At 58.3% G+C, this 56,612-nt stretch carries 56 protein-coding genes and 3 pseudogenes (2 of these 59 cut by a window edge); 38 read left to right on the forward strand and 21 right to left on the reverse strand.

Annotated features, from left to right (window positions below; genetic code table 11):
- The 4 genes from ACA079_RS10755 to ACA079_RS10770 form a co-directional block, all read left to right on the forward strand.
- Positions 1–383 carry the 3' portion of an SDR family NAD(P)-dependent oxidoreductase gene (locus tag ACA079_RS10755; RefSeq protein WP_497703429.1) on the forward strand. Its footprint begins 352 nt before the window's first position, so the window shows 383 of its 735 coding nt (coding positions 353–735); the start codon falls outside the window, past its left edge; its stop codon occupies positions 381–383.
- Positions 384–453: 70 nt separating this feature from the next.
- On the forward strand, positions 454–1,053 hold the full coding sequence (locus tag ACA079_RS10760) for an NADPH-dependent F420 reductase (RefSeq protein WP_497703430.1): 600 nt from the start codon (positions 454–456) through the stop codon (positions 1,051–1,053).
- Positions 1,054–1,135: 82 nt separating this feature from the next.
- Positions 1,136–1,564, forward strand: coding sequence for a nuclear transport factor 2 family protein (locus tag ACA079_RS10765; protein WP_497703431.1), 429 nt, complete (start codon positions 1,136–1,138; stop codon positions 1,562–1,564).
- A gap of 47 nt (positions 1,565–1,611) precedes the next feature.
- Positions 1,612–2,025: a nuclear transport factor 2 family protein gene (locus tag ACA079_RS10770; protein WP_497703432.1), complete on the forward strand. Its 414-nt coding sequence runs from the start codon at positions 1,612–1,614 to the stop codon at positions 2,023–2,025.
- Positions 2,026–2,085: 60 nt separating this feature from the next.
- Here the strand turns inward: ACA079_RS10770 and ACA079_RS10775 are convergent, their stop codons facing one another.
- Positions 2,086–2,538: a winged helix-turn-helix transcriptional regulator gene (locus ACA079_RS10775; RefSeq protein WP_497335729.1), complete on the reverse strand. Its 453-nt coding sequence runs from the start codon at positions 2,536–2,538 to the stop codon at positions 2,086–2,088.
- 94 nt (positions 2,539–2,632) lie between these two features.
- Between ACA079_RS10775 and ACA079_RS10780 the strand changes: the two genes are divergently transcribed.
- The 12 genes from ACA079_RS10780 (at position 2,633) to ACA079_RS10835 (ending at position 16,896) form a co-directional block, all read left to right on the forward strand.
- Entirely contained in the window at positions 2,633–2,959 is a 327-nt protein-coding gene (locus tag ACA079_RS10780; RefSeq protein ID WP_497703433.1) for an NAD(P)-binding domain-containing protein, read from the forward strand.
- Between the two features lie 52 nt (positions 2,960–3,011).
- Positions 3,012–3,953 carry an SDR family oxidoreductase gene (locus tag ACA079_RS10785; RefSeq protein ID WP_497703434.1) on the forward strand — a complete coding sequence of 314 codons (942 nt, stop codon included), beginning with the start codon at positions 3,012–3,014 and terminating at the stop codon, positions 3,951–3,953.
- 73 nt (positions 3,954–4,026) lie between these two features.
- On the forward strand, positions 4,027–4,647 hold the full coding sequence (locus ACA079_RS10790; protein ID WP_497703435.1) for an NADPH-dependent F420 reductase: 621 nt from the start codon (positions 4,027–4,029) through the stop codon (positions 4,645–4,647).
- 90 nt (positions 4,648–4,737) lie between these two features.
- Entirely contained in the window at positions 4,738–5,148 is a 411-nt protein-coding gene (locus ACA079_RS10795; protein WP_497703436.1) for a nuclear transport factor 2 family protein, read from the forward strand.
- A 52-nt stretch (positions 5,149–5,200) separates the two neighbouring features.
- On the forward strand, positions 5,201–5,626 hold the full coding sequence (locus ACA079_RS10800; RefSeq protein ID WP_497703437.1) for an ester cyclase: 426 nt from the start codon (positions 5,201–5,203) through the stop codon (positions 5,624–5,626).
- 685 nt (positions 5,627–6,311) lie between these two features.
- Positions 6,312–8,522 carry a putative bifunctional diguanylate cyclase/phosphodiesterase gene (locus ACA079_RS10805; protein WP_497703438.1) on the forward strand — a complete coding sequence of 737 codons (2,211 nt, stop codon included), beginning with the start codon at positions 6,312–6,314 and terminating at the stop codon, positions 8,520–8,522.
- Positions 8,523–8,685: 163 nt separating this feature from the next.
- Complete coding sequence (locus ACA079_RS10810) at positions 8,686–11,685, forward strand: xanthine dehydrogenase family protein molybdopterin-binding subunit (RefSeq protein WP_497703439.1); 3,000 nt, start codon at positions 8,686–8,688, stop codon at positions 11,683–11,685.
- A complete protein-coding gene (locus tag ACA079_RS10815) occupies positions 11,682–12,488 on the forward strand; it encodes an FAD binding domain-containing protein (RefSeq protein WP_102615848.1) in 807 nt (268 codons plus the stop codon). Before ACA079_RS10810 ends, ACA079_RS10815 begins: the two co-directional genes overlap by 4 nt.
- A gap of 2 nt (positions 12,489–12,490) precedes the next feature.
- On the forward strand, positions 12,491–12,991 hold the full coding sequence (locus ACA079_RS10820; protein ID WP_008060977.1) for a (2Fe-2S)-binding protein: 501 nt from the start codon (positions 12,491–12,493) through the stop codon (positions 12,989–12,991).
- Positions 12,992–12,996: 5 nt separating this feature from the next.
- Positions 12,997–14,535 (forward strand): AMP-binding protein, encoded by a 1,539-nt coding sequence (locus ACA079_RS10825; protein ID WP_497703440.1) that lies wholly within the window; start codon positions 12,997–12,999, stop codon positions 14,533–14,535.
- Positions 14,536–14,554: 19 nt separating this feature from the next.
- Positions 14,555–15,358 carry an enoyl-CoA hydratase/isomerase family protein gene (locus ACA079_RS10830; RefSeq protein WP_201112902.1) on the forward strand — a complete coding sequence of 268 codons (804 nt, stop codon included), beginning with the start codon at positions 14,555–14,557 and terminating at the stop codon, positions 15,356–15,358.
- A gap of 185 nt (positions 15,359–15,543) precedes the next feature.
- Positions 15,544–16,896: an MFS transporter gene (locus ACA079_RS10835; RefSeq protein ID WP_497703441.1), complete on the forward strand. Its 1,353-nt coding sequence runs from the start codon at positions 15,544–15,546 to the stop codon at positions 16,894–16,896.
- On the opposite strand, the gene ACA079_RS10840 is transcribed toward ACA079_RS10835, so the two are convergent.
- Complete coding sequence (locus ACA079_RS10840; protein WP_497703442.1) at positions 16,889–17,674, reverse strand: alpha/beta fold hydrolase; 786 nt, start codon at positions 17,672–17,674, stop codon at positions 16,889–16,891. The genes ACA079_RS10835 and ACA079_RS10840 overlap by 8 nt on opposite strands.
- Before the next feature lie 90 nt (positions 17,675–17,764).
- Between ACA079_RS10840 and ACA079_RS10845 the strand changes: the two genes are divergently transcribed.
- Both ACA079_RS10845 and ACA079_RS10850 read left to right on the forward strand, forming a co-directional pair.
- Positions 17,765–18,736 carry an XdhC family protein gene (locus ACA079_RS10845; protein ID WP_497703443.1) on the forward strand — a complete coding sequence of 324 codons (972 nt, stop codon included), beginning with the start codon at positions 17,765–17,767 and terminating at the stop codon, positions 18,734–18,736.
- 188 nt (positions 18,737–18,924) lie between these two features.
- Complete coding sequence (locus tag ACA079_RS10850; RefSeq protein ID WP_497703444.1) at positions 18,925–19,779, forward strand: helix-turn-helix transcriptional regulator; 855 nt, start codon at positions 18,925–18,927, stop codon at positions 19,777–19,779.
- Positions 19,780–19,883: 104 nt separating this feature from the next.
- Here the strand turns inward: ACA079_RS10850 and ACA079_RS10855 are convergent, their stop codons facing one another.
- A complete protein-coding gene (locus tag ACA079_RS10855; RefSeq protein WP_497703445.1) occupies positions 19,884–20,174 on the reverse strand; it encodes a DUF6388 family protein in 291 nt (96 codons plus the stop codon).
- Positions 20,175–20,244: 70 nt separating this feature from the next.
- Positions 20,245–20,916, reverse strand: a complete 672-nt coding sequence (locus ACA079_RS10860; protein ID WP_497703446.1) for an SPOR domain-containing protein — start codon at positions 20,914–20,916, stop codon at positions 20,245–20,247.
- 737 nt (positions 20,917–21,653) lie between these two features.
- On the opposite strand from ACA079_RS10860, the gene ACA079_RS10865 reads away from it, so the two are divergent.
- A complete protein-coding gene (locus ACA079_RS10865; RefSeq protein WP_497703447.1) occupies positions 21,654–23,435 on the forward strand; it encodes a monovalent cation:proton antiporter-2 (CPA2) family protein in 1,782 nt (593 codons plus the stop codon).
- A gap of 255 nt (positions 23,436–23,690) precedes the next feature.
- On the opposite strand, the gene ACA079_RS10870 is transcribed toward ACA079_RS10865, so the two are convergent.
- Positions 23,691–24,113: an MAPEG family protein gene (locus tag ACA079_RS10870; RefSeq protein WP_497703448.1), complete on the reverse strand. Its 423-nt coding sequence runs from the start codon at positions 24,111–24,113 to the stop codon at positions 23,691–23,693.
- A gap of 81 nt (positions 24,114–24,194) precedes the next feature.
- A complete protein-coding gene (locus tag ACA079_RS10875) occupies positions 24,195–25,148 on the reverse strand; it encodes a diiron oxygenase (RefSeq protein ID WP_497703449.1) in 954 nt (317 codons plus the stop codon).
- A gap of 199 nt (positions 25,149–25,347) precedes the next feature.
- On the opposite strand from ACA079_RS10875, the gene ACA079_RS10880 reads away from it, so the two are divergent.
- From ACA079_RS10880 to ACA079_RS10905, 6 genes are all read left to right on the forward strand, one after another.
- The gene (locus tag ACA079_RS10880; RefSeq protein ID WP_497703450.1) at positions 25,348–26,304 is read left to right on the forward strand and encodes an AraC family transcriptional regulator; all 957 of its coding nucleotides are present in this window, start codon (positions 25,348–25,350) and stop codon (positions 26,302–26,304) included.
- Between the two features lie 156 nt (positions 26,305–26,460).
- Entirely contained in the window at positions 26,461–27,207 is a 747-nt protein-coding gene (locus tag ACA079_RS10885; protein WP_497703451.1) for a tetratricopeptide repeat protein, read from the forward strand.
- Positions 27,208–27,540: 333 nt separating this feature from the next.
- Positions 27,541–28,689 carry an L-threonine dehydrogenase gene (gene yiaY, locus ACA079_RS10890; RefSeq protein ID WP_497703452.1) on the forward strand — a complete coding sequence of 383 codons (1,149 nt, stop codon included), beginning with the start codon at positions 27,541–27,543 and terminating at the stop codon, positions 28,687–28,689.
- Between the two features lie 125 nt (positions 28,690–28,814).
- Positions 28,815–30,037, forward strand: a protein-coding gene (locus tag ACA079_RS10895) for an IS3 family transposase (RefSeq protein WP_497701120.1) whose coding sequence is annotated in 2 segments (ribosomal slippage) — positions 28,815–29,166 and positions 29,166–30,037 — 1,224 coding nt in all. Because the reading frame shifts where the segments join, the coding sequence is not laid out codon by codon here.
- A gap of 713 nt (positions 30,038–30,750) precedes the next feature.
- Positions 30,751–31,080, forward strand: coding sequence for a DHCW motif cupin fold protein (locus ACA079_RS10900; RefSeq protein ID WP_497703453.1), 330 nt, complete (start codon positions 30,751–30,753; stop codon positions 31,078–31,080).
- Between the two features lie 96 nt (positions 31,081–31,176).
- Complete coding sequence (locus tag ACA079_RS10905; RefSeq protein ID WP_497703454.1) at positions 31,177–31,755, forward strand: eCIS core domain-containing protein; 579 nt, start codon at positions 31,177–31,179, stop codon at positions 31,753–31,755.
- On the opposite strand, the gene ACA079_RS10910 is transcribed toward ACA079_RS10905, so the two are convergent.
- The 5 genes from ACA079_RS10910 to ACA079_RS10930 all read right to left on the reverse strand — a co-directional run bounded on the left by ACA079_RS10910 (position 31,724) and on the right by ACA079_RS10930 (position 34,544).
- A complete protein-coding gene (locus ACA079_RS10910; protein WP_497703455.1) occupies positions 31,724–32,434 on the reverse strand; it encodes a class I SAM-dependent methyltransferase in 711 nt (236 codons plus the stop codon). The genes ACA079_RS10905 and ACA079_RS10910 overlap by 32 nt on opposite strands.
- Positions 32,435–32,519: 85 nt before the next feature.
- Positions 32,520–33,212, reverse strand: coding sequence for an arsenical resistance protein ArsH (arsH, locus tag ACA079_RS10915; protein ID WP_497703456.1), 693 nt, complete (start codon positions 33,210–33,212; stop codon positions 32,520–32,522).
- Positions 33,213–33,223: 11 nt separating this feature from the next.
- Positions 33,224–33,694, reverse strand: coding sequence for an arsenate reductase ArsC (locus tag ACA079_RS10920; RefSeq protein ID WP_497703457.1), 471 nt, complete (start codon positions 33,692–33,694; stop codon positions 33,224–33,226).
- A 103-nt stretch (positions 33,695–33,797) separates the two neighbouring features.
- A complete protein-coding gene (locus ACA079_RS10925) occupies positions 33,798–34,145 on the reverse strand; it encodes a metalloregulator ArsR/SmtB family transcription factor (protein WP_497703458.1) in 348 nt (115 codons plus the stop codon).
- A gap of 99 nt (positions 34,146–34,244) precedes the next feature.
- Positions 34,245–34,544 (reverse strand): hypothetical protein, encoded by a 300-nt coding sequence (locus ACA079_RS10930; protein WP_497703459.1) that lies wholly within the window; start codon positions 34,542–34,544, stop codon positions 34,245–34,247.
- A gap of 205 nt (positions 34,545–34,749) precedes the next feature.
- Between ACA079_RS10930 and ACA079_RS10935 the strand changes: the two genes are divergently transcribed.
- The 8 genes from ACA079_RS10935 (at position 34,750) to ACA079_RS10970 (ending at position 44,091) form a co-directional block, all read left to right on the forward strand.
- On the forward strand, positions 34,750–35,346 hold the full coding sequence (locus ACA079_RS10935) for a DJ-1/PfpI family protein (protein ID WP_497703460.1): 597 nt from the start codon (positions 34,750–34,752) through the stop codon (positions 35,344–35,346).
- A 134-nt stretch (positions 35,347–35,480) separates the two neighbouring features.
- On the forward strand, positions 35,481–36,503 hold the full coding sequence (locus ACA079_RS10940) for a helix-turn-helix transcriptional regulator (protein WP_497703461.1): 1,023 nt from the start codon (positions 35,481–35,483) through the stop codon (positions 36,501–36,503).
- A 149-nt stretch (positions 36,504–36,652) separates the two neighbouring features.
- Positions 36,653–38,521 (forward strand): amidohydrolase, encoded by a 1,869-nt coding sequence (locus ACA079_RS10945; protein WP_497703462.1) that lies wholly within the window; start codon positions 36,653–36,655, stop codon positions 38,519–38,521.
- A gap of 18 nt (positions 38,522–38,539) precedes the next feature.
- Positions 38,540–40,282, forward strand: a complete 1,743-nt coding sequence (locus ACA079_RS10950) for an amidohydrolase (protein WP_497703463.1) — start codon at positions 38,540–38,542, stop codon at positions 40,280–40,282.
- Between the two features lie 110 nt (positions 40,283–40,392).
- Entirely contained in the window at positions 40,393–41,133 is a 741-nt protein-coding gene (locus ACA079_RS10955) for a TorF family putative porin (RefSeq protein WP_497703464.1), read from the forward strand.
- Between the two features lie 187 nt (positions 41,134–41,320).
- Positions 41,321–42,733 (forward strand): purine-cytosine permease family protein, encoded by a 1,413-nt coding sequence (locus ACA079_RS10960; RefSeq protein ID WP_497703465.1) that lies wholly within the window; start codon positions 41,321–41,323, stop codon positions 42,731–42,733.
- A gap of 150 nt (positions 42,734–42,883) precedes the next feature.
- Entirely contained in the window at positions 42,884–43,606 is a 723-nt protein-coding gene (locus ACA079_RS10965) for a gamma-glutamylcyclotransferase (protein WP_497703466.1), read from the forward strand.
- A 26-nt stretch (positions 43,607–43,632) separates the two neighbouring features.
- Positions 43,633–44,091, forward strand: a complete 459-nt coding sequence (locus tag ACA079_RS10970; protein ID WP_497703467.1) for a GNAT family N-acetyltransferase — start codon at positions 43,633–43,635, stop codon at positions 44,089–44,091.
- Positions 44,092–44,127: 36 nt separating this feature from the next.
- Here the strand turns inward: ACA079_RS10970 and ACA079_RS10975 are convergent, their stop codons facing one another.
- The 5 genes and pseudogenes from ACA079_RS10975 to ACA079_RS10995 all read right to left on the reverse strand — a co-directional run bounded on the left by ACA079_RS10975 (position 44,128) and on the right by ACA079_RS10995 (position 47,552).
- A complete protein-coding gene (locus tag ACA079_RS10975) occupies positions 44,128–44,826 on the reverse strand; it encodes a helix-turn-helix transcriptional regulator (protein ID WP_497703468.1) in 699 nt (232 codons plus the stop codon).
- Positions 44,827–44,870: 44 nt separating this feature from the next.
- Positions 44,871–45,239 (reverse strand): DUF6124 family protein, encoded by a 369-nt coding sequence (locus ACA079_RS10980; RefSeq protein ID WP_497703469.1) that lies wholly within the window; start codon positions 45,237–45,239, stop codon positions 44,871–44,873.
- Positions 45,240–45,653: 414 nt separating this feature from the next.
- Positions 45,654–46,010, reverse strand: coding sequence for a DUF6572 domain-containing protein (locus ACA079_RS10985; RefSeq protein ID WP_497703470.1), 357 nt, complete (start codon positions 46,008–46,010; stop codon positions 45,654–45,656).
- Positions 46,011–46,037: 27 nt separating this feature from the next.
- A complete protein-coding gene (locus ACA079_RS10990; protein WP_046052545.1) occupies positions 46,038–46,430 on the reverse strand; it encodes a hypothetical protein in 393 nt (130 codons plus the stop codon).
- Positions 46,417–47,552, reverse strand: a pseudogene (locus ACA079_RS10995) (polymorphic toxin type 44 domain-containing protein). The gene ACA079_RS10990 and the pseudogene ACA079_RS10995 overlap by 14 nt, the downstream one beginning before the upstream one ends.
- Before the next feature lie 709 nt (positions 47,553–48,261).
- On the opposite strand from ACA079_RS10995, the gene ACA079_RS11000 reads away from it, so the two are divergent.
- Positions 48,262–48,621, forward strand: a complete 360-nt coding sequence (locus ACA079_RS11000; protein ID WP_497703471.1) for a DUF6124 family protein — start codon at positions 48,262–48,264, stop codon at positions 48,619–48,621.
- 207 nt (positions 48,622–48,828) lie between these two features.
- Positions 48,829–49,170, forward strand: a pseudogene (locus ACA079_RS11005) (cysteine hydrolase family protein); the annotation flags it as partial.
- A 255-nt stretch (positions 49,171–49,425) separates the two neighbouring features.
- Here the strand turns inward: ACA079_RS11005 and cls are convergent.
- The 3 genes from cls to ACA079_RS11020 form a co-directional block, all read right to left on the reverse strand.
- A complete protein-coding gene (cls, locus tag ACA079_RS11010) occupies positions 49,426–50,721 on the reverse strand; it encodes a cardiolipin synthase (RefSeq protein ID WP_497703472.1) in 1,296 nt (431 codons plus the stop codon).
- 275 nt (positions 50,722–50,996) lie between these two features.
- Positions 50,997–51,557, reverse strand: coding sequence for a lipid-binding SYLF domain-containing protein (locus ACA079_RS11015; RefSeq protein WP_497703473.1), 561 nt, complete (start codon positions 51,555–51,557; stop codon positions 50,997–50,999).
- A 257-nt stretch (positions 51,558–51,814) separates the two neighbouring features.
- Positions 51,815–52,717: a LysR family transcriptional regulator gene (locus ACA079_RS11020; protein WP_497703474.1), complete on the reverse strand. Its 903-nt coding sequence runs from the start codon at positions 52,715–52,717 to the stop codon at positions 51,815–51,817.
- A 106-nt stretch (positions 52,718–52,823) separates the two neighbouring features.
- Between ACA079_RS11020 and ACA079_RS11025 the strand changes: the two genes are divergently transcribed.
- Both ACA079_RS11025 and ACA079_RS11030 read left to right on the forward strand, forming a co-directional pair.
- Positions 52,824–54,221 carry an MFS transporter gene (locus ACA079_RS11025; protein WP_497703475.1) on the forward strand — a complete coding sequence of 466 codons (1,398 nt, stop codon included), beginning with the start codon at positions 52,824–52,826 and terminating at the stop codon, positions 54,219–54,221.
- The gene (locus tag ACA079_RS11030; protein WP_497703476.1) at positions 54,218–55,492 is read left to right on the forward strand and encodes a glucarate dehydratase family protein; all 1,275 of its coding nucleotides are present in this window, start codon (positions 54,218–54,220) and stop codon (positions 55,490–55,492) included. Before ACA079_RS11025 ends, ACA079_RS11030 begins: the two co-directional genes overlap by 4 nt.
- On the opposite strand, the pseudogene ACA079_RS11035 reads toward ACA079_RS11030, so the two are convergent.
- Positions 55,476–55,598 (reverse strand): annotated as a pseudogene (locus ACA079_RS11035) (DUF7693 family protein); the annotation flags it as partial. The gene ACA079_RS11030 and the pseudogene ACA079_RS11035 overlap by 17 nt on opposite strands.
- A gap of 194 nt (positions 55,599–55,792) precedes the next feature.
- On the reverse strand, positions 55,793–56,362 hold the full coding sequence (locus ACA079_RS11040) for an acyl-CoA thioesterase (protein ID WP_497703477.1): 570 nt from the start codon (positions 56,360–56,362) through the stop codon (positions 55,793–55,795).
- Positions 56,363–56,467: 105 nt separating this feature from the next.
- Here ACA079_RS11040 and ACA079_RS11045 point away from each other — a divergent pair, with 105 nt between their 5' ends.
- Positions 56,468–56,612: the start of a GlxA family transcriptional regulator gene (locus tag ACA079_RS11045; RefSeq protein ID WP_497703478.1), read on the forward strand. 821 nt of this gene lie beyond the right edge of the window; 145 of the gene's 966 nt are visible here — the first part of the coding sequence; its start codon is at positions 56,468–56,470; its stop codon lies beyond the right edge, outside the window.

Here is a 56,612-nt window from a genome sequence, read left to right on the forward strand (position 1 = left end):
CAGTCCAGAAAGCGCTGCCGCTGATGGGCAAAGGCGGTTCGATCATCCTGACCGGATCGAGCGCCGGCACCACGGGCGCCCCGGGAATGAGCGCTTACAGCGCGAGCAAGGCGGCAGTGCGCAACCTCGCGCGGACCTGGGCCGAGGACCTGAAGGGCACCGGCATTCGGGTAAACGTGCTGTCGCCCGGGGCGACGGCGACCGAACTCGCGAAGGAAGCGCTGGGCGAGGAGGGCCAGAAAATCTACGCCGCGATGACTCCGCTTCAGCGCATGGCCGATCCAGCAGAGATCGGGGCCGTGGCCGCCTTTCTCGCGTCGCCGGACAGCAGCTTCATGACCGCCAGCGAAGTCGCCGTTGACGGCGGTCTTGCGCAACTCTGACGCCCTACGCCCAGGCGCTCCATTCGATTTTTCGGAGCGCCGTAGAACTCGGTAAACCTCAGGAGAATATATGAGCTACGCAATTATCGGCTTCGGCAATATCGGCCAGGCCCTGGCCAAGGCGTTTGCCCGCAACGGCATCGAAGTATCCGTTGCAACCACGCGCGACCCGCAAAGCTTTGCATCCGCCGCGGCCGCCATCGGACCCCAGATCATTCCCAAAAACCTGGCGGACGCGGTCAAGGCGGACATCGTCTTTTTGGCTGTCCGTTTCGAGTCGCACCCGGATGTCGCTAAGGCGTTGCCGACCTGGAAGGGGAAGACCATCATCGATGTGACCAATGCCTACGGCGTGTCCCCTGAAGAACTGGGAGGAGAGCCTTCTTCCAGAGTCGTCGCGCAGGCCTTTACCGGTGGACGACTGGTCAAGGGCTTCAACCATTTGGGCGCCGCCGTCCTTGGCCAGGATCCGGCCGTACAGGGTGGCAAGAGAGTCGTATTTCTGGCCAGCGACGATGACGAAGCCGCAGCGGAGATAGGTGTGCTGGCGGAAAACCTCGGTTTCTCGCCGGTCACTCTGGGCGGGCTTTCAGAAGGTGGCCTGCTTGTGCAAGCGCGCGGAAATACCTGGGGTCAACTGATCTTCAAGGACTTGGTCAAGTTCGACTGATAAATCTCGATCGCAAATTTTGAGTCGGTCCTGGCCACAACTCTGTGACCAGGTAAATGCTCAATAATGAAGGAGAGGAATGATGATGCTTGATAATGAAAAAATAGTCAGAGAACTCTGCGCCGCTGCGGAAGGGCAAGGAACGGATATCGAGAAGTTTGTCTCCATGTTCTCTGAGGAAGGGTACATGTGGGATATGGCATCCGGCATGAAGTTTCGCGGGAAGGATATTGGTGAGTCTATCGCGGGTATGGTCAGTGCGTTCCCCGATGTCCACCGTGAGATATTTAAAGTCCATGTCGCGGGAGACGTCGTCGTTGTCGAACTCGCGATTCGCGGCACGCACAAAGGTGATCTGCCTCTTGCGTCTGGGACTCTGGCTCCCACGGGCAAGACGATAGATGTTCCGTCATGCGATGTGTTCCACCTCGAAGGCGGGAAGGTCAAATCTTTCCATTGCTACAACGAGGCTTCTGCGATGCAGCAACAACTCGGCCTCGTCCCCGGCTGAATGACGGACACTGCGCGATCCTCTGTAAGAGCAATGGAGAAGTCTTTATGAGCATTCAAGAGAATATCCAGGTTGTGAAGGACTTTTTTGCAGCAATGGGCGGCGGTGACAGGCAAGGTCTGCTGGCGTTGTGTGCCGAAGATTTCGAGTGGATCATTCCGGGGGAGGATTGGCCCCTGGCTGGCACGCACCGCGGGCACGCGGGATTGGAAGACGTGCTTCAGAAGGCTTCCGCAGAACTGGAAACATCCATGGAGCCCCCCGAGTTCGTCGCGCAGGGAGACCGGGTTCTGGTCGTCGGCTTTGCTACGGGGAAAGTCAAAGCCACCAACAGGACGTTTGAGGACTATTTTGTCTTCGCCATCACTGTTCGCAATGGCAAGCTGACGAACATCCGGGAGTACGTCGACACCCAAGCATTGGCGCGGGCCTCAGAAATGGTCGCGAGCCCTCGGACCTGAGTCATCGGAACCGATACCCACTCATTTGCGCGCCGCGACAGGGCGCGCTCGCCGCCTTGTTCATCCCCCGCTCTCAGGAAAGATGCACCCGCCATTGCGGACCAGCGCCTTCACTTCCTCGCTCACCTGCATGGGGTTTTGACTGAATCGAGCAACTAAATCCTCGTGGCGCCGCACGTACGACTTCGAATCATGCTTCGCGCTCCAGAGCACAATGTTGATCACAATTGGAATGAGGTCCAGGCCCTTCTCGGTCAATGTGTAGAAGTCCTTGCGCCTGTCGTCGGGGCTGGGCGCCTTCGAGAGAACGCCTTGCTCCTCAAGAAAGGCAAGTCGGGAAGCAAGAACATTGGTCGCGATTCCCTCTTCCGATTTCAGAAACTGGCCATACGTCTTCTTTCCAACAAAAACGATGTCGCGAATGATCAAGAGCGACCACCGGTCGCCGAAAATCTCCACGCCGTAGTTCACCGCGCAATGGGATCGAAAGTCTTCTTTAAGAGTTGTCTTCATGGCTGGATCTTAGCATCGCTTGCATGTCGCAAGTAAAACTCCATAGATCACTTGCGTTTTGCAAGTAAAGCGACCAGCATGGATCGCACGTTGAATGAGTTCGCCGGATCGCACCAGCAGCCTTGGAATGATCAACCCGGCCGACGCCGAAGTCGTCAAGGCGTTCAACACCCAGTTCTCCCACGTCCTGGCTGCCGGTTCTGTCGAGGGTAAGCCGTTGGACGTGTTCATCGCCGGGAACGACGCACAGGCGAAGGCACGCGTCTCGGCGATCATCAAGACCCTCGGACTGCGCTCGATGGACACCGGGCCGCTGCTCATGGCGCGAACGCTGGAGCATGCCTGCCTGCTTTCGCTGGGCCTCATCGCCCACTCCGTCAAGCACACCAAATTCTCAATCGGCGTAAGCCATCTCGGCTGAGCGTTCCCGTATCACCATTTCTCGCATCACATCACTCACAAGGAGCATCAACATGCGCATTTTCGTCACTGGAGGGACCGGCCATTCCGGTCCGTATATCATTTCCGACCTCATTGCAGCCGGTCACGAGGTCACTGCGCTTGCCCGGTCGGACAAGTCCGCAGAGGCGGTGTCTGCGCTTGGCGCCAAGGTGCGTCGCGGCGACCTCGATGATCTCGACGGGTTAAAAGCGGCGGCAGCGGATTCCGACGGTGTCATTCACGTCGCGCACAGGCAAGACCTGCTTCCCAGTGGAGGCCTCGACGCGGTGGCTGCCGCGGAGCAGGCGATCATGCTCGCATACGGCGAGGCACTGAAGGGGACCGGAAAGCCGCTGGTCACGTCTGGGAGCATCGGCTCGCCGGGTTGGGAACATCTCGGCCGTCCAGCAACCGAGGAGGATCCCACCCTCTCTGGCGGCGAGAAGTTCAAGGGCACCTTGCGAGTTCGTAACATCGTCGAAACGACCGTACTCGGTCTCGCCAAGCAAGGCGTGCGGTCCTCGGTCGTGCGGATTCCTACCATCATGCACAGCACGACCGACAACGCCGGCTTCCTCCCGATACTGATCGGACTTGCGAAGGAGAAGGGCGTCGTAGGCTATCCCGGTGACGGCAAGAACAACTGGTCGGCCGTACACGCCCGCGACCTCGCCGCCGTGTTCCGTCTGGCACTGGAGAAGGGCCCTGCCGGCAAAAATTGGCACGCGGTTGCCGACGAGGCTATTTCGTTCCGCGAGATCGCCGAGGCCATTGGCAGCCGTTTGGGCCTGCCGGCCGTGAGCATTCCCGCGGATGTACTGATGCTGCCGGGATACTTTGGGTTCCTCGCGAATCTGGTCGCGCTGGACCTTCCGGCGTCCAGCCTGATCACCCGCCAGACCCTCGGCTGGAAGCCTGCTCAGCCCGGCCTGCTCGAAGACCTGGATAACGGCCATTACTTCCCTGCCGGCTGAGTTCAGTTGAGCAGGCAGCCGGGTCGCAACTGGCCCGCAACGAGCAATACTCTAATTCACGAGGAGACTGCACATGAGCACTATCAGCATCATCGGTTCAGGAGGCATGGCCGCGGCAATCGCCGGTCGTACAGCCAAAGCTGGATACACCGTTGAGGTGGCCAGCCGCGACCCCGCCAAGGCGCGGGCCCTGGCCGACAAGCTCGCAGACGGAGCGACCACAGGGACGTACGGGGCCACTCCGGCCGGCGACATCGTCATCCTCGCCGTGCCGTACACCGGTGCGGCATCGGTAGTGGCCGATTACGGGGACGCGCTCGACGGCAAGGTGATCATCGACATCACCAACACGGCCTCTCCGGACCTCACGGGCCTCGTCTCTCCCGCCGGCAGTTCTGGTGCGCAGGAGATCGCCAAGATCGCCCCCGCCGGCGCGCATGTCGTGAAGGCGTTCAACACCCTCTTCGGACACGTTCTAGCTAAGGGTGGGCACCTCGACGCGTTCATTGCCGCCGACGATCCGGAAGCCAAGGCGCGCGTCTCGACGTTCATCGAGAGTCTCGGGCTGCGCCCGCTGGATGTCGGCGGCCTGCACATGGCCCAGACGCTCGAGGCGCTCGGCCTGATGATGATCGGCCTGGCGAAAAACGGCGCCGGCACTTGGGACATCGCCTTGAACGTCGATATCGGCTGAATCACCGACGCCACGCCCCTCACCGGCAGGTCAACAAGGCATCTGATCAGAACGGACGCGATCAGATGCGAGAGAAACGGAGAGATTTCGATGAACACACAAAAGAATGTCCAGGTTGTTAAGGACTTCTTTACAGCAATGGGCCGCAGCGATAGGCGAGATCTACTGGCGCTGACTTCCGAAGATATTGAATGGATCATTCCGGGCGAGGACTGGCCGCTGGCTGGCACGTATCGCGGGCACGCGGGATTGGCAGATCTGCTTCAGAAGGCTTCCGAAAAGATGGAAACATCAGTCATGGAGTTCCACGAATACGTAGCGCAGGGAGACCGGGTTCTGGTCGTCGGCTTCGCCAGGGGGAGAATTAAAGCGACGAACAAGACGTGGGAGGACGATTGGGTCTTCGCCATTACTGTGCGAAATGGAAAAGTGACGCACATCCGGGAGTACATCGATACGCAATCACTGGCGCGGGCCTCCGAGATGGACGCGAGCCGTTGAACAGCGGTTACGGCGCCAAGTTAGTCTGTACCCACTACGTGGAGGATTGATGATGTTTAACAATAAAGAAATCGTCAGAGAACTGTACGCCGCCGGGGAGGGAAGCGGGAAAGACATCGCGAAGTTTGTCTCCTTCTTCTCGGAAGAAGGATACATGCGCGACATTCCTACCGGAATGACGTTGCGCGGGCAGGCTATTGGCGATGCAATCGACGCGTTCGCAAGTGCATTCCCTGATGTTCACCGCGAGCTATTCAACATCTATGTCGCGGAGAATGTCGTAGTCGTCGAACTCGCCATTCGGGGGACGCATAAAGGTGAGCTGACACTTGCCTCAGGGACTGTCGCTCCAACGGGCAAGGCAATAGATGTTCCGTGCTGTGACGTTTTTCACCTGGAGCGTGGCAAGGTCATATCCTTTAATTGCTACAACGCGGCTTCCGTAATGCAGCAGCAACTTGGCCTTGCCAGCAGCTGATGAGCGGCGCTGGGGACTGCATCAAGCTCTTCCTCACCTCTGTCGCCATCGTCATCAACACGTTGAAGGGCTTCGCCAAGGAAGCGCAAGCAGCGTGGTCATCTGCGCACTATGGATCTTTGGTGGGGGATGGCAATCGGCGGCTTCATATGGCTGTGATTGGTTGATGTCTCCATCCGCCTGCATGAAAGCAAATTCAGTCGAAACTTACTTTCAGCGAATGGCAACTTCTGGCCATAGCGGACACCCAAATGGCAGAGGAGAGAGAGCAAAATCGCGCCTCCCGCGGCTCAATCGCTTTACGTCGAAATGGCCGAACATCCCGACCATTCACCGGAGCCCGATTCACTTGAGTTTGCGCCCGGGTGCAATGTGATCCTTTCGTTTTTCGAAAGCCTGTGTGCGGCCGGTGTCAACCATGTGGTTTTGAATTTCAGCACGGCGAACGCTATGCCGCTCAGGTGGTGGATGAAGTTGGCCGAGAAATTTTGCCGCGACTCGAGGAAAGTGAAATCAGCCAAACGGTAGCAATCTGATGCTGTTTTTTATGTTTGATCTGAGCCTTTTTTTAGTTAGTCGGTGCTCTATAGAGTGCGCGTCCGACGCACTAGCGGACAGTGATCGGCCGCCTACTATTTCAGGCTCTCTGAAGACCGGACGACCTCGAGAGTCTTCAGGAACCACCATGAATACTCGTCCTGGTTTTCGCAGCAAGACACTCCCCGAATCGCAACGTGACATTCTCGGTATGATCGCGACCGATCATCATCTGGGCGAGATACTCTGCGCCATCTGCCAGATGCACGACGCACAGGCCCCCGAGACCTTCTGCTCTATCCTGCTCACTGATGCCGAGGGCAAACACTTGCTGAACGGCGCGGCGCCCAGCCTGCCGGTCGAATACAGTGACGCGGTTCATGGAATGGCTATTGGTCCACACGAAGGAACCTGCGGCACCGCAGCGTTCCGGCGCGAGCTTGTGGTCACCGAAGACATCGCCCGGGACCCAAACTGGGAGCGTTTCCGCAGCCTGGCGCTGGGGCATAACCTGCGTTCCTGCTGGTCGGTGCCTTTGCTCTCCCATCAAGGAAACGTGTTGGGTACATTTGCCCTGTACCAGAACCGGACCCACTCGCCGGATGAGGCGCAGATTCAACGACTGGCCTGCGCGGCCCAACTGGCAGTCATTGCGATCCGTCATGAGCGTGACGGCCAACGTCTGGAGGCAAGCGAACAACGTTTTCGTTCATTGTTCACCTACAACCCCCACCCGGTGTTCGCCCTCGATCTGGCCGGCAACATCCAGAGTGTGAATCCGGCAGGCCTGAAGCTGAAACCGCACACTGCAACCAATTTCATTGGTCATCACTTTTCCCATCTGGTGCTCGAAGAAGACCTGGAACGGGTCAGTCAACATTTTTCCGCAGCCCGCGCCGGAGCGCCTCAGCGCTTCGAGGCACGGGTTCGCGACGAGAGTGAAAAACTGTTGACCATGGACATCTCTAACCTGCCGATCATGGTCAACGGAGAGATCGTCGGGGTATTTGGCATTGCCCGGGACATCAGCGAGCAGAAACATTTCGAGCGCCAATTGAGCTTCAACGCCAGCCATGACCGGCTGACCGGTTTGCTTAACCGTGTTTCGCTTGAAGACCGGCTTGTTTTGGATTGTCACATCAGTCGTCGGCGTAAGCGTCGTCTGGCGGTGATGTGCATTGATCTGGATGGATTCAAATCCATCAACGATTCGATCGGGCACTACTTCGGTGATCAGGTGCTGATCGAGGTGGCGCAGCGTATGACCCAGCAGGTTCGTCCGGGGGATACCATCGTGCGCATGGGCGGTGATGAATTTATCGTGCTGCTGCCGGACCTGCTTCGTGATGAGGACGTTGTACCGGTGGCCGAGCGCTTGATGGCCAGCATTGCCAGACCCTACTGCATCCAGGGCATGGACCTGCACGTGAGTGCAAGTGTCGGTATCACCCTGAGCGATGGTCACATCGAGCAACCGATGCAACTGATCCAGCAGGCTGACATGGCCATGTACAAAGCCAAGCAGCAAGGGCGCAACAACTTTCAGTGGTACACCAGCGATCTTAATCAGCGTGTTTGCGAGCACGCGAGCCTGCGTAATGACCTGCAAAAGGCCATCGAAACTCAGTCGTTGCAGCTGCATTACCAACCGCAGATAGACGCGCGCACGGGTCGGGTGGTCGGGATCGAAGCGTTGCTGCGCTGGGAGCATCCGGAAAAAGGATTTATCTCACCCGCGGTGTTTGTGCCGGTGGCAGAGGACAGTGGTCAGATCATCCCGCTGAGCCTTTGGGTACTCGATACGGCCTGCGCGCAGCTGCGCGAGCTAGGCGAACAGGGCATCACGGGCATTTCGATGGCCGTGAATATTTCGCCGATGCATTTTCAGCGTGGCCAGTTCGTCCAGTGTGTCCAAGCCACCCTGGAGAAACATGGTCTCTGTGGTGAGCAGCTGGAGCTGGAGATCACCGAGTCGCTTCTGTTGCATAACGTTGAACAGGCGATCGACACGTTGCACCGGCTCAAGGCGTTGGGGGTGCGCATTGCGCTCGATGATTTCGGCACCGGTTTTTCCAGCCTCAGCTACCTCAAGCGTTTGCCCATCGACAAAATCAAGATTGACCGCTCGTTCATCCAGGAAATCGCCACCGACCATCACGATGCAGCGATCACCCAAGGCATTATTTCCATGGCCCATCACCTCAGCCTGACGGTGGTCGCCGAAGGCGTGGAAACTGCGACCCAGGTGGATTTCCTGAAGGGCAGCCGCTGCGATATTTTTCAGGGGTATTACTTTGCCAAACCGATGCCCTATGCAGAAATCGAAGCTTTCCTGAGCCATCCCGCGTCCCATCCCTGACCGCCAATTCTGTCTGGTCCCAGACCTGAAAATCAGACGCTAAGGCAAATTTTCAGACGCCAGCGCAGAACTCCCTCTCCCCAGGCAAGGCGCTCCCTGCGCCTTTCTCACACACTCGGCTCTAACGCTATCGCGCTGCACAACAACAAGAGCCGCGAAAAAAATGACTAGTTTCCAGCCTGCTACCGAAAGCCAGACCGGCCACATCGGCGCCCGTCAGACCCGTGTCGAGGACGCCGCATTGTTGCGCGGCCTCGGCTGCTATGCCGATGACGCTGCGATCCCTCCGGGTACGCTACATGCGGCGATCATCCGTTCGCCCCACGCTCATGCGCGGATCACCTCGGTGGACTTTTCCAGTGCGCTGCTGATGAAAGGCGTGCACGGCGTGTTGGTCGGCGAAGACGTCAAACGCTGGGCGCTGCCGTTCCCGGTGGGTGTGCGGCAGCCGATGGAGCACTGGTGCGTCGCCGTCGACAAGGTGCGCTACGTTGGAGAGCCGGTGGCCGTGGTGATCGCTGAGAGCCGCTATCTGGCCGAGGACGCCATCGAAGGTGTGCGCGTTGAATACGAGCCGCTGCCCCCGATCATCGATCCCGAACTGGCCACCGCCGAACAGGCGCCGATCCTGCACGAAGCAGTCGGCAGCAACGTGGTCAACGAACGGCGCTTTCGTTATGGCGAGCCGGAGCAGGCCTTCGAGCAGGCGCCGCACAAGGTCTCGCTCAAAGTGAAGTTTCCGCGCAGTTCCTGCACACCCATTGAATGCTATGTGGTGCTGGCTCAGTACGAGCGCGCCACCGGCATTTATGACGTGCTGGCCAATTTCCAGGGTCCCTATGCGTTGCACACGGTCATGGCCCGGGCACTGAATGTGCCCGGCAACCGCTTGCGTTTGCGCACACCGAAAGATTCCGGCGGCAGCTTTGGCATCAAGCAAGGGGTTTTCCCTTACGTGGTGATGATGGGGCTGGCGTCACGCAAGGTCGGTGCACCGGTGAAGTGGGTCGAGGACCGTCTGGAACATCTTCAGGGGGCTTCTTCGGCGACCAATCGGGTGACCGAAATTGAAGCGGCGGTCGAAGCGGATGGCCGCATCACCGCTTTGCGATATGACCAGATCGACGATTGTGGTGCCTACCTGAGAGCGCCCGAACCGGCGACTTTCTACCGCATGCACGGCAACCTGACGGGTGCCTACGCGATCCGCAATTTGCAAGTGCGCAACCGAGTGGTGCTGACCAACAAAACCCCTTCCGGCCTGAACCGTGGTTTCGGTGGCCCGCAGGTGTATTTCGCTCTGGAGCGGCTGCTGCAACACATCGCCGTGCAGTTGAAGCTTGATCCGTTGGACGTGATCCGCCGCAACCTGGTGCCGGCCGATGCCTTCCCTTATCGCGCGGCCGCCGGTGCGTTGCTCGATTCCGGCAATTACCAGGCAGGTATTGCCTTGGCGGCGGCTGACGGTGGACTCGACGAGTTGCTCAAACGTCGTGATCAGGCGCGTGCCGAAGGCCGAATCTATGGCATTGGTTATGCCGCAGTCATTGAACCCTCGATTTCCAACATGGGATACATCACAACCGCGATGACACCCGAAGAGCGGCGCAAGGCCGGTCCGAAAAACGGCGCTGTCGCAACCGCAACCATCAACGTCGGCCCGTTGGGTGACGTCAGTGTGCACGTGTCCTCGGCACCGCAAGGGCAGGGCCATCAAACCACCGTGGCGCAGGTCGTCGCCGAAGTGCTTGGGGTTGCATTGGAATCCATCGTGGTCAACGTCGAGCTGGATACCCAGAAGGACGCTTGGTCGATTGCCTCGGGCAACTATTCCAGCCGCTTCGCCGGCGCTGTGGCCGGTGCCGTCTACAAGGCGGCGCTGAAGATCCGCGATCGCCTCGCCGCGATTGCCGCCGAGCAATTGCAGGCCAGTCCCGAAGATATTCGTTTCGCGGGCGGCAAGATTTTTGTGGTCAATGGCGGGGCGGTGGCACCGTTCCATCGGATTGCCGGTGCGACCCACTGGTCGCCGGGCCTGCTGCCGGAAGGTGAAAGTGGCGGTCTGCGCGAAACCGCGTTCTGGAGCCCGCCGCAATTGGTGGCACCGGACGACCAGGATCAGGTCAATAGCTCGCTGTGCTACGGCTTTGTCTTCGACATCTGTGGTCTGGAAATCGACCGCATGACCGGCGAGATCCACATCGATCGCTACGTCACCTGCCATGACGCCGGCCGCCTGCTCAACCCCGCGCTGGTCGATGGCCAGATTCGTGGCGGCTTCACCCAAGGCCTCGGCGCGGCGCTGATGGAAGAATTCGCCTATGGCGAGGACGGCAGCTTTCTCTCCGGGACCTTCGCTGATTATCTGGTGCCGACCGCACCGGAAGTGATCGAACCGGTGATCCTGCACATGGAAACGCCATCTCCATTCACCCCACTGGGCGCCAAGGGTGTGGGCGAGGGCAACAATATGAGCACGCCGGTGTGCATCGCTAACGCGGTGGCCGACGCCCTCGGTCGCTCGGACATCCGTCTGCCGCTGACGCCATCGAAAGTACGCACGCTCATCGGGATCGACGAGCCGCCACGGCCCGCCGGTATGGAGCCCGATGAAAACCTGGACGCAGCACCTGCCGGTGGACCGGCACTGCGGGCCAACGACTCGGTGGTGATTCCTGCTTCGCCGCAACAGGTCTTCGATACCTTGCTCGACCCGCAGACGCTGGCGGCGATCATTCCCGGTTGTCACGACCTCGTGCTTGAAGGCGAAAACCGTTACCGCGCAGACGTCACCGTCGGCGTCGGCATGATCCGTGCGCGCTTCGAGGCCAAGGTTGCCCTGAGTGATCTGGACCCTCCGCATTCGTTGCGTCTGTCCGGTTCCGGCAGCAGTTCGATGGGCTCGGCTCAAGGCCAGGCCAAGGTGCGTTTCGTCGAACTGGAAAATGGCCACACACGTCTGGAATACCAATACCAGGTGGCGGTCAGCGGCAAAGTCGCCGCGGTCGGCGGCCGAATGTTGCAAGGGGCCTCGAAAGTGATCATCGGACAAATATTTACTCGCCTGTCGCAACGGGTCAGCGGCCAAGCCATCTCCACCGGCTGGTGGGCGCGATTGCGGGCCTCGCTTGGCGCGCTGTTTGGCAAGGGAGGTGCGCAATGAAACCGGCCGCTTTTGATTACGTTCGGGCTGACACCCGTCGTCAGGTGGTTGAGTTGCTCGCCGAGTACGGCCAGGAAGCTCGCATCATCGCCGGTGGCCAATCGCTGATGGCGGTGCTGAACATGCGCCTGGCTCAACCCAAGTTGCTGATCGATATCAATCATGTGGCTGAGCTGGCCTATATCGAACTGCGCAAGGATTGCCTGGCGGTAGGTGCCGGGGTACGACAGGCGCAGTTGCTGGCGCGTTCGACCCTGATGGACGAGGTGCCTTTATTGGCACTGGCGATGCCCTGGATCGGTCACTTCCAGACGCGTAATCGCGGCACAGTCTGCGGTTCGGTGGCTCATGCCGACCCGAGCGCCGAGTTGCCGCTGTGCCTGGTGACGCTGGGCGGCGAGATCGTTCTAGAGTCGAAAAAAGGCAAGCGCATCGTCAAGGCTGCCGACTTCTTCCAAGGCATTCTCACCACCGACAAGCGTGCAGATGAACTGGTCGTCGAGGTGCGTTTTCCGCTCAAGCGCGAAGGCATCACCTATCGCTTCCGCGAAATCGCCATGCGCCACGGCGACTTTGCAATTGTCTCCCTGGCCGCGGCCATCGGCGCGGATCAGGTCGAACTTGGCATCGGCGGGGTCGCCGACCGTCCGCAACGTCGCAGCCTGCCTCGTGGTGCGGCGCTGCCGGACGCGCTCAATCAAACCGCCTGGTCGCTCGATGCACAAGACGACGTGCAGGCCAGCGCTGCCTATCGCCGCCAACTGATTCGCGAGCTGGGTCATCAGCTGATCGAAGGAGTCTGAACATGCGTGTAACTGCCGACCAAACCTTTCCGATTCGCCTGGAACTCAATGGCCGCTCCCGCGAAGCGCTGGCTGAACCGCGAACCCAACTCTGCGACTTCCTGCGCCACGACCTCGGTGCCACCGGTGTCCATGTCGGATGCGAACACGGTGTCTGCGGTGCCTGCACGGTGCTGGTGGACGGGGTCGCGATGCGCTCCTGCCTGATGCTCGCGGTACAGGGGCACGAGCGGCGTATCGAGACCGTCGAGTCCCTCGCCGACGACGACACACTGAGCGACCTGCAACAAGCCTTTCGCCGTCATCACGCCTTGCAGTGCGGCTTTTGCACTGCGGGCATTCTCATGTCCTGCGTGGATTTCCTCGAACGGGTACCCAACCCGGACGAGACCCAGGTACGCGACATGCTTTCGGGGCATCTATGTCGCTGCACCGGCTACACCGGCATCGTCCAGGCCGTGCTCGAAGTCGCTGCCCAGCGCCAAACGAACAAAGGGGTATAACAATAATGTTCGATCTCGGACGCAGTTTCCTCGCTGCCGTTGAACGCCGACCACACGCCGTGGCGGTCAGTGACGGTGCGTTGAAGAAAACCTATGAAGACTGGTTCGTCGATATCCAGAGCGCCGCTCGGGGCTTGCAACGCCTAGGGCTGCAACGCGGTGACCGACTGCTGGTAGCGATGCAAAACCGCTGGCAGATGGCGACCCTGCATTGGGCCTGTCAGTTTGCGGGCATCGTCATGACTCCGTTGAACTGGCGTTCGACTGCCGATGAACTGGGCTACTGCATCGAAGATGCGCAAATCCGTGCACTGGCTTACGACGACGCTACCGTGGCCGCCGTAGCCGGTTGCAGCGCCGCCACAAGGCTGCCACGGATCGCCGCCGGTATCCGTGCCGCCGACACCGACCTGAGTTTCGAGGAACTGTGTTCGCAGACTCCCTCCGGCATCATTTTGCAGGCCGACGCCGAAGACTTTTCACTGCTGCTGTACACCTCCGGAACCACCAGCAAGCCCAAGGGCGTGCCCCGTCGGCACCGTTGCGAACGCGCCGCGGCGGTTGCCCACGTAGCGCAAAACCTCTACCGCCAGAGCGAGTGCACGCTGGGTGTCATGCCGCTTTACCACACCATGGGCGTGCGCTCGTTGCTGTCCATGGCGCTGATCGACGGACATTTCGTCTGTGTGCCGAAGTTCGACGTGGAAGCCACGCTGCAGGCCATCGAGCGGGAAAAGGTCAGCAACCTGTACCTGGTGCCGACGCTCTACCACATGCTCATCGAACACCCGGCCTTTGCCCGCGAGCGAGTAGCCAGTGTGGAGAAAATCGGCTTTGCCGGTGCGCCGATGAGCGACGGCTTGATGCGTCGCGTCGAGCAGGCGTTCCAGCCGCAATTGTTCGTCAATCATTACGGCAGCTCGGAGATCTACACCTTCACCATCGACCAGCAAGCCAACCGCAAACCCGGTTCGTCAGGGCGCAGTGCAATGAACCAGCGAGTGCGCGTGGTGCCGATCGATGCTGAAACGGTGGACGTGCAGGTCAACCCATTGGAGGAGGGCCAGATCATCGCCGACCTGGCAAGTGACGAGGCGTTCGAAGGCTACCTGAACCGCCCCGAAGCGACCGCCAAGGCGTTGCGTGATGGATGGTATTTCACCGGTGACATCGGCTACTTCGATCTGGAGGGCGATCTGTTCGTCACGGGTCGTGTCGATGACTTGATCATCACCGGCGGCGAAAACGTCAGCCCGGCGGAAATCGAAAACATGCTCTCTCTGCACCCGGCAGTGGAAGAAGTGGTGGTGGTCGGTCTGCCTGACGAGCAGTGGGGCAAGATCATTGCAGCGTTTATCAAGCTGCGCGCGGAGGTCTCGGAATACGACCTCGATGCCCATTGCATCGCTTCGGGCCTGGCCAAATTCAAGCGGCCACGGCGTTACCAGTTCATCGATCAGATTCCCAAATCTCCAGTGGGCAAGGTGCTGCGGCGCGTGCTGCTGGCCCAATTTCAGGAACAGGCCTTGAAGGCCATCAGCTAATCATCCAGAGGACACTCCCATGCAACAACAAGCGATCCAGCAATTTCTCGACACTCAGTTCGATGGCTTCCAGGTTGAAGTCGATGTGTCCCGCGAGCGCGCTGACATCATCCTCAACCGGGCGCCGTTGAACGTCATTTCCATGGGGCAGCGCGATCAACTGCGCCTGGTCTTCGAAGCCCTCGATGCGCACAAAGATGTGCGTGTCATTGTGCTGCGCTCGGTGGGTGAACACTTCTCCAGCGGTGGCGACATCAAGGGCTTCCTCGAAGCGTCGCCGGAGCACGTTTCGAAGCTGGCCTGGAACGTCGCGGCACCGGCACGTTGCGAAAAACCGGTGATCGTTGCCAACCGTGGTTACACCTTCGGCGTCGGTTTCGAACTGTCCCTGGCCTGCGATTTTCGCATTGCTTCGCAAACCACTCGCTACGCCTTGCCTGAGCAGAACCTGGGTCAGATCCCGGGCTCGGGTGGCTCCGCGCGCCTGCAGAAAATCATCGGCATCACCCGCACCAAGCACATGGTGATGCGCGCCAAACGCATCACGGGCGACCAGGCCTATGCCTGGGGTATCGCTACCGAGGTCGTACCGGATACCGAACTGGAAAGCACCGTCGATGCATTGGTCGATGAACTGCGGCGCTTCTCGCCGCTGGCTCAGCGCACGGCGAAAAAACTGATCAACGACAACGAAGATGCGCCGCTGACCGTCGCGATCGAAATGGAAGGTCACTGCTACAGCCGCCTGCGTAGCTCCAAGGACTTCAAGGAAGGCGTCGAAGCGTTTCACAGCAAGCGTGCGGCAGTGTTCACCGGCGAGTAAAGGCGTACCGGCGAGCAGGCCCGGGAGTATGTCGGTAACGGCGTGCGCCCCTACGGAGCAGGGCCTGCCGCCCCTTCAATGCAACTGAAAGGGCACATCAAGGTATCACCGCTGACCTGCTGATTACCCGCAACCCGCGCACCGGGGTGCAGAACGTTTCGATTCACCGTTTGTGTGAGGCAACCATGACTACGACAACAACAATAACTGCATCACCAACCAGCGACGCTATCGATACACCGCAGATTCCACCGGGCAAGGCCTTGCTCGCGGCATTTGCCTCGACATTCGGCTGGGCGCTGGATTTGTTTGACTTGTTCATCCTGCTCTACGTGGCACCGATCATCGGCCGCATGTTCTTCCCCTCGGACACCCCGACACTGTCACTGGCCGCGGTATATGCCTCGTTCGCCGTGGCCTTGCTGGTGCGTCCGCTGGGCTCGGCGATCTTCGGCGCGTATGCCGACAAACACGGCCGCAAGCGTGCGTTGATGGTGTCGATGGTCGGCGTCGGTATTTCCACGGCACTGTTTGGCGCGTTGCCGACCATTCACCAGGTCGGGGTGTTGGCCCCGATACTGTTTTTGGTCTTGCGGGTCATTCAGGGCGTTTTCGTTGGCGGCATTGTCGCCTCCACTCACACCATTGGCACAGAATCCATCTCGCCGCGCTATCGCGGCTTGATGTCCGGGTTGATCGGAGGCGCCGGCGCCGGCATGGGCGCGCTGTTGGCGTCAGTCACTTATCTGGTGTTGTCGGAGATCTTTCCCGGGGATGAGTTTGACGTCTGGGGCTGGCGCTTCATGTTCTTCTGCGGCGTGCTCAGCACGTTTTTCGGTCTGGTGATGTTCCGTTACCTGGAAGAAACCCCGGTCTGGCAGCAACTGCAACAAGCCCGCAAAACCAAGGGGCCGGCGGTAGTGGTCGTGTCGCCACTCAAGCGTCTGTTTGGTCGCGAGTACCGCGGCGTGATGATGGTCAATCTGCTGATTACCTTCGGCGGCGGCGCCACGTATTACCTGGCCTGCGGTTATCTGCCGACATTGCTCAACGTGGTTGCCAAAGTGCCCCATACGCAGACTTCGCAGATGCTCATGTATGGGTCGGTGGCAACCATTGTCGGAGCACTGGCCTTCGGTTACCTGAGTGACCTGATCGGCCGCAAGAAGACCTTCATGCTGCTGGGTGTGATCAACCTGGTGAGCCTGCCGATGATGTTCCTTGGTGTCGCCGAACCGGGCTCGCTGACCCGCACTGCGTTGTATTGCGTGGGCATCGCCTTCATGGGCGGGGCGATCATCGCGCCGATTCTGATCTTCCTCAACGAACGCTTTGCCACCGAGCTGCGAGCCAGCGGCACGGGGTTGTCCTGGAACATCGGTTTCGCCCTCGGTGGAACCATGCCGACCTTTGTGTCCCTGGTCAGCAGCAGCCCGGCGCAGATCCCCATGGTGCTGGCGATTTTCGCCGCCGGTCTGTCGGTGATCTACCTGATCGGCAGCGTGGTGATTCCAGAAACCCAAGGCAATTTCAAATAAAGGCGGGGAGGCGCTCCAGGAATTCGCAGATCAGTTGCAAGGTCCGCTCGGTCGCTTCGGTTTGGGGAAAGTGCCGACAGTTATCCAGCAACACACAGCGGCACGGTCCAGGCACCTGTCGCTGGATGACCACCAGTTGCTCGGGCGTGGCGTAGTGGTCTTCGCGACCCTGAATGACCAGCAGCGGCTTTTCGATATTCGCCAACTGCGCTTCGAGATCGTCCAGGGAAAAGTCCGGGTGCAACCAACTGTCGCTCCAACCGTGAAAAGCGCCATCGACATTTGTCCCGTGGTGGCGTGCCAGGCGTTCGCGCAATTCGCCCTGATGCCACACCTCAGTGGTATGGCGAATGCCATCGAGGCTCTCGGTCTCGACAATCACGTGAGGCGCCAGTGCAATGCTGCCCAACACGCGTGGATCGTTGGCGGCGGCATAGGCAAGGACGATGGATGCGCCGTCACTGTGACCGAGCAAGACCACTTGCGGCAGTTGCAAGGCATCGAGCAATTGCCGCAGTTCACGAGGGCCGTCGCTGCTCAGGTAGTTCAGCGGACGCGGCAGGGTTACCGGGCTTGATTGCCCATAACCCTGACGGCTGTAAGTGACCACACCGTAACCGCTGGCCTGGGCCAGGCGCAGGGGGAAGTCTTTCCATTGGTCGGCGCTGCCGAGGCCTTCGTGCAGCAGCACAAGCGTCGGTCGCGATGGGTCAGCCGCAGGGATTTGGCGATATTCCAGGCGCAGCGGCCCAAGTTGCAAAAATTGTTGTGGCGACATGTTGAATCAACGATTGAACAAGGTTGCTCGCAGGTTACCGTAAACGTAACCCCGCATGCAGCACCACGCTTTGCTTGAGGTATAGAAAACATGCGTCATCTCGATGTTCAGGTGATCGACCAGGCACTGCAATGGGCTCGCGCCGGGCAGGCCCAGTGGCTGTGCACGGTGCTCTCCACCTATGGCTCGGCGCCGCGTGCGCCGGGTGCGATGCTGGTGACCAATGGTGCGGGCGAACACGTCGGCTCGCTGTCGGGTGGCTGCGTCGAAGAGGAGTTTCTCGAAAGCCTGACGCGCGGTGAATTACGCGAACCGGCGCAGATCGTCAGTTATGGCGACAGCGTCGAGCAACGCCACCGTCTACGATTGCCCTGTGGTGGTGTGCTGATCGTGCTGGTCGAGCACCGCGCTGCCAGTCTCGAATGGATCGCACACCTGGAGAGTCTGCAAGCGGCGTTACTCGGCCAGCGCCGTCTGCTGCGTCACATCGAGCTGAGCAGCGGTGCCTTACGCCTGGACCCGGACACCGGACACGGCAGCGAGCGGGTGCAAGTCGTCGACGAAAGGGTGCGCATCAGCGTTGGCCCGGCGTTACGACTGATTCTGGCAGGGCTCTCGCCGGTCGCTGAAGTCTGCGCCAGTTTTGCCCGCGCCATCGGCTGCGAAGTCATCGCCTGCGACCCCCGGGAAGAGATGCTGCATGTCCAGCTCGAAGGCGTGGAGATGCAACGTGTGCTGCCCTCAATGTTCATTGCCGCTGGAGGTTGCCACGCGGCGACCGCGGTGGTGGCGCTGACTCACGATCCGCGAATCGATGATCTGGCGCTGATGGAAGCGGTGCACACTCCGGCGTTTTACATCGGCGCCATGGGGTCTCAGGCAACTTCGGCCAAGCGCGCCGAGCGGCTCAAGCGCATCGGTGGTCTGACGGATGAACAGATCGCCCGTTTGCACATGCCCATCGGCCTCGATCTGGGCAGCAAGGCACCGGCGGAAATCGCTCTGGCGGTGGTGGCCGATATCCTGCGCGTTTATCACGGGAAAGAACGCCATGCCTTGTAAAACGGTTTTTCCGACGAACGTGGGGGCTGCGAAAGTCGAGGTAGACGCTCGGTCATTCGCGCGCGATAGTCGCCAGCCAAGTGTTGCTGAACCATAGAGCGATCGCCGGGGTTGAGAAATAGATAGACGCCCCGATGATATGCATTGTGGTCGGTAACAATATCGCTTCAAGCGAGCGGAGGAATCTGATGTCGATTGCCCAACGGGTTTTCCACGGCAGGTTTGGCCGGGTCGCCTTGCTGAATATGGATCGTTCGCTGGTCACCCACACCCATTCCGAATGCCATGTGCTGGTCAAAGTGTCCGGCGAAGACACTTACTTCAACGTCAACGGTCGGCGGGTTCCGCTAAGCGATCGCACGGCGGTGCTGGTCAACGCCTGGGAGCCGCATTTCTACGATCCGCAGCCGGGTGCCGGTGCCACCCTTATCCTCGCTCTCTACATAGAGCCCGCCTGGCTGGCCACTGCCCAGCAGTCGCTGGCGCTCAGCGGTCGGCCGGACTTTTTTGCCCAGTCATGCATCGAGCTGTCGAGTCGTAATCGCACCTTGGCTGACATCCTGGTCGCCGAAGCGCATGGCTGCGGGATCGTGCCGAAAGAGCGCATGGAATTCATGCTGTTTGATTTCCTGATCGAGCTGATCGAGGACTTTTCCAGCTGGCGGCATTTGTCGCTACTGGGTGCGCCGAACTCCGGTGAGTTCCGGGACGCGCGCGTGCGCCGTGGCACCGCCTGGTTGCTTGAGCACCTCGATGATCCGAACCCGATCGACAACGCCGCACGGGCTTGTGGTCTGTCGCGGGCGCACTTCTTTGCGCTGTTCAAGAAAGATACCGGCATGACGCCGACCCTGCTGCTGAACGACGCGCGCATGCGCCGGGCTTTTGCCTGGCTTGAGCGTGAGCGCAGTGGAACGTTGGGCCTGTTGTCGGAGAACCTCGGGTTCTCCGAGCAAGGTCATTTCACACGGTTTTTCCGTCAGCACATCGGAGCTTCACCCAGCCAGTATCGGCGTGTAGTGGATTGTTATGCGACGGTTTGAACCGAGAGGAGGGCGGGGCTATTGGGCAATACTCCCGCCGATGAATTTAGTCTTTCATCTTGAGAGTTGGCGGCGTGTATAGGCTACGAAAGTTGTAGGGTGTACTAATCACCCAGAAAGTCATAAATCTCTTTCATGCGTTCTTCGCGCATCAACTCAAGCTCTTCCTTAGTGTCGGCTACCCACTGCAGAATGAAATCCCAGCAATCGCAGTCATGAGCGTCTGCTTCTGCTTCAAATGCTTCTTGTAGAAATTTAAGGCGATATTCTTCCGGCGACAATCCGCAATTTTCAGCGAGGCTGTAGTTCAGCTCGCTGAGTTCAAGCTGGATCCATAAGTTGGCAGCCAGGAAATTCTTCAGGGCGAGTTCGGCTCTAAGTTCTTTTGCAATCATGAATGCTCTCTTGTGTCATAAAATAAGTAGCCGTTTGTTTGAGGTCGGTGCAGCGCTAAATCGGGCTATATCAATTACCCAGCATCATCCATCCTCTAACACCATGACTTTCACTCAACTCTTTCACGACTCGAGCCGCGTCCTGCTTCTGTTTATACGGGCCGATGACGACAAAGTTGTTTTCTTTACGCGCTACCGGCAACTCCAGCTGCTTAATGGCTTTTGTGGCGCGATGACGGCTAAGTGTGTTTAACGCTATTTCGATCACCCAGAGGCCGGATGAAGGCGTGGCTGAAGCGGGTTTTTCGGTGTGGGAAATAAAGCCGCCGCACGTCAAACACGGGCGTTCCAGCGTTATTAGCGATCCTGGCACGGTGCGAAAGACGTGCCATTGCGGATCAATGGTTTTTTTACGGGCGAATACTGCCAAGAGCAGGCCGGTAAAAGTGATCAGACCGCTGAGAACAATCGTCCATTTGTGTGCCTGTGCGGGCAATGAAGGCAGCGTAAGTTCTGGCGTTTCATCTGGCTTTTCGATCAGAAACTGTACGGCGTCAGCCTCCGTTGAATCGGGTACGCGGGATCCGTTTTTCGCAAGGGGCGCGAGCCCGTCGGAATGTTTTGTACTGAGCTCTGTCACAACTTTATTAGCGGTGTCATCGACGAGTTGTTCGAACTTTGTCACTTTTTGCTGGATGTATGAATTGTCGACGTTATTTTGACAAATGGGTCCTGTAGACATGTAGGTCCATAGTAGTGCTGATAGTTGCCCCAAAACGCCAGTTACCAGGAAGCCCAAGCCAAGCTTTCGCACAGCGGTCATCTCCAAATCAAGTGAATAGTTATTTGTCCCATTTATTTCTGATAAACAGGGTTCTATTGTTGATCCTGGGATGGTCTAAATTCTTGAGCGCGTCAGTGTGCCCAAGAGCCAAAACTAGTTGGCTGCTTTTTGTTGTTTGAAAGAGCATCGGGCATGCACTTTATAGACTGTTGGTTAACGAAAAAGGCTCAGATGATCGAAAAAAAACCGTATCAGATGGATTTGAGGGTGATCCATTAAAACACTTGTAATTAAGGTGAATGTTGTGGCCAAAGTTCCTTATTCAAGATTCAAGATTCAAGATTCAAGATTCAAGATTCAAGATTCAAGATTCAAGATTCAAGATTCAAGATTCAAGATTCAAGATTCAAGGCCATGCCTACGCACTCGGTATAAATGAAAGAATTGTTAGCCGGCCCTTTACGGTACGGACAGGGAGAAGCTACTGAATTTTTTGTCACCCTTTTAAACGATGCCGGTGTCCTGCACTACACTTCAGGTGCCATTTCTACCCTGGAGAGTTCTTGGTGAACGCTCCGGATATTGTGCTTGGTCCTGAAGAATTTGCGGAACTGAGCGCTCAGATTGAAAGCTCTGCTCAACACGCCTGGCCGTGGACGCATTACCGGTCCTGATGTGGGATGAGGGTCAATGCTATGGCCATTGAAGGCAATGCAGGACAATTATTTGCTGTCGTCACTTTGCTTGCCGCCGCCGTGGTGGCAGTGCCGCTGCTCAAACGCATCGGGCTCGGCTCAGTGGTCGGTTACCTGGCGGCGGGGCTGATAATTGGCCCCTTCGGACTGCAACTGATCAATAACCCCCACACCATCATTGAGGTGGCCGAGTTGGGTGTGGTGATGTTTCTTTTTGTGATTGGACTGGAGACGAAACCCTCGCACCTATGGGATCTGCGTAGGCAGATCTTTGGGCTGGGCAGCCTGCAGGTGGTGGTCTGTGCTTTTCTGCTCACTTTTGTTGGCAGGGCCTTTGGTTTCCCTTGGCAGGTGTCATTTGTGAGTGCGGCGGGTTTTGTACTCACATCCACGGCCATCGTTATGCAAGTCCTCTCGGAACGCGGTGACATCACCGAGCCGAGGGGGCAGCACATAGTGTCCATTTTGCTGTTTGAAGACCTGTTGATAGCGCCTTTACTGGCGGTGGTGGCATTTCTGGCGCCCACTGAATTGGTGCATGAACCCACGTCACCCCTTTGGCAGCGCATAGGTACCGCAGCCCTGTCCTTGGGCGCATTGGTGGCCATCGGATTGTGGCTGCTCAATCCCCTGTTTCGGGTATTGGCCCACGCCAAAGCGCGCGAGGTAATGACTGCCGCTGCGCTGCTGGTTGTGTTGGGAGCAGCGCTACTGATGGAACTCGGCGGCCTTTCTATGGCGATGGGTGCTTTCGTTGCCGGTGTGCTGCTGTCGGAATCCACATTCCGCCACCAGTTGGAGGCCGAAATTGAGCCGTTTCGGGGCCTGCTGCTGGGGCTGTTTTTCCTCGGCGTCGGCATGTCGTTGGATCTGCAAGTGGTGGCCAAGGCCTGGATGCTCATCACCTCTGGTGTGCTGGCGCTGATGGTGGTCAAGGCGCTGTGTATTTATGGGGTCGCACGCCTCGCGAAAAGCCCCCATGGCGAAGCGCTGGATCGCGCCGTGCTTATGGCGCAGGGTGGCGAATTTGCTTTTGTGCTGTTTGCCGAAGCCCTCAAACTCAGGGTCATCAGTCCTGAAGTCAACGCCAATATGACGGCTATTGTGGTGCTCTCCATGGCCATTACGCCGGTGACTTTATTGCTGTACAAACGGTTTGCTCGCGTGCAGACCGTTTCTATGGACGGTGTGGAGGCCGCACACAATCTGCACGGCAACGTACTCATCATCGGTTTTGGCCGTGTGGGTCAGATTGCCTGCCAGGCGCCGCTGGCTCAGGGAGCGAAACTTTCCATAATCGATATAAATCCGGAGGTCATCCGCGCCACGTCACCCTATGGTTTCAAGGTCTATTACGGCGATGGCGCCCGCTCTGACATATTGCACGCTGCTGGCGCCCATCACGCCCGCGCCATCATTGTTTGTGTGAACGATAAAAAAGCTGCGACACGCATTGTCGAAAGTACGCGGCGCTACTGCCCGCAAGTGAAATTGCTAGTGCGCGCTTTTGACCGCGAACATGCGCTGGAATTGGTCAAACACGACGCCGACTATATAGTGCGGGAAACCTTTGAGGCCGCCCTGCTGCTCGGCCGTCAGGCCGTGCTGACTCTGGGTGCTTCGGAGTTCGAAGCCGACGCGGTGATCGACGAGGTGCGCAAACGCGATGCCGAACGTTTTGCCTTGGAAACATCGGGCGGCCTGTTTGCCGGGCGAGCGTTGGTACTGGGGAATATTGAGCGCATTGATCCGCCGAACCATGAAGCGCGGGATGCTCAGTGAGCATCATTAGAGCGGCGGGCGTATCAATTCGCTCTCGGACGCGGCTTTACTCCGAATTGCGGACAGAGAATCCCAATGATCAGTTGAATTGTCCTCGGTTTCGTAGGCACATTCGAGTGTCCGCTCCTGGCCGTTTTCTGTCGGTCGCGCCGAAGATAGTCTGGATCGAATCCAGCCACTGACTCACCAGGGGCGCGTCCGAGCGAAATGTTGATTTGCAGGACCAGGCCTGAATTCATCCCTCTATTCGAGAATTCATGCGCCGTAATAAGCGGCTATAACAATGAGTGCGAGAAAACAGATCAACTGCACGCAAAAGAAGGTAAATCGAACCGCCACGAACGTATCGGTTTGCACATGGGATACGTGAACCAGAGACTGGCACACGCGAGCGATCAAGACGATTACGGACAAGTAGCTCACTGCAGGGCCGTCGACACCAAGGGCTGAAATCACGAACACAATGACGCCAAAGACAGGCAGGTTTTCCACACAGTTCGCGTGTGCTCTTGTCCCGCGCCGATACCAATCCTCGCCTTCGAGCTGACCGCATTGGAAAGAGCCAATCGGAACATTCGAGAACAAGATTCTGACCCAGCGATACACCCCGACGGTTGCCATCAACAGCAGCAAAGTCCAGGTCGCAAATCCAAGCAGCATCCACATCGGAGTCGTCATGGCTGCCATCCTCGATCAATCATTTTCAGCACGTCATTCCACCGTCGCGCGACCGACGCGCGGTCGGTCGCCCCTTGTCGATTAATTACCCATGATGGGTGCCAGTGCGGTCTGAATCCTGGACATCTGTGCTGGTGTTGTCATGCCCGTAAGCAGCCGGCCGAAGTGTGGATGCTGCACGCCCGAGATAATGTATTGCCAGCGGTAGGCGCTCAGCACGGAGGCTTTGATTTGCGCTGTTTCATCAACACTGAATGATCGTGAAACATTGCGAATAAAGTAGTCGGCATCGGAGGCCGATTGTGCCTGCAGGATTGCGTCGACGGCCGCCACCAGCGCAATCAGATCGTTCACTGCCAGGTCGCGCTCGGTTGGCGAGAGTTTCGCGTGCTCCGCCTTCCACTCCAGTTCATCGAGTACAACGTGCCGGCTTTCATCCTTCCAGTGAAATTTGAAGACATCCTTGAAGAGTGGGCACAACTCCTCGCGCGGGGCGATGCTTTGCACGTAGTGCGTCTGAACAAACAGCTCGATATGACAGGTCAGCGCCAGTACCGACCAGGTGCTGGCCGCCAGTACCGCGCGCGCCACATCGTTTGGATCGGCAACTTGACGATATCCCGCTGGCAATTGCGTACCCATCATCGTCTCAATGCGCCGGAACAGCTCCTGATGCTTGATCTCGTCGTTGGAAAAGCGCACCAGCGCTTCGAGTGCGAGCTGATCGTCAAAGACATGGGCCCGACCTTGATCGAGCATTTTGGCACTGATAAAACGCTCGACCAGGCCAAAGATATACGCATAGGTTCGGCCCTGAATCTGGCTAAGCAGGCGCGCCTCGTCCGCGGCGAGAAAGGTCAGGCGGTCGATCCGCGATAGTCCGTCGGGCAAGAATTTGCGCGAGAAGTCGAAGCTGCGGTCCTGTAGCAAATCGCGATCGATCTGCCATTCCGCTTTCTTCGATGATCTGACGATTTGAGCATAACGGGCGGCGTTGCCCGAATCTGAGCGGGGTAGGGTAACGGCGGTGTTCATATTGATCTCCGGCTTCCATGGTCGAGTTGGAATGGGCCAATTACGGTTAACGCGGGAGTCAATGACCATCGGTGAAGCGTCTGGGGATCGTCTCGATCACTGTGTCCGCGTTGGTGCTAATCTGGGCCTTGCAGTTCAGGCGGTGAATGACCAGTGCGCCTGATTACATGCTCCGGACTCCGGAAAGGAGGGCTGGCAATTGTTGGATGCGCTATCTGATGTATTGCGTGTGATTCGGCTGTCTGGAGGGGTCTTCCTTGAGGCGGAATTCACTGCGCCCTGGTGCGTCAGCGGAAGAATCTCTGCAGACGATTGCAAACCGTTCCTGGCGGCGCCTCGACATATCATTGCGTCGCATTTTGTCGCGGCGGGGCACATGCAATTGCGAATCGACGATGGCGCCCCCCTCGACGTACGGGCAGGCGAACTGATTTTGCTTCCTCGCAATGACGTTCATACATTTGGCAGTGATCTAGGCATTGCCCCCATGTCGGCGCGCGAAGTTATTCAGCCGCCGGAAGTCGGCGGCATTTCACGAATCAAGTACGGCGGGGGCGGCGAGGCGACACAGTTATTGTGCGGATTCCTCGGCTCTGAAACACCGTTCAGTCCGTTGCTTTCGTCGCTGCCATCCTTATTGAAGTTAGACGTGCGCGCGACGGCTTCTGGAGCCTGGATTGAAAGCTCATTCCGTTTCGCTGTCAGTGAGATCGCGGCGGGGCGCGTCGGCTCGACAACGGTCATCGCCAAGCTATCCGAATTGCTGTTCGTCGAAGCCGTCAGCCAATATGTCGCGAACCTCCCGGCTGAGCGGCGCGGGTGGCTGGCGGGTTTGCGCGATCCGCATATCGGGCGCGCACTGGCGCTGCTCCATGCTCGTCCAACCGAGGGCTGGACGGCAGAAGCCCTGGCGCTTGAAGTGGGCATGTCGCGTTCGGTATTCGCGGAGCGATTCACGGCATTGGTCGGACAGCCACCGATGCAATACCTGACGCTCTGGCGTATGCACGTGGCGGCTCAACACCTGCGCGAAGGTCGCGGTAATGTGGCGCAAATCGGCTTTGCAGTTGGCTACGAATCCGAAGCTGCATTCAGTCGCGCATTCAAACGCCAGTTCGGCACATCCCCCGGCACCTGGCGCAGACAATCAGCATGAGAAGGCTGCGGATTCCACGCCATCCGCGGTGCCCGTTGCGGCGGGAACTTCAGGGTACTGGCCAGGTCAACAGGGGCCCTGTATCGGCGATGCCGAGCAGCGCTGGTGGCCTGTTTTACGGCAGTGCCGTCCTAGATCAGCCGAGTCCGCCCCCTGATGCCAACCAAGAGTTTTCTGCCGGGTCTCATCCTGGCGTTCTGCGCCGTCGCGTCGCTTTGCTCGGTTGCTGCCGAACGAAGCGCGCCCTCGCAAAGTAACAGCGCATCAACCACGCTAATCGAAACCGCCTCGCGGCAGTATGAAAATGGCCAGTTGGACCAAGCCGCTGCCACGCTGGAGCGAGCCCTGCATATCCAGCCGAACAATCCCGCGACGCTGCATTACCTTGGTGTGTTGCGTCTTCAGCAGGGGCAGTACCAGCAGGCAGAAACGTTGGCGGCGCGCTCGAACATGCGGGTGGGTCGCAACGTCGAGTTACGCAACCGCAACTTCCAATTGATCCAGGCGGCGCAGCAGGCCAAGGCTTCGGGTACCTCACCCAACGCCAAAGAGGACCTGGTCGCAGTACAGAAGGGGCTCGAAGAGGAGGCCAAAAGGCGCCGCGAAGCAGAAATGGCCGCTGCCGAACAACCCAACGCTGGCAACTTCGCTGGCGCAAAGGCAGAGAGCGTATCGGATTCGCCGACGGCTGGCAGGCTACGGCCCGAAGGAGAATTGCCAGTGGCTTCCGCCGAGCCAGAGCCCGCGTACGATGAGGTTGCGATTCCCCGCGGCCATTGGCCGCCTCCGGGTAAATGCCGAATCTGGTTTCCTGATCGCCCGCCCGGGCATCAGCCCAAACCCGGCAAATGCAAGAAGCTGCGATATCGGGTTCCGTCAGGAGCCTACCTGGTGCGCGGTTGAGTTTCTGAGTGTCTGGTTATAAAGGTTCAACAGGTCTCGCGCCGGACTTGTCGGCGCGCACTACCTCCCAGTACTAAAGGAGGTGCCAGTGAAAGCTAAAGGACCATTCCAGTCTGGCGTCATAGGTTTAGGGTTAATCCCCTGATCAAAAGATACCGGCTGCGATGGCCCATCCACCTCTGCATCTTAAAACACTGTTCGCCTGAACACTTGATGCAGCACCTCTCCCGCTGAACTTCGTCAATGATGACAGTCAGCCCCGCCTCACAGCCTGCGATATGACTAGAAGACCTCACCTGATTTCCGGGTCTCCAGAATAAAAGAGGATTTATCATGAGCAGCACCTTCTTCATTCCATCCGTGAACATGATGGGCATTGGCAGTCTCGACGAAGCGATGCTCGCAATCCGCAAATATGGTTTCCGTAAAGCCTTGATTGTCACTGATGCAGGCCTGGCCAAAGCCGGCGTGGCCGCCAAGGTAGCCAGTCTTCTGGCTCAGCAGGACATCAACTCCACCCTGTTTGATGGCGCCAAACCGAATCCGACGGTCAGCAATGTCGAGAAAGGCCTCGAACTGCTTAGCCGTAGCGACTGTGATTTCATTATTTCCCTGGGCGGCGGTTCACCCCATGACTGCGCCAAGGGGATTGCCCTGTGCGCCGCAAACGGCGGGCACATCAGTGATTACGAAGGCGTGGATCAATCCGCCAAGCCACAGATGCCGTTGATCGCGATCAATACCACCGCCGGAACGGCGAGTGAAATGACCCGTTTCTGCATCATTACCGACGAAGTCCGGCACGTGAAAATGGCCATCGTCGACCGTAACGTCACCCCACTGTTGTCGGTCAACGATCCTTCGCTGATGGCAGGCATGCCCAAAGGCCTGACCGCCGCCACCGGCATGGACGCGCTGACCCACGCTGTCGAAGCCTACGTGTCGACTGCGGCAACGCCGATCACCGATGCCTGTGCACTCAAGGCCGTGGAATTGATCTCGGCCAACCTGCGCACTGCCGTTGCCCAGGGTGACGACATGACCGCCCGGGAAAATATGGCCTACGCGCAATTTCTTGCCGGCATGGCCTTCAACAATGCTTCGCTGGGCTATGTCCACGCCATGGCGCACCAACTGGGTGGGTTCTACGACCTGCCCCACGGTGTCTGTAATGCGATCCTGCTGCCCCATGTCGCCAGCTTCAACGCCAGCGTATGCCCGGCCCGGTTTAAAGACATCGCCAACGCAATGGGTGTCGACACCCAGCATCTGGATGCGGAAAAAGGCGCCGCTGCGGCCATCACCGCCATCCGTAAACTGTCTTCGGATGTCGGTATTCCGAGCGGCCTCGCCGAGCTGGGCGCCAAGGCCGACGATATCCCGATCCTGGCAACCAATGCCATGAAGGATGCCTGCGGCTTTACCAATCCGCGTCCTGCCAATCAGGACGAGATCGAGCAGATTTTCCATACCGCGATGTAACCGATGTGAAGTGACGCCAGCCAGATCAAAAGCCCCGCCTTCGGTTGAAGTGCGGGGCTTTTTTTTGGTTCTTGTCCCGTCCTGAATAAGGTTTACACCTTCTGGCTTCTTATCAGGAAGGTGCAATGGACACGGGCACGAAGCGAAGTCAGCGTGATTACACGCTGGCTTTTAAATTATCGGTTGTCGACCAGGTCGAAAAAGGCGAGTTGAGTTATAAAGAGGCTCAGCGGCGCTATGGGATTCAGGGTCGGTCGACGGTGTTGGTTTGGTTACGCAAACATGGTCGCCAGGACTGGAGCCAAGGCGCCTCCATTCGCTCCCAGAGGATCAGACCTATGGACGAGCCAACCTTGCCAATGACTCCCGAGCAACGAATCAAAGAACTCGAGGAACAACTGGCGCTGGCAAATCAGAAAGCCCAATTCTTTGAAGCCGTGGTCGATGTTCTGAAGAATGACTACGGCGTATCTATTGTAAAAAAGCGACCCGGCAAGTCGTTGCGCAAACCCAAACTCTGAGTGTCAGCAAGGCTTGCCAATTTATGGGGATAAGCCGTCAGGCCTATTACAAACGCAACCGGGTCTACCGGGATCGGGCCGACCAGGATCAGCAGCTCATAACGTTTGTACAGAAGATCCGTGCCCGCCAACCGTGCATCGGCACTCGGAAGCTGCATTCGATGATGCATGAGCAGCGTGAGCAACAGGCGCTCCATGTTGGCCGGGATCGTCTGTTCGCGGTTTTGCGGGAAAGCCGCCAGTTGGTCCGCCGAAAACGGGCGTATCACAAGACGACCGACAGCCATCATCGCTTCCGCCGACACCCTAATCTGCTGAAACCAAGCCCGGAACAAATAGTCGCTACCGGCCCGGAACAGGTCTGGGTGGCCGATATTACGTACCTGCCTACCCGTGATAGCGTTGCCTATTTGAGTTTGGTGACGGATGCCTTTTCGAGAAAAATAGTCGGCTATCACGTGCACGAAAGTCTGCACACCAACTCCGTGGTGCAAGCCTTTCGAATGGCGTTGAAGCGACGTCGAAGCGTTCAGAAGCTAGTCCATCACTCGGATCGAGGCGCGCAGTACTGCTCGGCCCTTTATCAAGAAGTGCACGTAAAACATGGCATCACTTGCTCGATGACCGACGGCTACGACTGCTACCAAAACGCCTTGGCCGAGCGGGTCAACGGCATCTTGAAAACAGAGTTCTTGATCCACCGACCTGCGGATTTCGCGCAGGCCACGCAGATGGTGCGAGAGGCGGTCAGGATCTACAACCAGGAACGGCCGCACCTGTCCTTAAAATACAAAACGCCCGATGCGGTGCATCGGGCGTTGGGGTGAAACAGGTGTAAACCTATTTCAGGACTAGACATCTTCACGGGTTACTCGACTTTGAACCCCTGCAAGCCCTGTAGCGCTGCCTGGGCCGATTGCTGCCTGTCGCGAGCGGCTGCAAACTACCGAGGCTGTGTGAAAACTCACTGAATACGTCGAAAGCCAAGTCTGTTAGACCACAACACGTATTTCATTTCAGTTCCGTTCTTATTTCGGTTCCGGGCACGAAATATATACTGGGATCACTGACCTTCTTCATGTCAATTAAGGCTCGGCAAATGCAATGTGAGAATTGTTTCTGCAACGTTTCGGGGTCTTTCCATGCCATCTGTGATGATTGCAATTGTTGTCCCTCGGACGATTTATAGCAGACACAATTGTCAAGTCGGGTGATGCCGTTATCATTTGTGCTCTGACAAGCAGTGGTAAGCAACGAGATCGCTATGAGCATTACGAAGCGTTTCATTGGCTCCCCTCCGAGGCTGTTGTGAAGGGCTAACTCTAAATAGGCCGCAGTGGGGTGATAAGCCCGACATTAGAAGGAAGCTTAGCTCTCATTTTCCATCGCTCCATCCACTGGTTGCTTTTGGCCGAAAACTGCCTCTGGCTAGCATGCTTGAGTGGGCGCCTGTATCTCATAAATGCGGAGCATCTGTGTCTATCGAAAGTAGTACTGGATGGGTACGGTCCACAGACACTCCTTCATTGATGAGGCAACGATGGAACTGACGGCTGTTCCCTTTGGTACGACCGATTGGTCGACTGTCGAACCTGTACAGCATCTTGGACAGACGGGTACCGCCTATTGGCGAACCTGCCAGTTTGGTTCAACGCGTGTACGGATGGTTGAATACAGTCCCGGATATCTGGCCGATCACTGGTGCTGGAGAGGTCATATCCTGTTGTGCCTGGAAGGCGAGTTGCACACGGAGCTGGAGGATGGTCGTCAGTTCACGCTCACCGCCGGGATGAGCTATCAGGTGGGCAGCAACGCTGAGGGGCATCGATCTTTCAGCACCACCGGTGCCAAGTTGTTCGTCGTGGATTAACGCTGGGGCGCTTGGTTCGGGACTACGCTAAAGCCATGCGGATCGTCGATCAATGGTGAACCACTGTTCGCGCTGCGTCCGTCCCTGGAGCGCCCAATGTCGCCCATCACCACGCGCCTGGTGGCGCTGTTTGTTCTTTGCCTGACTCTTGAAGTGCCAGCCCAGACCAACGCCTGCCCACCTGGCGAGAAACAAGTGTGCCTGGACGGCTGCATCTGCCTGCCAGACATGGTGCCCGATGGCATCTACCAGATCGCGGCACCTGCCTTGGCGCTGTGGCTGACCCAAGCCCGCGCTGAAGCAGCCAACGCCGGCATCCAACCCATTCCACCGCACATCCGGGAACAACTGCTGCGCTGGTACGACCCCAACGTCCTCGATACCGCGCGCTATAAAGTGAGCGACAACGGCCAATTCAACGCCGCCAATGTCATGCTGCAAAACCCCGATGTCGGTGCCGTGACGCTGATCGACATCATCCTCTTCCGGGACGCTCAAACCGCAGAACAGGACATCGCGCTCTGGGCTCACGAATTGAAGCATGTGCAGCAGTATCAGGAATGGGGGGTAGAAGGATTTGCCCAGCGGTATACACAGGATTTCAATGCTGTGGAGGCGCCGGCTTATGCCATACAGGCTGAGGTCAGGCGGTCGGTGCGGGAAGGGACTTACTGAAGAGTAGCGAACCCCGCTGCTCGGCCACCAACAGCAATGACTGCGGCACAGGACTTTGTGGGTGCTGCGGCTCCTGGAGGGCGGCCAGCTGAAAACCGGCCATGTCCAGCGCATTGAGCCAACTGGACAAGGAGCGGAAATACCACGGCATGGGTTGCCATTGTCCCTTGAACCCAGTGAAGGTCTCTTCCCGCCAACCATCCTGATAGTCGCCCGCCGCCGCGGTCCACGGATGCAGCGTCTGAATCACCAGCGCGCCGCCAGGGGCGAGCAGGGCGTTCATGGCGGCGAGCAGCGGGATGATGTCCTGGTGCAGCAGGGCGAAGTTGGCGCAGATCAGGTCGTAGTCGCGGCCGATGTCCACCTTCGCCTCCACCAACGCTTCATAGCTCGCCAGATGCACCGGCGAAGAGCCCGCCGCCCGCGCCGCCTCGACCAGCGTCGCATCGCCATCCACACCGACCGCCTCGATGCCCCGTTCAGCCAGCGCGCGCAACAACCAGCCCTCGCCGCAACCCAGGTCGAGCACGCGCTCGGGCTGGCGGCCCAGCACCGCCAGCAGGATTGCCTGGTCGGTGACCTTGAGGCGGCTTTCGATGGCGCCGGTACGGACGGCTTCGATCCAGGATTGGGCGTTGTGGTGCCAACTGTTGAGGAGGGTGGATTCGGGGGCGGGCATATCGGTGACCGGAGTTGTTGGTTGGATAGAAGGATAGGACAAGTGCGGGTGGATCGCGGACGCTTTACTGGCTTCATCCCAGCTTTCAAATCGACCGTTGATTCACACGCTGAGTCAGTTCTTCCGCTGACTCTTTGCGTTCGGAGTAGCGATCAACCAGATCCGGGCGCTCGCGCAGCAGCAGCGTGAACTTCACCAGTTCTTCCATGACGTCGACCACCCGGTCATACAGCGAGGACGGTTTCATGCGGTTGCCTTCGTCAAACTCCAGATAAGCCTTCGGCACGGAAGATTGATTAGGGATCGTGAACATACGCATCCAGCGTCCCAGCACGCGAAGCTGATTCACCACGTTAAAGGATTGGGAACCGCCGCTGACCTGCATGACGGCGAGTGTTTTTCCTTGGGTCGGGCGAACGGCGCCCAGGGCCAGCGGCACCCAGTCAATCTGGGCCTTGAATACGGCAGACATGGAGCCATGGCGCTCGGGTGAACACCAGACCTGTCCTTCAGACCATTGCATCAGCTCAAGCAATTCCTGAACTTTCGGGTGATCGTTGGGGGCGTCATCCGGTAGCGGTAGTCCCGATGGATTGAAGATCCGCGTCTCGGCACCGAAGTGTTCGAGCAGACGGGCTGCTTCTTCGACCAGCAGCCGACTGAATGACCGTGCGCGGGTCGACCCGTACAGCAACAGGATTCGTGGCTTGTGTCGGCCGTCGTCACTGGCAATGGGCTGAATCAATGACGCGTCGAGATTAGGCAGTGAGTGGGTCATGGGGGCTCCCGTTACAGTGTGCTGATGCGGTCGAGTTCGCGTTTCAATGCATCGCGATCAAGTTGGGCGAAGGGCAGGGCGAGGAACGCCCGGCAGCGTGTTTCGATGCGCGCAAGCGTCGAGTGGAATGCAGCGGCGACGACCGCCTCATCACCCTTCACCTCTGATGGATCCTCCAATCCCCAATGGGCCTTCAAAGCCGGCCCGAAGTAGACCGGGCAGGCCTCACCGGCGGCCTTGTCGCAGACGGTGATGACAATGTCCGGCGGGTTGGCTTCGAAGGCGTCGTTACCTTTGCTGCTTAACCCGTCGATCGCAATCCCGGCCTCTTGCAACGTCGTCAGGCTGCGCGGCAGAACCTGCCCTTTGGGGAAGCTGCCGGCGCTGATCGCCTGGAAACCTTGCGGTGCGAGATGATTGAACATTGCTTCGGACAAAATGCTGCGACAGCTATTGGCGGTACACATGAACAGAACGCGCATGGCGACTCCTCTTTCCAGACGGGCAGGTGTTAAACGCCCAGGCGCAAGGCCAGGGCAGATAAGGTGATGAACAGAATCATGAGCAGTCTCGACGGGTGATGGGTCAGCAGCAGGCGGCAGTGTTGATAGGGCGGTCGCCCATCGCTTTGAGTCGAGTGCTGTTTTCCTTAAGCCAGTCGGCGTTGGCTTCCAGCGTGGTCTCAAGAATGGTGCGAACCCACTTTGGCAGTTCGGGGTTGAGCCGGTAATACACCCACTGACCCTGACGGCGGTCGAGAAGTAGGCCGCATGTCCGGAGCTGTGCGAGGTGGCGGGAGATTTTGGGCTGACTGTCGTTCAGGGCGCAGACCAGTTCGCAAACGCATAACTCTCCCTCACGGGTGATCAGCAAGGTTGCCCGCGTGCGAGTTTCGTCGGACAGGCATTTGAATACGGCGGCAGGGTTCAGCATGGGGGCGTCTTCAATGCATGTGGTTATCCGAATATACGGTTATCCATATGTATTGAGCAAGCCAGAATCAGATCGACGTCAGTAAGACGACCTGTCGGATTAATTTTTGCACTCCGCCAACACCACTTTGCAGGTATCGGGCGTGCCGCCGGATCGGCCGGCATAGCGTATGCAATTATCCAGGGATTTTTTGCGGGCCATGTTCAAGGTGGAGCCCCAAGCCAGGCCGCCCTCGCCGGCAGTGGGTAGCGCTTTTGCATAGCAGCTGTCACCTATGCTTGAGGCCGAATAGCGAGCTGTCGCAGCTTTACCTGCACATCCCGCTGCCAGCGCCAGGTTGATGGCGAGCAGGGAGGGCAGGATCCATGACGAGCATTGGTGCGCTGTTTTTCCGGTCATCTCATTTCCCCTGTATCAAGAGGCTAGAGGCGTGTCTTCTCCGACTGCTGATTGGATCTGGAGAGTTCATAACGCTGACGTTATCAGAAAACGGGCCTCAATAATCTGAGGCATGTTGTTATGTATCCATGACGATTATTTGAGTGAATTGATTATCGATTTTACGATGGCGGCACACACCATCTGCACTGGCACGAGGCTCCCAATGCACATCGCCATCCTGACTTTCGAAGGTTTCAACGAACTCGACTCGCTGATCGCGCTCGGCATCCTCAACCGGGTCCAGCGGCCCGGCTGGCGGGTATCTATCGCCAGCCCCACGGACAAGGTGCTGTCGATGAACGGTGTGCTGATCGAGGCACAGACTTCGCTAGAGGACGCATGCGGCGCGGACGCTGTTCTGGTGGGTAGCGGGAGAAAGACCCGGGACGTCGTTGCTGACGCCGCGCTGATGTCTCGTCTGAAACTCGACCCGACGCGCCAGCTACTGGGCGCTCAGTGCTCTGGCACGCTCATACTTGCCAAGCTGGGCCTGCTGGACGACGTTCCGGCCTGCACGGACTTGACCACCAAGCCGTGGGTCGAGGAGGCCGGTGTGGCGGTGCTCAATCAGCCGTTCGTGGCCAAGGGAAATGTCGCAACCGCCGGCGGGTGCCTGTCATCGCAGTATCTGGCCGCCTGGTTCATCGCCCGCCTGGAAGGCGTCGAGGCTGCACGTAATGCGATTCATTATGTGGCGCCGGTGGGAGAGAAGGAGATCTATGTGACGCGAGCGATGGCGAACATTTCGTCGTTCCTTTAAAGCTCACCGGGACCGTTTGTTGCGGGAGTTGCCAGTCCAGAATTCTCCCTCAACAACACCGCTCGCTGGACGCCATAACCGCGCCTATGGCATCGTCTAAAAAAATACGTCATGTAGTAAACAGGATAAAAACAATGGAGGAGGGTGATGAGGTCGGCGCCAAGGCGTCGATGGCCACGCTGACCGCGTTCAATCATTGCGTGTTGCACCTGGGTCGGCTTGCCCGAGATCGCGGCGCCTCCCAATTTATTGCCGACGGTTTGCAGGCATTCAGCCAACTGGTGCCCTTCGCGTCAGCCTGGTGGGGCGAGATGTCTGCGTCAGGCGTCAATGCGCCTCCCAAAAGCTGGATGCACGGGCGGATCAATCTGCCTGAGTCGTTTGCCGTCGAATGGCACAAAGTGGCGGTCAGCGACAGATTTTCCCAGGAAACCTTAAGTCAGCCCGGGGAAGTTGTGCGCGACAGTGGGTTCACCGATCCCTGCGAAGAGGTGAACGATTTCGCACGGCGGCACGACCTCTACCACTTGATGTGCATCACCTTCGAGTTACCCGAAAGCGGCTTGATGTTCTTCGTCTGTCTCTACCGTGGCAGTGATGCTGCGGCGTTCAATGACAGCGAGGCCGGGTTGTTTTCGGCGTTCTGCGACCATCTGTTGCAGCTGTGGCGCTTTCAGGTGCAGGACATGATTCGCTTCGACACGGGCAACGGGGCGACTGACTTCGGGGTCGCCCGGATGGACGGCAGTCTGCTGTACGTCGGCGCAAGTCTATGCGCCGCCATTCAACGCGAGTTGCCCGGCTGGAGTGGTTCAATGCTTCCCGTTGATGTCATCGCACAACTGCAAAAAGCGCCGTGTGTGATTCGCCTCGGTCGTTGTGCGCTGACGCTGAGTCCTAACGCCGAGCACGTCATCCTGTCACTCGAATCACAGTCGCGCGGGGCAGTGCTGGCGCCACGCGAGCGCACGGCTGCGATGCTGTTCGCCGCCGGCCATTCCTATAAGGAAATTGCCAAAATCCTTGCACTGAGTCCGGCCACAGTGCGCACCTATCTGCGCAACTGCTACTTGCAACTCGGCGTGAAGAGCAAAGTGGAACTGGGTTCTGCCCTGCGTTCACCGACGTCGCTTGCGCAGGCAACGCGCCGCGAATAACCCCCTGTATTTCAACTAATTGCCTTACCCCTCCTCATTTGTGGAGGTCCATCCGACCGCCGCGCTCTATAGGGTATGCCCTGCATATCAGGGGCTTGCGACCGTCCGTTCGGGCCACTTCCAAAACTATAAAAATAGAGGTGAGGCAGTTGAAATTTTCCAGGCTATTTATCGCCGTTGCCGCGACAACGGCATTTTCCTGCGTGGCGCTGGTGGGGTGTCAGACACACGCTTCGACAGGCGCCGACATGGTCATGCGCAACGGCTATGTCTACACCGTCGACGGCAATAATTCCGTGCAGCAGGCGATCGCCGTCACGGGCGGGAAGATCGTTTATGTCGGCAGTGATGCAGGGGTTTCCTCGTACATCGGCACGCAGACACAGCTGATCGATCTGGCCGGCCGCATGGTGATGCCGGGCTTCATCGATGCGCACATGCATCCGGGGGATGGAGGCCGCGCCATGACCTTGTGCGACCTGAAATACCAGACGATGACCCGCAAGGCTTTCCAGGAAACCATTCAGGCGTGCCTGGATGCCGACAAGGACAAGGGCCCCGATGTCTGGCTCGAAGTGGGCAGCTGGGACCGCATTGGCATGACCGGACTCGACGGCGACCCCGACAAATCGACACTGGACGCGCTCAAGACCAACCGTCCAATTCAAGTCCGATCCACCGACTTCCATACGGTGCTGACTAACTCGCGCGGTCTGCAAGTGGCCGGCATCAACAAGCAAACGGCCAATCCCGGTGACGGCAAGTACATGCGCGACAGCGCCGGCAACCCGAACGGCATCTGTGAAGACGGAGCCGCCGAGGCCATGGCCGCCGTGGTGCCGCCCGCCACTGATGCAGAGAAACTCAATCAGACCCGCGCGGCGCTCGACGCCATGCGCCAGCAAGGCATCACCAGTTTCTTCGATGCCTTGTCGGGGCCGGAGAACGGCAAAGCGTTTACCACCCTGCAGCAGTCGGGTGAGCTGACGGCCCGGGCCTTGTTGGCGATCAAACTCGACCCTGCGGCTGCCACGGCAGACCCGGCGAAGACCATCGCCGAAGCCAAGGCGTTGGCTGATACCTACGACCAGGGCGAAGCAAAAGTAGCGCCGGGCGTGAGCATGCGCCACGTCAAATTGTTCATGGACGGCATCATCAACGCGCCAGCGGATACGGGTGCAATGTTGACGCCGTACCTGCGCAACGCCGGTACCGATACGGCGCCGAAGTGGACTCCCGGCAAGAACACCGGCGAGCTTTACTTCCCGCCGCAAGTGCTCAACCCGCTGCTGCTGAAGGCCGTTCAGGCCGGCCTCGATCCGCACCTTCACGCTACCGGAGACCGCGCGGTGCGTGACTCACTGAACGGCATCGAATACGTGCGCCAGCAACTGCCCGGCAATGGCTTCCGCCCGGCCATTACTCACAACGAGTCGGTGGACCCTGCCGACTATGCGCGCTTCAAGGCGCTCGACGTGACCGCCAACATGTCCTTCCAGTGGGCCCAGCAGGCACCGTCTACGGTTGACGGCACCAACGAGCATCTGGGGGCTGCGCGATTTTCCCGCATGGAGCCATCGGGCAGCATCGCCCGTGCCGGCGGCCGCGTTGCGTATGGCAGCGATTGGCCCGTCGACCCGCTCGACGAGTTCCTCGCGCTGAAGATCGGTGTCACCCGTTCAGGCGATCCGCTGAACCCGCACAGCTACGGCCCCAAGTATGCGGGCAGGCTGAATGCCGACCCGGCGTTGTCGCGCACTGAAGTGCTGCGCACCATCACCATGAACGCTGCCGAGCAGCTGAAACTGGACGCTGTTGTCGGTTCGGTCGAGGTCGGCAAGTTCGCCGACTTGATCGTACTGGACAAGAACTTCATGCAGGTCCCCGAGGAGGAGTTGGCCCGCAATAACGTGCTGCTGACGGTCGTGGGTGGCCAGGTCGTGTGGGCCAAGGCGCCGTTCGTTGGTCTTGATCCGAAGGCGTTGTCCCAGGCATCAGCCACCCGCCCTGCTCAATAAAAACAAGAGAGTGTTCCGATGCAGCGATTTATTCCAAACCTGTTGGCCGCAGCCCTGGCTTTTTCTTCGGTGCAAGCCATGGCCGCCGCTGACCTTGTGTTGTTCAACGGCAAGGTCTTCACCGCCGAACCCGGTCAGGGACTGGTCCAGGCAGTGGCCGTGCAAGATGGCAAGATTCTCAAAGTGGGCAGTAATGCCGAGATCAACGCCCTGGCCGACACCGGCACGCAACGGATCGATCTGGCGGGCAAGGTGCTGATGCCGGGAATGATTGATACCCACAGTCACCCGGTGGTGGCGGCCTTCGACAGCATGGGGGCCAACCTGCTGGATGAAGTCAAACCGTTGCCGGAGCTTGAACAGTGGATTATCGAACAGGATCAGGCGGGTATTGCCCGTGCCGGTGATGTGATCAGCATCGCCGGGGTCAGTTCGGCCTATTGGGACAAGAGTCGTGAGCTGGGCCAGCGCTTCAATCAGGGACGCTGGGCGGATCAACCGGTGGTCCTCAGCGGGATCGACGGGCACACCGGCTGGGCCAACAACGCCATGCTCAAGCGCCTGAAGATCGACGCGGCGCTGGTAAAAGGACTTTCGGAACAGGACCGCAGCTTTGTGGGTCACGATGCGGACTTCACCCCCAATGGTTATTTTGCCGAGTCTCGCTGGGACCAGGTACGCAGCCAGATCCCCGCGCCCAGCGATGAGATCATGTTGAAAGCCGCCCGCGAGGCGGTGAAGGTCAATAATCAATACGGCGTCACCGCCTGGATGGACGCGGCGGCGAATGCCGGCAGTGGCGATTCGCTGTTCGATTTCAAGGCAACCGAGCAGAGTTACGGCGTGCTGCCGCTTTACCGCGAACTGGCAGAGAAGGGTGAGCTCAATGCCCACGTCGCCGCGCTGCTGTTGGCCAACCCGAAAAGCCGACCGGCCGACCTCGAAGTGCTAGCCAAGGTCATGAAGAAATTCGAGGGTGTGCCCAACCTGAGTTTTCCAGGCATCAAGGTATTCGCTGACGGCGTTCTCGAGTTTCCGGGGCAGACCGCCGCGGTGATCGTTCCCTTCAAGAACAGCCATAAAAACGGTCAACTGCTGATCGACCCCGCGCACTTCGGTGAGTTGGTCGTGGCAGCGGAGAAGCGCGACTGGATCGTGCACATGCATGCGGTCGGCGACCGTGCGGTGCGTGAATCACTCAATGGTTTTGCCTACGCGCGCAAACTCAACCCGACACCGGTGGCTCATAGCATCAGCCACCTGCAACTGGTCAACCCGAAGGAGTTTCCGCGCTTCAAGCAACTTGGCGTGATCGCTTCCATGCAATTGCTGTGGGCCACCGGCGAGAGTTACACCGTCGAGCTCGTCAAACCCTATATCAGCGCGTTTGCCTACGGTTATCAGTATCCCGCCAAGTCCTTGCATAACGCCGGTGCGGTCATCGCCGGTGGCAGTGACTGGCCGGTATCCAGCCCCAATCCATGGAACGCCATCGCTCAGGCCAGCACGCGCAAAGGGCCGCTGGGCGTGTTGAATGCCAAGGAAAGCATCGATCGCCAGACCATGTTCTACGCCTACACGCTCAATGCAGCCAAGGCCCTGCGCCTGGAACAGCAGATTGGTTCGCTGACACCCGGCAAACAGGCCGACCTGATCATCCTCGACCGCGATGTCTTCAAGGTCAGCGATGACGAACTGTTCGACACCAAGGTCCTGAAGACCTTCTTCGCCGGCAAAGAGGTGTACGCCCCCGCGTCCTGACCCTCCGTTCACCCGCACCACGCAAAAGACGCCTGGCTCCTCGCATGACGAGGGGCTCGGCATCGCCATGCCTGAAATTACCCGCACCTCCATAAAAATAAGAGACTTGTATGAACGCACGCTCAGTATTGACCCTAGCCACGCTTGTATTGGCACCCCTGACCACCCAGGCACTGCCACTCAACGATGACTTCAGCCTGGACATGACCCTGGGAGTCTTCAGCGACTACCGCACCCGTGGCATTTCGCAAACCCTGGGTGATCCGGCAGCTCAGGCCAGCGCCACGCTGGTGCACAGCAGCGGCCTGTACGTTGGCGCCTGGACCTCGAATGTCGATTTCGGCGGCGAGTTCAAGACGCGACAGGAACTCGAGTATTACGCGGGCTACTACTGGCAGGCGACCGAGGCCATCAGCCTCGATCTGGGGTACATCAAGTACGACTATCCAAAGGAAGGCCAATTCAACCTGAGTGAGGTCTACGCCGTGCTTGACGTTTATGGCGTGAAGCTCGGCGCTTACTACTCAAAAGATACGCCGAACTTCTTTGGCGAGGACCAGGACACCCTTTACACCTACCTCAGCTACAAAATCGAATTGCCGGCCGAGATCGGCCTGGACCTGCGCGTGGGTCGCAACGATGTCAAAGACCCGGCTTTCTGGTCCGCCAGCGGCGAAAGCCGTGAGGCCTACACCGAGTGGGAAGCCAAGTTGACCCGTGACTTCGTGGGCGTGACCTGGGGCCTTAGCTACATTGATACCGACCTGTCGAAAAGCGAATGCACGAGCTGGTACGGCTATGGTGATTTGTGCTCCGCCACTGTGGTTGCCAGTGCCAGCAAGGCGTTCTAAGCGTTTAACAGAAACCCAGGGTCGAGCGATCAATTGTGGCGAGGGAGCTTGCTCCCGCTCGACTGCGCAGCAGTCGCAAATCGCATTGTTGTCAGTATTTTGGGGCCGCTTCGCAGCCCAGCGCGAGCAAGCTCGCTCGCCACAAAAAACACCTTTGCCCGTCTGCCCCTAATAAGAGAACAGCGTAATGACCAAGGTCAGCGATAGTCAGCAGCGAAGTCCCCTGATCGAGACACGTTCGATCGATTACATTCCCGAGGCCGAGCGTCATGGCAGCCTCTACAGCCAGTTCACCCTGTGGCTCGGCGCCAACCTGCAAATCACCGCGATCGTCACCGGCGCCCTGGCCGTGGTGCTGGGCGGCGATGTGTTCTGGTCGCTCATCGGCTTGCTGATCGGCCAGGTGCTCGGCGGCGCAGTGGTTGCCCTGCACGCGGCGCAAGGACCGAAGCTCGGCCTGCCGCAGATGATCTCCAGTCGTGTGCAGTTCGGGGTCTATGGGGCGGCCATCCCGATTGTCCTGGTGTGCCTGATGTACCTCGGTTTCAGCGCCACCGGCGCGGTGTTGTCGGGGCAGGCGATTGCCCAATTGATCCATGTCAGCGACAGCGCCGGCATCCTGATTTTCGCCTCGTGCATCGCGTTTCTGACGATCTTCGGTTACCGGGTCATCCACCTGGTCGGCCGGGTCGCCAGCGTGCTGGGCATCATCGCCTTCGTCTATCTGTTTACCCGGTTGATGACCCTCAACGATATCGGCCTGTTGCTGGAAAACCGTCACTTCGGCTGGAGTACTTTCCTGCTGGCGGTGTCGTTGTCCGCGTCCTGGCAGATCGCCTTTGGTCCTTATGTGGCTGACTACTCACGCTACCTGCCGAGCAAGACCTCGTCGTGGAAGACGTTCGCTGCCGTCGGGCTTGGAACGGTGCTGGGCGCCCAGGCGTCCATGGTGCTGGGGGTGTTTGCAGCAGCGTTGGCCGGTGCGAACTTCCGCGGTCACGAGGTGGCGACCATCGTCGGGTTGGGCAGTACCGGTGTGATGGCGTCCCTGCTGTACTTGAGCGTGGTGTTCGGCAAGGTCACGGTGTCCACGCTCAACGCTTACGGCAGCTTCATGTGCGTGGCCACCATCATCAGTGGTTTCCGCAGCCGTCTGGAAATTTCCGCCCGCCAGCGGATGGTGTTTGTGTTGGTGATTGTCGCGGCGTCCACCACGCTCGCGCTGCTGGGGCAGTACTCGTTTCTCAACACCTTCAAGTACTTCATCCTGTTTTTGCTGACCTTCTTCACACCGTGGAGCGCGATCAATCTGGTGGATTACTACTTCATCAACAAAGAGCGCTATGACATCCCGGCATTGTCCGACCCGGCGGGTCGCTATGGCCGCTGGAACATGCGCGGGATCAGCGTGTATGTCATCGGTGTATTGATCCAGCTGCCCTTCGTCGATACCCACTTCTACTCCGGGCCGATGGTCGCGCAGCTCGGCGGTGTCGATATTTCCTGGATCGTTGGTCTGGTGGTGCCGGGCATCTTCTACTACCTGCTGGCCAGGACCTCGGCGTTGGCGGTGTTGCCTGAACAGCGTTCGAAAGCCTGAAATCCGCAACAACTCTCACACCCATCACCGGGTGTGAGAGAGCGCTGTCCAGTCGCCGGGACAATTCAATACGCGGTGCTAAACTTTCACGCTGATCAGCCTCAGGAGGCTGTCGATCAACTGGCTGCTTATCCCTGTTGCGAGGCCGGTATGGACGAGGCGAAAACGGCGCAAATCAAACAGCGAAACCTGACGGCAGAGCTTGTCGCCAGTGTTGAGCGCTTTGAGCCCGACCCCGGACCCGAGCCGGGCACGACCGAACACACCCAGGCTGAATTCGATGCGATGGTGGAGGCGCTATTACGTGAATACCGCCCGCAAGAGCTTTGGGTGTTTGCCTATGGCTCTCTGATCTGGAATCCGGAGTTCGAGTTTGAAGAGCGCCGTAGCGCCACTGCCTATGGCTGGCATCGGTCGTTCTGCCTGACACTGACTCGCTGGCGCGGCACTCGCGAGTTGCCGGCCCTGATGTTGGCCCTCGACCGAGGCGGAAGCTGCAACGGATTGGCGTACCGACTTCCAGCGCAAGACCACTTCAAACAACTGGGGCTGTTAATGTTCCGGGAGATTGATGCCAACCCGCCAACCAATGTTCCGCGCTGGATTTCCGTCAAGACCGAATCCGGGATACTGCGTGCATTAGCCTTTGTCGCAGCACGTGACGGAAAGGCCTATGCGGGCAAGTTGCCGATGGAAAGGGTCGCACACGTATTGGCTCGTGCAGCGGGGCATTGGGGTTCGGCGGCTCAATATCTTTTCCGAACGGTGACCATGCTCAAGGAGCACGGCATTCGTGATCGTAATATGAGTCGGATAGAAAGCCTGGTCGCACAGGAAATCGAAGCGGTAGTGTTCGCTGCGAAGAAACCCTAGAACAGCCCCGTACGGAGACGACATCCATGGACATCCAGGCCCTTCGCGCCGACGCATCCCACCTCGATAAAATCGCCAGCCTCTTCGACGCTTATCGAGGCTTCTACGGCCAGCCGTCGAACCTGCCGCAGTCTCGCGACTTCATCGCCGAGCGCATTGCCCGGGACGAATCCGCGATCTTCTTCGCCCAGGCACCCAGCGGCGAGGCGCTGGGTTTCGTCCAGTTGTTCCCGACGTTCTCCTCCATCGACGCGCACCGCACCTGGCTGCTTGGCGACCTCTTCACAACACCCGCCGCCCGAGGGCAAGGGGTCGGCACGTTGCTGATGAACACCGCGCGAGCCTTCGCATTGTTGACCGGTGCCAAAGGCATGGTGCTGGAAACGGCCACGGACAATGTCGGTGCGCAACGGTTGTACGAATCCTTGGGCTATGTGCGCGATACGGGTTACTACACCTACTGCCTCGATTTGAAACAAGGCTGAGCCAACCGCTGCCGGTTGCCTGTTCGGGTTGGGCGATCAACCGGTTTGCTCCACATACGCCGTCACCAACGCCCTATCCCTACCCGCATCGCGTTTCAGCCATTCGGCCGGCGGCCAGCCCACCACGTTGAGAAAGGTTCTGGAGAAAGACGCTTGCGAGCTGTAGCCGACGGAGGCGGCGATCACTTTGATCTGCACCCCGTCACGGAGCATGTCCTGGGCCACTTTCATTCGCCAGGCGGTGACGTAGCCCATCGGTGAAATCTCCATGATCTGGGTGAAGCAGGCCGAGAATTTCGATCTGGACATGTTCGCCAGGCCTGCAAGCTTCTCCACTGTCCAGCGCGCCTCAGGTTCCTGGTGGATCCGGTTGAACACCGCACCCAGGCGCCCGTCCTGAAGGGCATACAGCAGACCGCTGGAAATCTTTTGCTCGATGACTGAGTGCCGCACCAACACCACGAGCATGTATTCGAGCAGCAGATTGAGCGCCTTGGCTCTGCCAGGGGCCTGATCCTGGAATTCGGCGAGCAGGGCGCCAATCACGGGGGTGAGGTTCTCCAGTTCCTTGAACGGGAAAATCAGTGTTTCCTTGAGGCCGAGGGGGAAGGGGTGCAGGGAGTTGCGCCCGAACTGGAACGAGGTGACGCCGAGCGCGAAAACTTGGGCGCTGGTGCGAGGTAAATGGAGTTTAGGTTTGTTGCGTATTGCTTCGTCCGCTTTAAGCACGAACATAAGTGCAGTGAGGGAGCGAGCCCCCTCACTACTGCGCCTGGCTGCTACCCAGGCTTGTGGTTATCCAGTACGCGATTGACCGCTAACTCCCCCAACATGATCACCCGTTGCAGCACCAGCATCGTTTGGCGTCGTGGGCCGTCCGTTAAGTCGGTGAGATCGTTGACTATGGCGCTGGCTGCTGCCAACGATTCGCAGGCCTCGACGAGCAACGTTTCGTCATCCACCGCTGCGTCGATGGTGAAAATGGTGCTGGGCTTGCGGGGCGGTATCTGCGTTTTCGACGCCCCGGGGTTGAGGTAGAAGTTGAGTGCGCGGTCGGCCGCCTCTTTCATTTTCTTGGGGTCAAGATCACGAAAGGTGTCGTAGGGTAGCGGACTGGTATTCGGGGGATTAGGTGTAACTTTGAACATAGTTGCTTTCTCTCATAGTGAGGCGGCAACCATCTCGCTACTAAACAAGAGGGTGGCAGCTGTGCGCGAGTTAGTAGACCGGATAAGCAACAAAAAACCGGCGCGCCCTAGGGCGCCAAGCGCACAGCCACCATGAAGAACAGGCGAATGCCTGTCTGGATGATACTTGTGCAACCGTTATCGCTTAATCCGGGCTACTAAACCCGACCACTGATGGGCAGTGGTAGGGAAACAATAGAGGCCAGGGGCAAGGCGCACAAGCCGGCGGATTCTGGCTTAACCGTAGGCAACGACGCAAGTCGTTGTAGCCTCTTATGACGTAACACTGAGTGTCCTTAAACGTTCTCGCAAAATCTGTTTAACTGCGGCAAAAGCCGATCGACATCCAACCCAGCGTCTTTGCCGCGACTTCGGTCACATGTTGCGTATTGCTTCGTCGTCTTTCAGCACGAACTCAAGCCCGATGCCCACGCCCTTCAGTACCTCGGTCACGCGATCAATGAAGAACTCGCCTTGCTCGGGTAACTCGAGCAGGCCATTGAGACGGATCTTCGGATTTTTGCCTTTGGCCGGTGGATAGCTTTCCAGCAATTCACCGCTCTCAATGAAGGCTATGTAGGTGTTGATTTTCTCTTGAAGCAATAGCAGGTGCTCGCCCTCTTGGGCCTTGTCGCCCCATTCAAGGTGATCAGTGATAACGAGCACCAGGTCGTGTAGCTCTCGCTTGGGAATTGCCCAAAAATCGATCACACGTGGATTTGTTATGGACATTTATGCCCCCTATGGCTTGGCTAAATCCTACTTACAAACTTTCAATCGCTCTCCATCAGTGCCACTGCCTTCACTGGTGTCAATCTCGCCATTACGGTCAATATGAATTTCCGTTGTCGGCCATTGGGGCGTAATGCTGACGCAACGGTTCAGGCCCTTCGCATTCCACCAATCGAGACGCATGAAGAACTCATCGTCAGGAAAGATATGTCCTACATCACCCATTGTCTTTCCGGGCAGCAGTTCACCGCGAACGATGGTGTGCTGTGTGTTCAGGACGTAACTAATTTTCTTGGTACCGTCTTTTGAGTAGAAAACGACAACTCGCGGTATAGCTACGTACCAGCACGCCACAGCACCAATAAGAAACAGCCCTATCCACCGCCCAATATGTCGTGGTCGCTTTTCACTTGCAGGCATGTTTTTGAACCCCTGTACCCCAGTCAGCAATTGGCACTGCCAACACTTTGTCCATGATGATTTGTGCAGTGACACCGCCGTTCGGATACTCCTTGTAGAGTTCCATTCCGAGGATGATCGACACCCTATCAGGAGCATCGTCCCATGCTCGCATCCCTTCGACGCCTTCCGTCCTTCGTGGGCCATCAAACCTCTTAGGGTCTTTGAGGAAGCGCCAACTGTCTGAGCCTATTTGCTCAACTCCAGCGCCGTCCAATTGCACGCTGTCAGAGAGTCCACCGGCTAAGCCGACATACCCATAATGGATGTTCGACCAGATGTCGTAGTAGAAGTCATACGCCCCTTGTTTGTGCCAAGGTGCACCAAACAGTTTGGCCAATTTGGGCTTGTGATCCCAATCCTGACCCTGACCCACCTGTTTCGTCCAGATGGCGAAAGCCATCGCCTTTTTTCCAAGTGCCATGTTGTAAAACTGGGGGTCTTGCCCTAGGCGCAGGTAGAGCGGAAGCGCCATAAATTTCTTGGTTTCCGCCTCAGGATCGAAGCTGTTTAGTTCTTTCATTTCCAAGACTGCTGGGTCTTTGATATTGCGGTTCATCTCATCGGCGATGTAATCGGCCAGTTGCTCCATCATGTCAGGGTCTTTGCACGTAGTAGGTGCTTCCGGCTCTGTCTTCGCTTCGGGTTTTTCGGTGCTGGCTTGCGGATCTACCAAGGCATTCGCCGCCAGAGCCTTCTCTTTCAAATTTGGATCAGCGAGCAAGGTCGCCTCTTCTCATCGTCCACGGTGCCATCTGGGCGGAACGCTCCCAGTGCCATGAAGTTGATGATGGTTGCACCGCCAGCATCGCCCATGACAAACCCGCCACCTACATCGCCTGACCCGGTGATGATGGTTCCGCCATGGCTGGTAGGACTGCCAAGGTGGGCCATAGGACGGCCATTCACTTGAATCGATGGAAACCCTGTGGTGATTACGGCGCCACAACCACATGTATCGCCAACACGTGCGGAGCCCATAAAGTTGATATTTACGTCGCCACTGGCGGAGGCAATCGGGGTGGTGCCATGGCCGGGCAAAGGGCAGACATGCTTGTCACCCAGTCGTGCAGAAGAAATCATTTATCGTCCTTGAGTCGTTGCGAGGAGTTCCAGCTTGGGGCTGGGGTAGTCTGACTTTATCGGGAAGCTCAAACAATGGCTGCAAGACAAATCCCAAAAGTCTTGCTGAAAACCTTCCGTGTTCCGTGTCAGTTACTTTCCATAAACGATACCGGGTCGTGATGAACCGTCCCTAGTTTCGTAGACGCATCCGACTAACTCCTTTTGGCCGGAATCAGACTGATTCAAGAGTTCGCGCTACCCACCACACCTGCGACGCTCAACCTTAAAAATGTCGGATGCGTCCACGATTTTCTCAAGGTTTTACCTCGCGCAAGAAGCGTGCATCAGATTATTAAACATCTCCATAGGGTGCTTGTTTAAGCGCCCTCAAGGTTACGTCCTGAAAGCTACAAAACCTTGCGCCGTTGCCTACGGCTGCGCCAGAATCCGCCGGCTTGTGCGCCTTGGGGTCACTCGGTAACTTGATTCGTGTCACTGCCCATCAGTGATCGGGTTTCGCAGCCTGGGTAAACTCTAGACGCACAACGTCTATCGTCCGTGAGCAGACGCTTCATTAGGTCTGTTATTCATGTCATGGCGGCTGTGCGTGGGAGGCCTTAGGGTCTGCCGGGTTCCTAGAGTCCTGGTCTGCGAACCCGCGTACAGTTGCCACCTTTTTTCGTTTCGCAGCGAATGGTGGCAGCTCCATTTCTCTAGGAGTTTCAATATGTTCAAGGTCACCCCCAATCCACCGGACACCGATCCGGTCTCCCCGTACGAACCCGATTCAAAAAAACTCAACGAAGCCGCCGAGCGGGCTCTCAATTACCACTTCCCGTCGATTGCCGACATCAAAGCCACCCCGCGAACTCGCAGCACTCTGTTTTCCGTGGACCCAGAGGCCACGACCGAAACCCTAGTGGTTTTTCTGGTCGAAACCCTGGCCTCGGTTGATGTGATGGTCCACGAGTTGGTAGACCTCTTGGAGGGTTGCTCGCGCTATTCCCTGTTGGGCATTTCCAACAGCGTCATGGTGGCTGAAATCACGGCAAACCGATTGCTGGATAAAATTGATCCACCTGCGTAAGTGCGGTCTGCTGTGGTGAGTGGGTAACTGACGTTGGGTTGGGCAGTTGTCCCCTTTTGGGGGCCGCTGCGCGGCCCAGCGGAAGTACGCTCCCTCGCCACAGGTTTCTCGGTTGCCGTTGCTGGCCGGTGATTGGGTTTTGTGTCAGGCCCGGGATGCCGCGTAATCGTTCATCGCGAGCAAGCTCGCTCCCACAGGTATTGCGGCGAATACATGCCCGAGTACAACCCCTACATCCTCGACGGCAAAACCATCATTGCTTCACCGCACAAGGTTTACGGCCCGGAAACCAATGATCTGGCGTTGCAGCTGCGTAAGCACGGTGTGTCGCAAATCATATTGGCGGGCATGGCGGCGAACCTGTGCGTCGAGTCGCATCTGCGCGAACTGCTGGAGCTTGGCTTTGAAGTGGCCGTGGTTCGGGACGCGACCGCCGGCCCGACGACTCCCGAAGGTGATGGCTACCTGGCCGCACTGATCAACTATCGCTACATCGCCAATGCCCTGTGGAGCACGGCGCAAACGGTTGAGTTTCTAAAGGCCAAATAGGTCAGGCGCGACCAGGCTGTGCCTCGCGATATGGGGTGCAGCCTTGCCGATGCGAGACGCGCTTCGACTCTATGCAAACCCGAGAAACGACAGGATAACCACGACAATCACAACTACCCCGACGATGTAGATGATGTTGTTCATGAATTCCACCTCTCAACCTGAATTGGATGGCGACGCGAGGGTGTACAAATACAAGGTAGTGCACCTTTGCTCCCACTTCCATTAGGCACCACAGTTCCCGCGCCGTTCGACTTATAGCCAGTATCCCCAGAGTCGCCCCATCTGCTCCTTGGCTCTCAAAGCGAGCGAGCGGCGCTGCCACGTTTCCAGCTTGATTTCGTTCGACTTGGCCAGGTCAGCCATGAATGCCGCCTGCATCTTTTTTCCAAACCCGGTGCCCAGCACAACGGCGTTGACTTCATCGTTGTGCACGAAGCTGCGCCAGTCGAGGTTGGTGGAGCCGACAGTCGACCACACGCCATCGATGACGGCAGTCTTGACGTGGAGTAGCGCGCCACGGCGTTCGTAAAGCTTGACGTTGGCCTCCAGCAGCTCGCTGTAGTAGGCGCGTCCGGCATGGAACACCAGCCACGAATCGGTGCTGCTGGGCAACACCAGCTTGACGTCGACTCCACGTGCCGCCGCCTCCTTGAGTGCCGCCAGCAACTGGGGATCGGGCACAAAGTAGGCGTTCGTCAGCCATATCTCGGTCTGCGCGCTATGCAGCGCCGAAATCAGCGTGGCATAGATCAGGCTGAACGGCTCATCTGGCGAGCTGCCGATGGCGCGAATCACTTCGGTGCCTTTGCGCTCCTGTGGCGGAAAGTAGTGGCGAGGCGCGAGTGGTTCACCTTTCTGGGCCGTCCAGGTTCCGATGAACAGCTTCTGCAGGTCCGCAACCACGGGCCCCTCGACGCGCAAGTCGGTATCGCGCCAGGGCAAATCACCATTGGGACGCGTCTTCGAGTGTGAGCTGAAGGAACCCCCTGAATAGACGCTGCTGATGTTGATCCCGCCGAGAAAGGCAGCACGGCCGTCCACTATCAACAGCTTTCGGTGATCGCGCTGGTTCACGTCCCAGCCCACTTTGGCCGTCGCCGGATTGACTGGGTTGTACTCCAGCACCTTGATTCCGGCATCGGTCAATCGAGAGAAAAACGCCGAGGGTGTTCCAAGGGTTCCGACGCTGTCACGGATCAGATTGACCTGTACGCCTTTCTTCTGCTGAGCGATCAGTGCTGCGGCGAAACGCTGGCCGACTTCATCATCGTCGAGGATGTAGGTCTCCATGTTGATGTGGTCGCGCGCAGCTTCAATGGCTTTGATCATCGACTGGTAGGTGCTGGGACCGTCCTGCAGCAAGTCGACCTTGTTTCCTTCCGTTAGCGGGCTACCGGCAACGGATTCTTCGATGGCAAGGTGCACATCGAAGATGTTGGTCTCTGCGCCGCTGGCCTTGAGTCGGTCGAGAATGGCTTTGCTGCGCTCGGCTGACAGAGGTCCGTGTATCCCGTCGAGTTGCACTGGCGCAGAGGGAGTGCGAGCCATGTCCGGCACTATCCTCGGCAAAGCACTGGAGCCAATTACAAATATAAGGAGCACAGCCACGCATAGCACCAGAGCAATACATGCACCCTTACATCGGGTTAGAAGATTCATCAGGACCCCTCTTGGCGAGGACGGTGATAGCGCTCAACAACCCAAGGGTTTCGCCGTGCATCCTGTCCCAAAGGGGCGTCTTGCCTGGTACACAAGACGCCTTTGGTAGAGGGGGGCACCCACGCGGTACGCTTCAAAAGACAGACCCCTTGAAGGGCAGGCTTTCAGCGCTTGATCAGGGAAATCTTCGTTCCTTCGATGCTGACCCCGGCCATTAACCCTTGCTGGTCGAATATGAACGCGTAGGCATCGTCCTTGAGTGTCGAACTCGACAGATTCTTCGCGACTCCTTCGTCAACCACGACAACGGTTGGCCCCACGCCGACTTCCCAGCCCTTGGTCTCACGAACATAATTCACGGCTTTGTCAGTCATCAGGAACAACGCATAACCGTACGATTGGGCGCCTGCCTGCAGCCCCCATGACCCCGTTACGGAGTTGTAATAGCTATCCACTTTCGAGCCCTTCATCAGCACGCCTTCGCCATAGCTGCCACCAAACACAAGGCCGGCCTTAATGATTTTCGGGAAGACCAGCACCGCTTTGGCATTCTGCGAAATGGTTTTGGCAAAGGGTGTGGACTTGTAAAGCGTTTGCAACGCTTGCTTGGAGTCGGCATTCAGATCCTCGGCGGTTGCCGCACCTGCAGTGTTCAGGAGGCTCGCTGATGCCAATGAGGCTGTCGCGAGGAAGATCGATAGAAAGAAGCGCATTGACTGAGTCATTTTCGTACTCCGGTAAGGGAGCAGGGGATGGGAGCAGCAGTCAGCACCTGCACCAGACAGGATCCGAACCTACTGAACGTTATCCGGCGCACCCTGATGTGTGTGAATTGCAAAGCGTCGCTTTTGAATGAGCCAGGCTCAAGGCCTTTGATCAGTCGCGATGCCATCAGTTGGTTGGACCACTGCGCAACGGCCGGGTTCGTCGTCAGAGGCAAAGTGGTCGATGGCCCCAAAAGAAACGCCAGGCAACGACAGACTCAAACGCCCCATCCCTCCCGCACAGCCCTTCGAATGCCTTCCAGCAACATCGCAAACGCCGGGTTGTCATTGTTCTCGCGCCAGATCAAATGCAGCTCGCTCTGCACACCTTCACCCAGATCGATATCGCGAAACACCACGTTCTTGAACACCACGCTGGTGGCGCAGCGAGGCACCAGGGCCAGGCCCATACCGGCGTTGACCAACGCCAGGATGGTCAACGATGAACCGAGCCATTGCACGTATTCCGGGGCGACGCGGGCAGAGCGGAGCATGCCGGTCAGCAGTTCATTGAACGGCGGGTAGGCGGCGTGGGAGTACATCAGGAAAGGCTGCGAATCGAGGTCTTTGACCGAGACGGTTTCTGCGCTCGCCAGTCGATGGCTGCTCGGCACCGCCAATACAAACGGTTCACGCACCAGGCATTCGGTGGCGTATCCCGGCTCCAGCAACGGCGCGCGAACAATGCCCAAGTCGATACGACGGGCACGCAGGGCTTCATGCTGCTGGTAGGTGTTCATCTCCGTCAGGTCGATTTTTACATGCGGCTGTTTGAGCCGTGCTTCAGCGATGACCTTGGGCAGAAATTCGTAGACCGCGCTGCCGACGAAACTGATGTTGACCGAGCCGATGTCGCCCTCGGCAAAACGGCGGGCGGTGACGGCGGCTTGCTGGGCGCGCTCCAGCAGGTTCTGCGCTTCGATGAAGAAGGCGCGGCCGGCGGCGGTCAGGGCGACGCTGCGGGTGGTGCGGGTGAACAGCTCGACACTCAGATGATGTTCCAGCAGTTGAATCTGTCGACTGAGGGGCGGTTGAGTCATGTTCAACCGTTCGGCGGCCCGACGGAAATTCAGTTCGGTTGCCACCGTAGTGAAACAGCGAAGTTGAGTCAGTTCGAACATTGATCTAATTCCGGTATCAATCGAATGCCAAGTTAGATTAGACGGGATCAATACCTGCGTCCATCATCGGCCTGTCCCTAAAAAAACAATGATTGGGAGTTGCCCCTTGAATACCGTCCAGAGTCCGCCGGACCCGAATGTACTCGCCCGCGCCGCGGCCAAGGTGAAACGCCATGTGCTGCCGCTGTTTGTGGTGATGTTCATCGTCAACTACATCGACCGGGTCAACATCGGCTTCGTGCGCAGCCACATGGAAACCGACCTCGGCATTGGCGCGGCAGCCTACGGCCTGGGCGCCGGGTTGTTCTTTATCGGTTATGCGATATTCGAAGTCCCCTCCAACATGCTGTTGCAACGCTACGGTGCTCGCGCCTGGCTGACGCGCATCATGTTCACCTGGGGCGCGGCGGCGATGGCCATGGCGTTTGTGCGCGGCGAAACCAGCTTCTATGTGCTGCGTTTTGTTCTCGGTGCAGCCGAAGCAGGCTTCTTTCCCGGCATCATTTACTACTTCACCCAATGGCTGCCGTCGACCGAACGTGGCAAGGCCATGGCAATTTTCCTCAGCGGTTCGGCCATTGCCTCGGTGATCTCCGGTCCCGTCTCCGGCGCGCTGTTGAATGTCAGCGGTTTCAGCCTGCATGGCTGGCAGTGGATGTTCCTGATCGAAGGCTTTGCTTCGATCGTGCTCTGTGGGTTCGTGTGGTTCTGGCTGCAATCCCATCCGCGCGAGGCGAAATGGCTGAGCGCCGAAGAAAAGGACGCACTGGTTGACGCCATCGCGCTGGAACAACAGGCCCGCGAAGCCACACAGACCGTCAAGCCGTCGATGTTCAAGCTGCTGGCCGACAAGCAGATCGCGCTGTTCTGCTTCATCTACTTTTCCATCGCCCTGACCATCTACGGCGCCACGTTCTGGCTGCCGAGCATGATCAAGAAAATGGGCAACCTCGGCGACTTCCAGGTCGGCCTGTTCAACTCGATTCCGTGGATCATTTCGATCATCGCGATGTATGGCTTCGCCGCCATGGCCAGCAAATGGAAACACCAGCAAGCCTGGGTGGCCTTGACCCTGGTGATCGCCGCGTTCGGCATGTTCATGTCCACCACCGGCGGGCCGATCTTCGCCTTCGTCGCCATCTGTTTTGCCGCCATTGGTTTCAAGGCTGCCTCGGCATTGTTCTGGCCGATTCCGCAAGGCTATCTGGATGCTCGCATCGCCGCTGCGGTGATCGCCTTGATCAACTCCATCGGCAACCTCGGCGGTTTCGTTGCCCCGACAGCGTTCGGTTTCCTGGAGCAAAAAACCGGCTCCATCGAAGGCGGCCTCTACGGTTTGGCGGCCACGTCACTGGTCGCGGCCGTGGTGATCTTTTTCGCTCGCACGGCACCTCGGGGCGATGCGCTCCGCGCGCCAACCGACAAACTTGCCGTCGACACAGCAGCCAAAAAATCCATCAGTCATCAAGCCTTGAGTTCAGGTTCAAAGGGAGCAGCCTCTTGAAAATCAAACGAGTCACCGTCACCCCAATCGCTTTCCGTGATCCGCCGCTGCTGAATGCCAGTGGTATCCACGAACCCTTTGCGCTGCGCTCGATCATCGAGATTGAAAGCGACAACGGCTACATTGGCCTGGGTGAAAGTTATGGCGACGCCCCGGCGCTGTTGATCCAGCAACAACTGCAAGACCAGTTGATCGGTCTCGACCCGTTCAACCTCAATCAACTGCGCCGCATCGTGCAAGCCACCGTGGCGGCGAACAAACCGGCGAGCATTGCCGGTGCGGAACTGGCGCCGGGCTCCCATGCCAGCAAAGCGGTAAGCAACGCGTATTCGGCGTTCGAAGTGGCGTTCCTTGATTTGCAGGCGCACTCGTTGAACGTGCCGTTGGTGGACTTGCTGGGCGGTGCGATTCGCGACGAGATTCCGTTCAGCGCCTACCTGTTCTTCAAGTACGCCCAGCATGTCGACTCACCCTACAAACCCGACAGTTGGGGCGAAGCACTGAACGAAGAACAGATCGTCGCCCAGGCGCGACGCATGATCGAAGCCAACGGTTTCAAGAGCATCAAGCTCAAGGCCGGCACGCTGCCACCGGAGCACGAAGTGTCGTGCATCAAGGCGCTGAAAAAGGCTTTCCCCGGCTACCCGTTGCGCATCGACCCGAACGGCAACTGGTCGCTGGAAACTTCGATCCGCATGGCCGAGCTGTTGGGCGATGACCTGCAATATTACGAAGACCCGACGCCGGGCCTCGACGGCATGTCCGAACTGCACAAGCGCACCGGCCTGCCGCTGGCGACCAACATGGTGGTCACCGACTTCGATGAGTTCCGCCGCAGTGTTGCGTTGAACAGCGTGCAGATCGTCCTCGCCGACCACCACTACTGGGGCGGCCTGCGCGACACCCAGGCGCTGGCGAAAATGTGCGATACCTTTGGCCTAGGCGTGTCCATGCATTCCAACTCGCACTTGGGCATCAGCCTGATGGCGATGGCGCATGTCGCCGCTGCGGTGCCCAATCTGGATTACGCCTGCGACACGCATTACCCGTGGCAGGAGCCGGATGAAGAAGTGATCAAGGGCGGCAAAATACCTATCGTCAATGGCTGCGTGAAAATCACCCGCGCGCCTGGGTTGGGCCTGGAACTGGATCACGATCAACTGGGCAAGCTGCATGACCAGTACCTGACCTGCGGCATTCGTCAGCGCGATGACGTGAAACAGATGCAGCGTTACAAGCCGGAGTGGAAGGCGGTCAAACCGCGGTTTTGAGTTCCGTCAGCAAACGCTCGATCTGCGCCAGCTCCCAGGTGCTGAGCAAACTGACCGGATCGGTGCCGTAACGTTGCCAGCTGTCGAACACGCCCTCGCGACCGTCCGTAATACTGTTCACTTAAGACATTCTTCAGTCGAGCTAGAACCTGTGGCGAGGGGATTTATCCCCGTTGGGCTGCGAAGCGGCCCCAGCGTCTTTTCAGACAGACTAAGTTGTCTGGATTACGACTGCTTCGCAGCCGAACGGGGATAAATCCCCTCGCCACAAATGTGGACGCCGCGCTTAAGTGAACAGCATTACGCGACGGTCTGCGGGCGCCGGGCAGGTTGACCCTCTTCCTCTCGAAGCTCACGGCTCATGTCGTTGCAACTTTGCGACCAGTCTGTCAGCCACGTTGGCATCGGCGGCGATTGTTCTCTCAAGCCCAGCTCCCGGGCGTACTCGCCAGGGGCAACCGTGCCTTTGGCAGAGCGGAACAGACCTCGCATCACCACGACGCCGACCACGCGTCCCTTGCTCACGAAGCGGTGCTCCATAAAGCTCCACTTATCGTCCCAGCCGAGCATCCTGGTGTGAATCTCGAACGCTTCGAACAGCTTCAGTTCACGCCGAAACTTGCCCCAGGTGTCGCCAACGATAGGCACGGCCTTATTGCGCAGCGCTACCCGGAATGCGCCGCTGCGCAGCACGTAGTCCATGCGTCCTATATCGGCCAGGGTGAAATACCGGCCATTGGTAACGTGCCGGTTGAGGTCGAGATCAAGCGGCCAGACGCGCATGTGGACGACGGTGGTGGCCAAGGCGTCAACCGGCTTGCGCCACGGACGACGGAACAGCATGAGGAAAAGTCGGAACCAGAGATTCATAAGTACGCCGATGATTGAATGAGGCGTGCACTTTAGGGAGGAGAGATCGGGTAAGGTAGGTGCGCAAATGACTTTTTTCATGCGAAAAGCGCAATAGGATCATTTATGCACGTCACGCTTTTACTGGCGGATCAATGTTCCGCCGCCAGCGCCACGATGGCCCTGGAAGTGCTCAGCGCCGCCAACCTGTTTGCCGACACGGCCAGCGCGCCTTTTGAAGTGGTCATCGCCTCGCTTGATGGTGGTGATG

Source organism: Pseudomonas sp. LBUM1645 (assembly GCF_059716185.1).

Bases quoted from the DNA above. Each gene is read 5' to 3' on its own strand.
- ACA079_RS10785 (WP_497703434.1), top strand. From the start codon at position 3,012: ATGCGCATTTTCGTCACTGGAGGGACCGGCCATTCCGGTCCGTATATC.
- ACA079_RS10765 (WP_497703431.1), top strand. From the start codon at position 1,136: ATGATGCTTGATAATGAAAAAATAGTCAGAGAACTCTGCGCCGCTGCG.
- ACA079_RS10885 (WP_497703451.1), top strand. From the start codon at position 26,461: ATGCCAACCAAGAGTTTTCTGCCGGGTCTCATCCTGGCGTTCTGCGCC.
- ACA079_RS11020 (WP_497703474.1), bottom strand. From the start codon at position 52,717: ATGTTCGAACTGACTCAACTTCGCTGTTTCACTACGGTGGCAACCGAA.
- ACA079_RS10970 (WP_497703467.1), top strand. From the start codon at position 43,633: ATGGACATCCAGGCCCTTCGCGCCGACGCATCCCACCTCGATAAAATC.
- ACA079_RS10920 (WP_497703457.1), bottom strand. From the start codon at position 33,694: ATGCGCGTTCTGTTCATGTGTACCGCCAATAGCTGTCGCAGCATTTTG.
- ACA079_RS10865 (WP_497703447.1), top strand. From the start codon at position 21,654: ATGGCCATTGAAGGCAATGCAGGACAATTATTTGCTGTCGTCACTTTG.
- ACA079_RS10980 (WP_497703469.1), bottom strand. From the start codon at position 45,239: ATGTTCAAAGTTACACCTAATCCCCCGAATACCAGTCCGCTACCCTAC.
- ACA079_RS10955 (WP_497703464.1), top strand. From the start codon at position 40,393: ATGAACGCACGCTCAGTATTGACCCTAGCCACGCTTGTATTGGCACCC.
- ACA079_RS10760 (WP_497703430.1), top strand. From the start codon at position 454: ATGAGCTACGCAATTATCGGCTTCGGCAATATCGGCCAGGCCCTGGCC.
- ACA079_RS10900 (WP_497703453.1), top strand. From the start codon at position 30,751: ATGGAACTGACGGCTGTTCCCTTTGGTACGACCGATTGGTCGACTGTC.
- ACA079_RS10820 (WP_008060977.1), top strand. From the start codon at position 12,491: ATGCGTGTAACTGCCGACCAAACCTTTCCGATTCGCCTGGAACTCAAT.
- ACA079_RS10940 (WP_497703461.1), top strand. From the start codon at position 35,481: ATGGAGGAGGGTGATGAGGTCGGCGCCAAGGCGTCGATGGCCACGCTG.
- ACA079_RS10860 (WP_497703446.1), bottom strand. From the start codon at position 20,916: ATGTCTACAGGACCCATTTGTCAAAATAACGTCGACAATTCATACATC.
- ACA079_RS10775 (WP_497335729.1), bottom strand. From the start codon at position 2,538: ATGAAGACAACTCTTAAAGAAGACTTTCGATCCCATTGCGCGGTGAAC.
- ACA079_RS10960 (WP_497703465.1), top strand. From the start codon at position 41,321: ATGACCAAGGTCAGCGATAGTCAGCAGCGAAGTCCCCTGATCGAGACA.
- ACA079_RS10975 (WP_497703468.1), bottom strand. From the start codon at position 44,826: ATGTTCGTGCTTAAAGCGGACGAAGCAATACGCAACAAACCTAAACTC.
- arsH (WP_497703456.1), bottom strand. From the start codon at position 33,212: ATGACCCACTCACTGCCTAATCTCGACGCGTCATTGATTCAGCCCATT.
- ACA079_RS11015 (WP_497703473.1), bottom strand. From the start codon at position 51,557: ATGACTCAGTCAATGCGCTTCTTTCTATCGATCTTCCTCGCGACAGCC.
- ACA079_RS10855 (WP_497703445.1), bottom strand. From the start codon at position 20,174: ATGATTGCAAAAGAACTTAGAGCCGAACTCGCCCTGAAGAATTTCCTG.
- ACA079_RS10795 (WP_497703436.1), top strand. From the start codon at position 4,738: ATGAACACACAAAAGAATGTCCAGGTTGTTAAGGACTTCTTTACAGCA.
- ACA079_RS10965 (WP_497703466.1), top strand. From the start codon at position 42,884: ATGGACGAGGCGAAAACGGCGCAAATCAAACAGCGAAACCTGACGGCA.
- yiaY (WP_497703452.1), top strand. From the start codon at position 27,541: ATGAGCAGCACCTTCTTCATTCCATCCGTGAACATGATGGGCATTGGC.
- ACA079_RS10805 (WP_497703438.1), top strand. From the start codon at position 6,312: ATGAATACTCGTCCTGGTTTTCGCAGCAAGACACTCCCCGAATCGCAA.
- ACA079_RS10935 (WP_497703460.1), top strand. From the start codon at position 34,750: ATGCACATCGCCATCCTGACTTTCGAAGGTTTCAACGAACTCGACTCG.
- ACA079_RS10830 (WP_201112902.1), top strand. From the start codon at position 14,555: ATGCAACAACAAGCGATCCAGCAATTTCTCGACACTCAGTTCGATGGC.
- ACA079_RS10870 (WP_497703448.1), bottom strand. From the start codon at position 24,113: ATGACGACTCCGATGTGGATGCTGCTTGGATTTGCGACCTGGACTTTG.
- ACA079_RS10990 (WP_046052545.1), bottom strand. From the start codon at position 46,430: ATGCCTGCAAGTGAAAAGCGACCACGACATATTGGGCGGTGGATAGGG.
- ACA079_RS10770 (WP_497703432.1), top strand. From the start codon at position 1,612: ATGAGCATTCAAGAGAATATCCAGGTTGTGAAGGACTTTTTTGCAGCA.
- ACA079_RS10910 (WP_497703455.1), bottom strand. From the start codon at position 32,434: ATGCCCGCCCCCGAATCCACCCTCCTCAACAGTTGGCACCACAACGCC.
- ACA079_RS10905 (WP_497703454.1), top strand. From the start codon at position 31,177: ATGTCGCCCATCACCACGCGCCTGGTGGCGCTGTTTGTTCTTTGCCTG.
- ACA079_RS10845 (WP_497703443.1), top strand. From the start codon at position 17,765: ATGCGTCATCTCGATGTTCAGGTGATCGACCAGGCACTGCAATGGGCT.
- ACA079_RS10985 (WP_497703470.1), bottom strand. From the start codon at position 46,010: ATGTCCATAACAAATCCACGTGTGATCGATTTTTGGGCAATTCCCAAG.
- ACA079_RS11040 (WP_497703477.1), bottom strand. From the start codon at position 56,362: ATGAATCTCTGGTTCCGACTTTTCCTCATGCTGTTCCGTCGTCCGTGG.
- ACA079_RS10800 (WP_497703437.1), top strand. From the start codon at position 5,201: ATGTTTAACAATAAAGAAATCGTCAGAGAACTGTACGCCGCCGGGGAG.
- ACA079_RS10825 (WP_497703440.1), top strand. From the start codon at position 12,997: ATGTTCGATCTCGGACGCAGTTTCCTCGCTGCCGTTGAACGCCGACCA.
- ACA079_RS10875 (WP_497703449.1), bottom strand. From the start codon at position 25,148: ATGAACACCGCCGTTACCCTACCCCGCTCAGATTCGGGCAACGCCGCC.
- ACA079_RS10780 (WP_497703433.1), top strand. From the start codon at position 2,633: ATGAGTTCGCCGGATCGCACCAGCAGCCTTGGAATGATCAACCCGGCC.
- ACA079_RS10930 (WP_497703459.1), bottom strand. From the start codon at position 34,544: ATGACCGGAAAAACAGCGCACCAATGCTCGTCATGGATCCTGCCCTCC.
- ACA079_RS10835 (WP_497703441.1), top strand. From the start codon at position 15,544: ATGACTACGACAACAACAATAACTGCATCACCAACCAGCGACGCTATC.
- ACA079_RS10850 (WP_497703444.1), top strand. From the start codon at position 18,925: ATGTCGATTGCCCAACGGGTTTTCCACGGCAGGTTTGGCCGGGTCGCC.
- ACA079_RS10815 (WP_102615848.1), top strand. From the start codon at position 11,682: ATGAAACCGGCCGCTTTTGATTACGTTCGGGCTGACACCCGTCGTCAG.
- ACA079_RS11000 (WP_497703471.1), top strand. From the start codon at position 48,262: ATGTTCAAGGTCACCCCCAATCCACCGGACACCGATCCGGTCTCCCCG.
- ACA079_RS10840 (WP_497703442.1), bottom strand. From the start codon at position 17,674: ATGTCGCCACAACAATTTTTGCAACTTGGGCCGCTGCGCCTGGAATAT.
- ACA079_RS10790 (WP_497703435.1), top strand. From the start codon at position 4,027: ATGAGCACTATCAGCATCATCGGTTCAGGAGGCATGGCCGCGGCAATC.
- ACA079_RS10950 (WP_497703463.1), top strand. From the start codon at position 38,540: ATGCAGCGATTTATTCCAAACCTGTTGGCCGCAGCCCTGGCTTTTTCT.
- ACA079_RS10810 (WP_497703439.1), top strand. From the start codon at position 8,686: ATGACTAGTTTCCAGCCTGCTACCGAAAGCCAGACCGGCCACATCGGC.
- cls (WP_497703472.1), bottom strand. From the start codon at position 50,721: ATGGCTCGCACTCCCTCTGCGCCAGTGCAACTCGACGGGATACACGGA.
- ACA079_RS10925 (WP_497703458.1), bottom strand. From the start codon at position 34,145: ATGCTGAACCCTGCCGCCGTATTCAAATGCCTGTCCGACGAAACTCGC.